At 66.7% G+C, this 54,368-nt stretch carries 56 protein-coding genes and 3 tRNA genes (2 of these 59 only partly in view); 21 read left to right on the top strand and 38 right to left on the bottom strand.

Annotated features, from left to right (window positions below):
• The 10 genes from AC5P9N_RS08930 to AC5P9N_RS08885 all read right to left on the bottom strand — a co-directional run.
• Positions 1-1,370 carry the 5' portion of a hypothetical protein gene (locus AC5P9N_RS08930; RefSeq protein WP_005412824.1) on the bottom strand. 43 nt of this gene lie to the left of the window's left edge, so only the first 1,370 of its 1,413 coding nucleotides appear in the window; the start codon lies at positions 1,368-1,370; the stop codon falls past the left edge of the window.
• Positions 1,367-1,855 carry a low molecular weight protein-tyrosine-phosphatase gene (locus AC5P9N_RS08925; protein WP_099474854.1) on the bottom strand — a complete coding sequence of 163 codons (489 nt, stop codon included), beginning with the start codon at positions 1,853-1,855 and terminating at the stop codon, positions 1,367-1,369. The genes AC5P9N_RS08930 and AC5P9N_RS08925 overlap by 4 nt, the downstream gene beginning before the upstream one ends.
• Entirely contained in the window at positions 1,852-2,625 is a 774-nt protein-coding gene (kdsB, locus tag AC5P9N_RS08920) for a 3-deoxy-manno-octulosonate cytidylyltransferase (RefSeq protein WP_060380512.1), read from the bottom strand. The genes AC5P9N_RS08925 and kdsB overlap by 4 nt, the downstream gene beginning before the upstream one ends.
• A gap of 74 nt (positions 2,626-2,699) precedes the next feature.
• Complete coding sequence (gene lpxK, locus AC5P9N_RS08915; protein WP_060380511.1) at positions 2,700-3,719, bottom strand: tetraacyldisaccharide 4'-kinase; 1,020 nt, start codon at positions 3,717-3,719, stop codon at positions 2,700-2,702.
• A complete protein-coding gene (gene msbA / locus AC5P9N_RS08910) occupies positions 3,719-5,467 on the bottom strand; it encodes a lipid A export permease/ATP-binding protein MsbA (protein WP_005412820.1) in 1,749 nt (582 codons plus the stop codon). The genes lpxK and msbA overlap by 1 nt, the downstream gene beginning before the upstream one ends.
• Complete coding sequence (locus tag AC5P9N_RS08905) at positions 5,464-5,886, bottom strand: ExbD/TolR family protein (protein WP_004152323.1); 423 nt, start codon at positions 5,884-5,886, stop codon at positions 5,464-5,466. Before AC5P9N_RS08905 ends, msbA begins: the two co-directional genes overlap by 4 nt.
• Positions 5,887-5,889: 3 nt before the next feature.
• Positions 5,890-6,552 carry a MotA/TolQ/ExbB proton channel family protein gene (locus AC5P9N_RS08900; RefSeq protein ID WP_005412819.1) on the bottom strand — a complete coding sequence of 221 codons (663 nt, stop codon included), beginning with the start codon at positions 6,550-6,552 and terminating at the stop codon, positions 5,890-5,892.
• A gap of 3 nt (positions 6,553-6,555) precedes the next feature.
• Positions 6,556-8,955 carry a DNA internalization-related competence protein ComEC/Rec2 gene (locus AC5P9N_RS08895; RefSeq protein WP_099484731.1) on the bottom strand — a complete coding sequence of 800 codons (2,400 nt, stop codon included), beginning with the start codon at positions 8,953-8,955 and terminating at the stop codon, positions 6,556-6,558.
• A gap of 59 nt (positions 8,956-9,014) precedes the next feature.
• Complete coding sequence (locus tag AC5P9N_RS08890; protein ID WP_005408871.1) at positions 9,015-10,358, bottom strand: sensor histidine kinase; 1,344 nt, start codon at positions 10,356-10,358, stop codon at positions 9,015-9,017.
• Position 10,359: 1 nt separating this feature from the next.
• On the bottom strand, positions 10,360-11,031 hold the full coding sequence (locus AC5P9N_RS08885) for a response regulator transcription factor (RefSeq protein WP_005408870.1): 672 nt from the start codon (positions 11,029-11,031) through the stop codon (positions 10,360-10,362).
• A 145-nt stretch (positions 11,032-11,176) separates the two neighbouring features.
• Here AC5P9N_RS08885 and AC5P9N_RS08880 point away from each other — a divergent pair, with 145 nt between their 5' ends.
• Together AC5P9N_RS08880 and AC5P9N_RS08875 are read left to right on the top strand one after the other, a co-directional pair.
• Complete coding sequence (locus AC5P9N_RS08880; protein WP_049397610.1) at positions 11,177-11,944, top strand: MipA/OmpV family protein; 768 nt, start codon at positions 11,177-11,179, stop codon at positions 11,942-11,944.
• A gap of 30 nt (positions 11,945-11,974) precedes the next feature.
• Entirely contained in the window at positions 11,975-12,259 is a 285-nt protein-coding gene (locus tag AC5P9N_RS08875; RefSeq protein ID WP_005408868.1) for a hypothetical protein, read from the top strand.
• A 42-nt stretch (positions 12,260-12,301) separates the two neighbouring features.
• Here the strand turns inward: AC5P9N_RS08875 and AC5P9N_RS08870 are convergent, their stop codons facing one another.
• Positions 12,302-12,442, bottom strand: coding sequence for a hypothetical protein (locus tag AC5P9N_RS08870; RefSeq protein ID WP_005408867.1), 141 nt, complete (start codon positions 12,440-12,442; stop codon positions 12,302-12,304).
• 162 nt (positions 12,443-12,604) lie between these two features.
• Between AC5P9N_RS08870 and AC5P9N_RS08865 the strand changes: the two genes are divergently transcribed.
• The 3 genes from AC5P9N_RS08865 to AC5P9N_RS08855 all read left to right on the top strand — a co-directional run bounded on the left by AC5P9N_RS08865 (position 12,605) and on the right by AC5P9N_RS08855 (position 14,065).
• Positions 12,605-13,174, top strand: coding sequence for a TlpA family protein disulfide reductase (locus tag AC5P9N_RS08865; protein ID WP_005408866.1), 570 nt, complete (start codon positions 12,605-12,607; stop codon positions 13,172-13,174).
• A gap of 112 nt (positions 13,175-13,286) precedes the next feature.
• Positions 13,287-13,475: a hypothetical protein gene (locus AC5P9N_RS08860; RefSeq protein WP_005408865.1), complete on the top strand. Its 189-nt coding sequence runs from the start codon at positions 13,287-13,289 to the stop codon at positions 13,473-13,475.
• A gap of 257 nt (positions 13,476-13,732) precedes the next feature.
• On the top strand, positions 13,733-14,065 hold the full coding sequence (locus AC5P9N_RS08855; protein WP_005408864.1) for a hypothetical protein: 333 nt from the start codon (positions 13,733-13,735) through the stop codon (positions 14,063-14,065).
• 94 nt (positions 14,066-14,159) lie between these two features.
• Here AC5P9N_RS08855 and AC5P9N_RS08850 read toward each other — a convergent pair.
• The 3 genes from AC5P9N_RS08850 to uvrB all read right to left on the bottom strand — a co-directional run bounded on the left by AC5P9N_RS08850 (position 14,160) and on the right by uvrB (position 16,539).
• Positions 14,160-14,234 (bottom strand) — tRNA-Val (locus tag AC5P9N_RS08850).
• Positions 14,235-14,332: 98 nt separating this feature from the next.
• Positions 14,333-14,407 (bottom strand) — tRNA-Val (locus AC5P9N_RS08845).
• A gap of 107 nt (positions 14,408-14,514) precedes the next feature.
• A complete protein-coding gene (gene uvrB / locus AC5P9N_RS08840) occupies positions 14,515-16,539 on the bottom strand; it encodes an excinuclease ABC subunit UvrB (RefSeq protein ID WP_005408863.1) in 2,025 nt (674 codons plus the stop codon).
• A gap of 129 nt (positions 16,540-16,668) precedes the next feature.
• On the opposite strand from uvrB, the gene AC5P9N_RS08835 reads away from it, so the two are divergent.
• Positions 16,669-17,205, top strand: coding sequence for a GspH/FimT family pseudopilin (locus AC5P9N_RS08835; RefSeq protein WP_262204977.1), 537 nt, complete (start codon positions 16,669-16,671; stop codon positions 17,203-17,205).
• Between the two features lie 48 nt (positions 17,206-17,253).
• Here the strand turns inward: AC5P9N_RS08835 and AC5P9N_RS08830 are convergent.
• The 11 genes from AC5P9N_RS08830 to grxD form a co-directional block, all read right to left on the bottom strand.
• Positions 17,254-17,330 (bottom strand) — tRNA-Asn (locus tag AC5P9N_RS08830).
• 47 nt (positions 17,331-17,377) lie between these two features.
• Positions 17,378-17,803, bottom strand: coding sequence for a type IV pilin protein (locus AC5P9N_RS08825; protein WP_005408861.1), 426 nt, complete (start codon positions 17,801-17,803; stop codon positions 17,378-17,380).
• Between the two features lie 13 nt (positions 17,804-17,816).
• Positions 17,817-21,605, bottom strand: a complete 3,789-nt coding sequence (locus tag AC5P9N_RS08820; RefSeq protein WP_012479678.1) for a pilus assembly protein — start codon at positions 21,603-21,605, stop codon at positions 17,817-17,819.
• 11 nt (positions 21,606-21,616) lie between these two features.
• Positions 21,617-22,138, bottom strand: a complete 522-nt coding sequence (locus tag AC5P9N_RS08815; RefSeq protein WP_005408859.1) for a pilus assembly PilX family protein — start codon at positions 22,136-22,138, stop codon at positions 21,617-21,619.
• Between the two features lie 3 nt (positions 22,139-22,141).
• Positions 22,142-23,311 carry a PilW family protein gene (locus tag AC5P9N_RS08810; protein WP_012479677.1) on the bottom strand — a complete coding sequence of 390 codons (1,170 nt, stop codon included), beginning with the start codon at positions 23,309-23,311 and terminating at the stop codon, positions 22,142-22,144.
• Positions 23,308-23,808 carry a type IV pilus modification protein PilV gene (pilV, locus tag AC5P9N_RS08805; RefSeq protein WP_005408857.1) on the bottom strand — a complete coding sequence of 167 codons (501 nt, stop codon included), beginning with the start codon at positions 23,806-23,808 and terminating at the stop codon, positions 23,308-23,310. Before pilV ends, AC5P9N_RS08810 begins: the two co-directional genes overlap by 4 nt.
• The gene (locus AC5P9N_RS08800; RefSeq protein ID WP_012479676.1) at positions 23,805-24,320 is read right to left on the bottom strand and encodes a GspH/FimT family pseudopilin; all 516 of its coding nucleotides are present in this window, start codon (positions 24,318-24,320) and stop codon (positions 23,805-23,807) included. The genes pilV and AC5P9N_RS08800 overlap by 4 nt, the downstream gene beginning before the upstream one ends.
• 161 nt (positions 24,321-24,481) lie before the next feature.
• A complete protein-coding gene (gene ppnN, locus AC5P9N_RS08795; protein WP_005408855.1) occupies positions 24,482-25,870 on the bottom strand; it encodes a nucleotide 5'-monophosphate nucleosidase PpnN in 1,389 nt (462 codons plus the stop codon).
• Between the two features lie 252 nt (positions 25,871-26,122).
• Complete coding sequence (locus AC5P9N_RS08790) at positions 26,123-29,371, bottom strand: TonB-dependent receptor (RefSeq protein ID WP_080101792.1); 3,249 nt, start codon at positions 29,369-29,371, stop codon at positions 26,123-26,125.
• A gap of 232 nt (positions 29,372-29,603) precedes the next feature.
• Positions 29,604-30,380, bottom strand: coding sequence for an SDR family NAD(P)-dependent oxidoreductase (locus AC5P9N_RS08785; protein ID WP_005412811.1), 777 nt, complete (start codon positions 30,378-30,380; stop codon positions 29,604-29,606).
• Complete coding sequence (grxD, locus tag AC5P9N_RS08780) at positions 30,377-30,697, bottom strand: Grx4 family monothiol glutaredoxin (protein WP_005408852.1); 321 nt, start codon at positions 30,695-30,697, stop codon at positions 30,377-30,379. Before grxD ends, AC5P9N_RS08785 begins: the two co-directional genes overlap by 4 nt.
• A 121-nt stretch (positions 30,698-30,818) precedes the next feature.
• Between grxD and AC5P9N_RS08775 the strand changes: the two genes are divergently transcribed.
• Positions 30,819-31,397: a superoxide dismutase gene (locus AC5P9N_RS08775; protein WP_012479673.1), complete on the top strand. Its 579-nt coding sequence runs from the start codon at positions 30,819-30,821 to the stop codon at positions 31,395-31,397.
• Positions 31,398-31,512: 115 nt separating this feature from the next.
• Here the strand turns inward: AC5P9N_RS08775 and AC5P9N_RS08770 are convergent, their stop codons facing one another.
• From AC5P9N_RS08770 to purE, 3 genes are all read right to left on the bottom strand, one after another.
• A complete protein-coding gene (locus tag AC5P9N_RS08770) occupies positions 31,513-31,854 on the bottom strand; it encodes a carboxymuconolactone decarboxylase family protein (RefSeq protein ID WP_012479672.1) in 342 nt (113 codons plus the stop codon).
• Between the two features lie 112 nt (positions 31,855-31,966).
• Complete coding sequence (locus AC5P9N_RS08765; RefSeq protein ID WP_099474843.1) at positions 31,967-33,115, bottom strand: 5-(carboxyamino)imidazole ribonucleotide synthase; 1,149 nt, start codon at positions 33,113-33,115, stop codon at positions 31,967-31,969.
• Positions 33,112-33,615, bottom strand: coding sequence for a 5-(carboxyamino)imidazole ribonucleotide mutase (purE, locus tag AC5P9N_RS08760; RefSeq protein ID WP_099484733.1), 504 nt, complete (start codon positions 33,613-33,615; stop codon positions 33,112-33,114). The genes AC5P9N_RS08765 and purE overlap by 4 nt, the downstream gene beginning before the upstream one ends.
• A 58-nt stretch (positions 33,616-33,673) precedes the next feature.
• Here purE and AC5P9N_RS08755 point away from each other — a divergent pair, with 58 nt between their 5' ends.
• The 4 genes from AC5P9N_RS08755 (at position 33,674) to AC5P9N_RS08740 (ending at position 36,325) form a co-directional block, all read left to right on the top strand.
• On the top strand, positions 33,674-33,943 hold the full coding sequence (locus AC5P9N_RS08755) for a Trm112 family protein (RefSeq protein WP_099474841.1): 270 nt from the start codon (positions 33,674-33,676) through the stop codon (positions 33,941-33,943).
• On the top strand, positions 33,940-34,791 hold the full coding sequence (nadC, locus tag AC5P9N_RS08750; protein ID WP_005408846.1) for a carboxylating nicotinate-nucleotide diphosphorylase: 852 nt from the start codon (positions 33,940-33,942) through the stop codon (positions 34,789-34,791). The genes AC5P9N_RS08755 and nadC overlap by 4 nt, the downstream gene beginning before the upstream one ends.
• A 114-nt stretch (positions 34,792-34,905) precedes the next feature.
• Complete coding sequence (locus tag AC5P9N_RS08745; protein WP_012479671.1) at positions 34,906-35,907, top strand: DUF2272 domain-containing protein; 1,002 nt, start codon at positions 34,906-34,908, stop codon at positions 35,905-35,907.
• Positions 35,908-35,974: 67 nt separating this feature from the next.
• The gene (locus AC5P9N_RS08740) at positions 35,975-36,325 is read left to right on the top strand and encodes a DUF3301 domain-containing protein (protein WP_005408844.1); all 351 of its coding nucleotides are present in this window, start codon (positions 35,975-35,977) and stop codon (positions 36,323-36,325) included.
• A 46-nt stretch (positions 36,326-36,371) separates the two neighbouring features.
• On the opposite strand, the gene AC5P9N_RS08735 is transcribed toward AC5P9N_RS08740, so the two are convergent.
• The 7 genes from AC5P9N_RS08735 to AC5P9N_RS08705 form a co-directional block, all read right to left on the bottom strand.
• The gene (locus tag AC5P9N_RS08735) at positions 36,372-36,824 is read right to left on the bottom strand and encodes a ClpXP protease specificity-enhancing factor (protein ID WP_005412806.1); all 453 of its coding nucleotides are present in this window, start codon (positions 36,822-36,824) and stop codon (positions 36,372-36,374) included.
• 84 nt (positions 36,825-36,908) lie between these two features.
• On the bottom strand, positions 36,909-37,544 hold the full coding sequence (locus AC5P9N_RS08730; protein ID WP_005408842.1) for a glutathione S-transferase N-terminal domain-containing protein: 636 nt from the start codon (positions 37,542-37,544) through the stop codon (positions 36,909-36,911).
• 134 nt (positions 37,545-37,678) lie between these two features.
• Complete coding sequence (locus AC5P9N_RS08725) at positions 37,679-38,428, bottom strand: cytochrome c1 (protein ID WP_005408841.1); 750 nt, start codon at positions 38,426-38,428, stop codon at positions 37,679-37,681.
• A complete protein-coding gene (locus tag AC5P9N_RS08720; RefSeq protein ID WP_005408840.1) occupies positions 38,421-39,680 on the bottom strand; it encodes a cytochrome b in 1,260 nt (419 codons plus the stop codon). Before AC5P9N_RS08720 ends, AC5P9N_RS08725 begins: the two co-directional genes overlap by 8 nt.
• Positions 39,680-40,300, bottom strand: a complete 621-nt coding sequence (gene petA, locus AC5P9N_RS08715) for a ubiquinol-cytochrome c reductase iron-sulfur subunit (protein WP_004151998.1) — start codon at positions 40,298-40,300, stop codon at positions 39,680-39,682. Before petA ends, AC5P9N_RS08720 begins: the two co-directional genes overlap by 1 nt.
• Positions 40,301-40,529: 229 nt before the next feature.
• Complete coding sequence (locus tag AC5P9N_RS08710) at positions 40,530-41,450, bottom strand: lytic transglycosylase domain-containing protein (RefSeq protein WP_005408839.1); 921 nt, start codon at positions 41,448-41,450, stop codon at positions 40,530-40,532.
• Between the two features lie 46 nt (positions 41,451-41,496).
• A complete protein-coding gene (locus AC5P9N_RS08705) occupies positions 41,497-42,465 on the bottom strand; it encodes a helix-turn-helix transcriptional regulator (RefSeq protein WP_033834738.1) in 969 nt (322 codons plus the stop codon).
• 80 nt (positions 42,466-42,545) lie between these two features.
• Between AC5P9N_RS08705 and AC5P9N_RS08700 the strand changes: the two genes are divergently transcribed.
• Both AC5P9N_RS08700 and miaB read left to right on the top strand, forming a co-directional pair.
• Positions 42,546-43,166 (top strand): glutathione S-transferase family protein, encoded by a 621-nt coding sequence (locus AC5P9N_RS08700; protein WP_005408837.1) that lies wholly within the window; start codon positions 42,546-42,548, stop codon positions 43,164-43,166.
• 148 nt (positions 43,167-43,314) lie between these two features.
• Positions 43,315-44,733 (top strand): tRNA (N6-isopentenyl adenosine(37)-C2)-methylthiotransferase MiaB, encoded by a 1,419-nt coding sequence (gene miaB, locus AC5P9N_RS08695; protein ID WP_099474839.1) that lies wholly within the window; start codon positions 43,315-43,317, stop codon positions 44,731-44,733.
• Positions 44,734-44,923: 190 nt separating this feature from the next.
• Here the strand turns inward: miaB and AC5P9N_RS08690 are convergent, their stop codons facing one another.
• From AC5P9N_RS08690 to AC5P9N_RS08680, 3 genes are read right to left on the bottom strand one after another with little or no spacing between them, the layout of a single operon-like run.
• Entirely contained in the window at positions 44,924-46,036 is a 1,113-nt protein-coding gene (locus tag AC5P9N_RS08690; protein ID WP_099484734.1) for an ABC transporter permease, read from the bottom strand.
• Positions 46,033-46,956, bottom strand: a complete 924-nt coding sequence (locus AC5P9N_RS08685) for an ABC transporter ATP-binding protein (protein WP_005408834.1) — start codon at positions 46,954-46,956, stop codon at positions 46,033-46,035. Before AC5P9N_RS08685 ends, AC5P9N_RS08690 begins: the two co-directional genes overlap by 4 nt.
• A 20-nt stretch (positions 46,957-46,976) precedes the next feature.
• Positions 46,977-47,933 (bottom strand): HlyD family secretion protein, encoded by a 957-nt coding sequence (locus tag AC5P9N_RS08680; protein WP_059033876.1) that lies wholly within the window; start codon positions 47,931-47,933, stop codon positions 46,977-46,979.
• 481 nt (positions 47,934-48,414) lie between these two features.
• Here AC5P9N_RS08680 and AC5P9N_RS08675 point away from each other — a divergent pair, with 481 nt between their 5' ends.
• The 8 genes from AC5P9N_RS08675 to AC5P9N_RS08640 all read left to right on the top strand — a co-directional run.
• Positions 48,415-49,401 carry a PhoH family protein gene (locus tag AC5P9N_RS08675; protein ID WP_005408832.1) on the top strand — a complete coding sequence of 329 codons (987 nt, stop codon included), beginning with the start codon at positions 48,415-48,417 and terminating at the stop codon, positions 49,399-49,401.
• On the top strand, positions 49,398-49,883 hold the full coding sequence (gene ybeY / locus AC5P9N_RS08670) for an rRNA maturation RNase YbeY (protein ID WP_005408831.1): 486 nt from the start codon (positions 49,398-49,400) through the stop codon (positions 49,881-49,883). The genes AC5P9N_RS08675 and ybeY overlap by 4 nt, the downstream gene beginning before the upstream one ends.
• Positions 49,884-49,931: 48 nt before the next feature.
• Positions 49,932-50,540 carry a hypothetical protein gene (locus tag AC5P9N_RS08665; protein WP_005412797.1) on the top strand — a complete coding sequence of 203 codons (609 nt, stop codon included), beginning with the start codon at positions 49,932-49,934 and terminating at the stop codon, positions 50,538-50,540.
• Between the two features lie 74 nt (positions 50,541-50,614).
• Positions 50,615-51,223 carry a hypothetical protein gene (locus tag AC5P9N_RS08660; protein WP_043034380.1) on the top strand — a complete coding sequence of 203 codons (609 nt, stop codon included), beginning with the start codon at positions 50,615-50,617 and terminating at the stop codon, positions 51,221-51,223.
• Positions 51,223-51,810, top strand: coding sequence for a hypothetical protein (locus AC5P9N_RS08655; RefSeq protein ID WP_172711786.1), 588 nt, complete (start codon positions 51,223-51,225; stop codon positions 51,808-51,810). Before AC5P9N_RS08660 ends, AC5P9N_RS08655 begins: the two co-directional genes overlap by 1 nt.
• Positions 51,811-51,874: 64 nt before the next feature.
• The gene (locus tag AC5P9N_RS08650) at positions 51,875-52,756 is read left to right on the top strand and encodes a CorC family transporter (RefSeq protein WP_005408827.1); all 882 of its coding nucleotides are present in this window, start codon (positions 51,875-51,877) and stop codon (positions 52,754-52,756) included.
• Complete coding sequence (locus AC5P9N_RS08645; RefSeq protein ID WP_012479659.1) at positions 52,753-54,003, top strand: lipoprotein N-acyltransferase Lnb domain-containing protein; 1,251 nt, start codon at positions 52,753-52,755, stop codon at positions 54,001-54,003. Before AC5P9N_RS08650 ends, AC5P9N_RS08645 begins: the two co-directional genes overlap by 4 nt.
• 6 nt (positions 54,004-54,009) lie before the next feature.
• Positions 54,010-54,368 carry the start of a magnesium and cobalt transport protein CorA gene (locus AC5P9N_RS08640; RefSeq protein WP_005408825.1) on the top strand. Its footprint extends 664 nt past the window's final position, so the window shows 359 of its 1,023 coding nt (coding positions 1-359); it begins with the start codon at positions 54,010-54,012; its stop codon lies off the right edge, out of view.

The following is a 54,368-nucleotide window of genomic DNA, read 5'->3' as shown; positions in this document are numbered from 1 at the left end:
TCGAATCGCAGCACGGCGTGGGCATCGGTCTCGGCGATCCACACCGCACCGGCACCCACGGCCAACCCGGCCGGGCCGTGCAGGCGGCGCGGCAGCGGCTGGGTGGTCAGTTCGCCACCGCCCAGGCGCAGCGTGCGCAGGCGGCCATTGCCGGTATCGGCAATCCATAGCAGCGGCGCATCCGGACTCAGCGCGATCGCCTGTGGGAACTGCAGGCTGGCCTGCGCGCGCGGGCCATCTTCGTCACCGAAACGCCAGGGGCCCTGCCCGACCAGCGTCTGCACCAGATCCCCGCGCAGCTGCAGTGCACGGATCGAGGAGCCCAGCGCATCGGCCACGTACAGCACCTGCTGCACCACGGCCAGTGCAGTCGGTTGAGCAAACGCGGCCAGATGGCCGCTGCCGTCACGCTCGTCGATGGCACCGCTGCCGGCGCGCCACTGCAGGCTGCGCTGACCCAGGTGGTAGCTCCAGATGCGGTTGTCGCCGGCCATGGCGATGTGCAGCTGGTTATCGGCGATGGCGAGGCCGACCGGGTGGTCCAGCGAGACCTGCCGCGCCTGTGCTACCGGGCCCTCCACCGGCGCACCGGGGCGGCCATTGCCGCAGAGCGTGTCGACGATGCCGGTCAGCAGGTTGATGCGGCGCACGGCATGGTTGCCGGTGTCGGCCACGTACAGCGCGTCGCGCTCCAGCACCAGCGCCTGCGGGCGATGGAACGCAGCTTCGGCGAGGTTGCCGTCCATGAAATCGGCCGTCCCCAGCCCGAACTGGCGCAGGATGCGGCCGCCGTGGCTGCATTCGAGGATGCGGTGATGGCCACTGTCGGCGATGTACAGGCGTTCGGTGCTGACCGCCAGGCCCAGCGGAAAACGCAGGGCCTGCCGCGGCTCCGGATGCAGCTCGGTACCGCCGCGCGGCGGTGCCGACGGCGCACCGTGGCACAGCGCATTCAACGCACGCTCAAGCTCTCCCGGAGCCCCCAGCCCGACCAGCCGTTGCTGCTCGCGACCCTGCGCGTCCAACAGCACCACGGTCGGCCACGATGTGATGCCGAAGCGACGCCAGCCATCCCAGTCGGCATCGAGCAGGACCGGCATTGACAGCCCCTGGCGGCGCAGCAGTTTGAGTGCGGCGCCGGCGTCACGCTCGAAATCGAAGCGGGGTACCTGCAGGACCAGCGGCTGCAGCATGCCAGGGTGACGCGACAGCCATTGACTGAACTCGGCCAGGCGCTGCGCGCTCCAGGCAGAAGCGGCGTTGACGAACAACAGCGCCACCGGCCGACCGCGCAGTTCGGTCAGGGTACAGGGGGCGGCATTGAGCCAGGTGGCGAACTCGGGCAGGTCCGGGACGGGCTGGACGTTCATGGCCCGATTATGCCGGAGTCGGCGCCATGCAACAGTCGTGCCACTGCACGTTTTGCAGCATTGTCGACCAGCGTCCAGACCTGTTCGAAGTGATCGCTGCCGCCGGTGTAGGGATCCGGGATGGCCGCCTGCCCCTCCCCGCCCGACCAGGGCAGGTACAGCGCCAGCCGCTCACGCTGGGCGGGTGCCACCAAGCGTCCCGCGTCCCGCAGGTTCGCCTCGTCGGCGCACAGGATCCAGTCGAAGCGGTCGAAATCAGCGGCGTGCAGCTGGCGCGCACGCAGGCCGCCGATGTCCACGCCGTGCCCCGCCGCGCAGGCGATCGCACGCCGGTCCGGCGGCTCGCCCACATGCCAGTCACCGGTGCCGGCCGAATCCACCTGCACGCGCCCCGCCAGTGGCGAAGCGTCCAGGCGTGCGCGGAGCGCGCCTTCGGCCATCGGCGAACGGCAGATGTTGCCGAGGCAGACGACCAGCAGCTTCATCGGGCAGCCAACGTCTGCAGCAGTGCTTCGGCGCGCTCCAGGTCCTCGGGCGTGTCGATGCCCGCCGGGAATGGTTCAGGCGAGATCGCCACGCTGATCGGGTAGCCGGACTCGAGCACGCGCAGCTGCTCCAGCGATTCGACCTGCTCCAGCCGGCCCGGGGGCATCGCCGCGAACTGCTGCAGGAAACCCGCGCGGTAGCCGTAGATGCCGATGTGGCGCAGCCAGGCATGCCCTTCCGGCAGAACCTCGCGGCTGCGCGCGAAGCCATCGCGGTGCCAGGCAATCGGCGCGCGGCTGAAGTACATCGCCTCGTTGCGCACGTTGCGCACCAGCTTGACCACGTTCGGATCGAACAGGGTTTCTGCATCCTCCACGGCGGTCGCCAGGGTCGACATCGGTGCATTGCCTTCAGCCAGCGCCTGGGCCACCGCACGGATTCCCGCAGCCGGCGCGAACGGTTCATCACCCTGCAGGTTGACCACCACGGTGTCGTCGGCCCAGCCGGCGATGCGCGCGCACTCGGCCAGGCGGTCGGTACCGGAGGCATGCGAGGTGGCGGTCATGGCCACCTTCACCTCGGCCAGCCCGGACAGCGCGTCGGCGATGCGTTGATCGTCGGTAGCGACCCAGACCTCGCCAGCGCCGGCCTGCAGCGCGCGGCGCGCCACGTGCAGCACCAGCGGCTCACCACCCAGCAGGCGCAGCGGCTTGCCCGGCAGCCGCGAGGCGGCATAGCGGGCCGGAATGGCGACGACGAATTCGGTCATGGGGCGATACTCGGCAGGCTCGTTACAACGGGGATGCGGCCGGCGGCGCGTGAATGCAAGCGCCGCCACGCCGCTCAGTTCGGTCGCAGCTTGTCCAGGCGGTCGGTCAGCGCCACCCAGAACGCGGCAGGCAGCTCGGCACGCAACGGCACCGCGTAATGCCAATCGTTGCCGAACGCGCGGCATTTCACCGCATCCTTCTCGGTCATCAGCACCGGCAGCTGGCTGCCGAAGGACAGGTCCTGCGGCTGGTAGGCCTGGTGGTCGGCAAAGGCGTGCGGCACCACGCCGATGCCACGCGCGCGCAGCATGTCGAAGAAGCGCTGCGGATGGGCGATGCCGGCCACCGCATGAACACGCTGGCCCTTGAAGTACGACAACGGGCGCGCGCGGCCACCGGCCAGCGGCTGCGCACTGTCGATGTGCAGGGCCATCGGCCACTGGCCGAAACCGCAGGCCTGTGCCGCGCTTTCCTCATCGGCCTGGCCCAGGTTGACCACGCGGAAATCGCATTCGCCGGCACGGCTGACCGGCTCGCGCAGCGGTCCGGCGGGAATCATCCGGCCGTTGCCGTAGCGCCGCTGGGCATCGACCACTTCGATCTCGATGTCGCGCGCCAGCCGGTAGTGCTGCAGGCCGTCATCGCAGACGATCACATCGCAGCCGGCCTGGATCAGTGCCCTGCCTGCGGCCACGCGGTCGGCGTCCACGCGCACCGGCACGCCGGTCTTCCAGGCGATCAGCACCGGTTCGTCACCGCCCTTGGCGGTCGGCGTGTCGGCCTGCACCCACAGCGGCTTGTCAGCGTCTTCACGGCCATAGCCACGGCTGGCGACGCCCGGCTTCCAGCCGGCCCCACGCAGGCGCTCGACCAGGGCGATGGTCAGCGGCGTCTTGCCGGTGCCGCCGGCGGTGATGTTGCCAACCACGATGACCGGCACCGGCAGCGCGTAGCGCTTGCGCCATCCGCGCCGGTAGGCACGGCGGCGCAGCGCGGTGACGCCGGCATACAGCGGCGCCAGCAGGCGCATCGCCCACGGAACCGGGCTGCCGTCGTACCAGTACGGCGGGGTCTGGGTACCCTTGCCAGCCATCAGTCCTGCCTTTCGCGGAACTGCATGCTGTGCAGATGCTGGTACAGGCCACCCATGGCAAGCAGCTCCTTGTGGGTACCCCGTTCAACGATGCGGCCGTGGTCCATCACCAGCACCTGATCGGCATGCTCGATGGTCGACAGGCGGTGCGCGATGACCAGCGTGGTGCGTTCGGGCATCAGGCGCTGCAGCGCATCCTGCACCAGTCGCTCGGATTCGTTGTCCAGCGCGGCAGTGGCTTCGTCGAGGATCAGGATCGGCGCGTCACGCAGGATCGCGCGGGCGATCGCCAGGCGCTGGCGCTGGCCGCCGGACAGCAGCGCGCCGTTCTCGCCGACCGGGGTCTGCAGCTGCTGCGGCATGCGCGCGATGAACTCCCACGCATTGGCCGCTTCGGCCGCCGCACGGATCTGTTCCTCGCTCGCTTCCATGCCATAGGCGATGTTGGCCGCGATGGTGTCATCGAACAGCATGACCTTCTGCCCGACCATCGCCACCTGCCGACGCAGGTCGGCCAACGGATAGTCATCCAGCGCGACGCCATCGAGGGTGATCACACCACCGCTGGGCTCATAGAAGCGCGGCACCAGCCGGATCAGGCTGGTCTTGCCACTGCCGGAACGACCCACGATGGCGGTGACCGTGCCGGGCTTGGCAACGAAACTGATGTCGTCCAGGGCAATGCCGCTGTCCTCGCGGTAGCGCAGCATGACGTGGTCGAAGGCCAGTTCGCCGCGTACGCGCTGCACGCTGTTGCGGCCCTCGTCACGCTCGACCTGCATGTCGAGGATGCCGAACAGGCGCTCTGCGGCGGCCACGCCGCGCGAGATCGAGGTCTGCACGCTGGTCAGGCGGCGCAGCGAAGGAATGATGGCCATCATCGAGGTCATCAGGCCCATGAACTGGCCGGCGTTGAGGCGACCGGCCAGCGCTTCACGCGTCGACACCCAGACAATCACCGCCAGCGCCAGCGCGGCCAGGAACTGCACCACGCTGGAGGCGGCAGCACGGGTGACTTCCACCTTCATGTTCAGCGACAGCATGCGGTTGGCCAGGCGTGAGTAGCGCGAGATCTCATGCTGCTGGGTGCCGTGCACCTTCACTTCCTGCTGCGCCGCCAGCGACTGTTCGGCGGTCTGCGCCATCGAACCCATGCCATCCTGGATGCCACGGCTGATGCGGCGGTAGCGCTTGCCCACGTAGGACACGATCACGCCGATCAGCGGTACCACCACCAGCATCGCCACGGTGACCTTCACGCTCATCTGCAGCATTACCGCCAGCATGGCGATGATGGTCAGGGTGTCGGCCACCACGGTCTTGAGTGCGTCGGCACTGGCCTGGGTGACCTGTTCGGTATCGAAGTTCAGGCGGCTGACCATCACCGGCGTCGCTTCGGTATCAAAATGCGAGGACGGCAGGTGCAGGTACTTGGCCAGCACCTGTTCGCGCAGGTCGCGCACCACGCTGCGGCCGGTCTTGGCCAGCGCGTAGTCGCTCACCCAGGTGGCGACGCTGCGCATCAGGAACAGGCCCAGGATGGTCAGCGGCAGGATCACCGCCATGCGCGGTTCCGGGTTGACGAAACCGCGGTTGACCAGCGGCTCCATCAACTTGGTGAAGTGGTAGCCCGCCAGGGCTTCGACCACCATGGCGATGACCGCGGCCACCATGAACACCCAGTAGGCGCGGGTGTACCCCAGCAGACGTTTGTAGATCGGCCACACCGGCGCGTGATTGGAACTCATGGACGCACCTCGGGTGCTGTTGCAATGGCAATACGGCGGAAGCCGAGCTGACCCAGCGCGTCCTGCGCGGTCACCACGGCCTGGTAGGGAGTGCGTGCGTCGGCACGCAGCAGCACGGTCTGCTCGCGATCGCTGCCGGCCACGGCGGCGATGGTCTGCTTGACCGACTCTACGTCGCTGCGCAGCACTTCCTGGTCGTTGATGAAGTAACGGCCTTCGGCGTTGATCAGCACGCTGAGCGAGCGCGGCGGCTCGTTGGTCTGCTGCTGGCTGGCGGTCGGCAACTGCACCTGCAGCGTCGAACGCGCGTCGAAGGTGGTGGTGACCACGAAGAAGATGATCAGCACCAGGATGACGTCGATCAGCGGCACCAGGTCGATATGCGGCTCATCCTGGGATCGGTCGTTGCCGATACGCATCGATCAGGCCTTCGCCGTGGCGGCGCCGGACTGGCGCGCGGCCGGGGCCGGGTTCATCACCCCGGGGCGGCCGTCGAGCGTATCCAGCAGGGCGCTGGCTTCCTGCTCCATCTCCACCACGTAGCCGTGGATGCGGCCCTTGAAGTAGCGATGGAACATCAGCGCCGGGATCGCCACGATCATGCCGGTGGCCGTGCACACCAGCGCCTTGCCGATGCCGCCAGCCAGCTGGTTCACGTCGCCCACGCCGTGGTCGAGGATGCCCAGAAACATCTGGATCATGCCGATCACCGTGCCGAGCAGGCCCAGCAGCGGGCCGGCCGAGGCAATGGTGCCCAGTGCGTTCAGGAATCGCTCCATGCGGTGTACCAGGTGGCGGCCGGTGTCTTCGATGCGCTCGCGGATCTGGTCGCGCGGGCGGTTGCGGGCTTCCAGTGCGGCAGCCAGCAGCGCGCCCAGCGGCGAGTTCGCCCGCAGGGTCTGCAGGTGGGCCGGGTCGAGCTTGCCGCGGGCGGCCCAGTTGCGCACTTCCTGGCCGAGGCCGGGCGGCAGCACTTCAGTCCGCCGAAGGGACCAGAAACGCTCCAGGATGATCGCCAAAGCCAGTACGCCCAACAGCAGCAGCGGCACCATCGGCCAGCCACCGGCCTTGACCAGTTCCCACACGTTTCAACCCTCCGGCCCAACGGCCGCTTGTTCGATCGGCGATAGGATAGCAGCCGACCGCGCCCGCCCAGCGGCATCCCACCACCGGGATGCATGGATGCGCTGTTCACGCAGCTGCAGGCCTTGTGCGCCAAGCCATACGCGGATCGCCCCGGAGTCGGCCGTGGCCAGCACCTCCGCGCCTTGCGCCTGCCAGCGCTGGACCACCTCCTGGCGCGGGTGGCCGAAGCGGTTCCGGTGCCCGGCCGAGACCACCGCCAGCCGCGGCGCCACCGCCGCAACCCACGGCGCACTGGAGCTGCCGCCGCTGCCATGGTGCGGCACCAGTACCACGTCCGCCCTCAGCGCGTGCGGGTACGCCTGCAGCAGCGCCCCCTCGGCCGGTCGACCGATGTCACCCGGCAGCAGGACCACGCCGTGACGGCTGGCGATGCGCAGCACGCAGCTGTCCTCGTTTTCGGCTTGCCGGCTGCCCGGCGCCGGGTGCAGGACCTGGAAATCAACCCCGTCCCACTCCCAGCGCATCCCCTGCTGGCAGGGCGTGGCGCCGCCGATGGCGCTGCCCGGTGGCGCCAGCAGCTGCAGCCCGGGCAACTGCCGTCGCAGGCTGGGCAGGCTGCCGGTGTGATCCAGGTGGTCATGGCTGAGCATCACCTGCCGGGGCGGCCCCTGGCCGAGCGCGCGCAGGGCCGGGACCAGGATGCGTTCGTTGCCCTCGCCGCCAGTCGGCGGCCCCACGTCGTACCAGAGCGCGTGCCGTGCCGTGCGCACCAGCACCGCCGTGCCCTGGCCGACATCGTGCACCAGCAGCTCCAGTTCCCCCGCGGCCGGTGCATGCCGGGCCGGCCACAGCAGCGGCAGGGACAGCAGCAGGCCCGCCAGGCCACCGCCGGCGCCGCGCGGCAGCAGCCACCAGAACACGCCCAGCAAGGCCACGGGTAGCGCCCAGCGCGGCGCCTCGGCCAGCCACCACATCGCCTGCGGATGCAGCGCCAACGGCTGCAGGGCCCCCCAGCTGAGCTCGAACAGCCAGGCCGCGGCACGCCAGGCCCAACGCCCTGCGCCGTCATGCAGCACGTGCAGGCCGGTACCGAGCAGCGACAGCGGAACAACCAGCATTGTCCACCACGGGATGATCGGCAGGTTGACCAGCGGCCCCAGCCGCGCGGTCCCGCCGAACAAGGCGATGCACAGCGGCAGCAGCCCAAGGCTGGCAACACCCTGCGCGGCAAGGAACCCGCGCAGCCCGCCACCGATTCCCTCCGGCCCCGTCCTCGGCAGGCACCAGAGCAGCCACAGCACGCCACCGAAGCTCAGCCAGAATCCAGCCGAGAGCACCGACAGCGGCGCAGGCAACAGCATCACCATCGCGGCCAACGCCAGCCCCTGCCCTGCGCCCACCGGGCGACGCCCGGCCCTGGCCAGTGCGACCAGCCCGATCATCAGCGCTGCGCGCACCGTCGGCAGCGCACCACCCGCCGCCACGGCATAGGTGGCTGCGGCCAGCGCCGCTCCCCATGCGGCGGCCTGCGGCCGTGGCCAGTACCGTCCCAGCAACGGGCACAGCCACCACCACAAGCGGCACAGCAGTACACCGAAGCCAGCCACCACGCCCACGTGGAAACCGGAGATGGCGACCAGATGGGTCAGGCCCAGCGCGCGCAGGTGTTCCCAGTCGGCATCGGACAGGCCACGGGTATCGCCCAGTGCCAGCGCCTGCACGAACCGCGCGGCAGGATGTGCCACCTGCACGGCGATCGCCGCACTGCTGCGTTCCCGCCAGGCCTGCAGGCCCTGCGCCGGCAGCCACTCCCGCGCACGGGCCGGATCACGCACCGAGGCATTGCCGGAGATGCCCCGCAGCACGGCGTGGCGCTCGCCATCGAAGCCGCCGGGATTGATCCGCGAGCGTGGCGCGCGCACGCGCAGCGACAACTGCCAATGCGATCCTGCGCGAACCGCATGGCGCCCGCCCTCCGCCTCGTGCGCCGGCGATCCGCGCCACGGATCGTTCCAGGTCACCTGCAGGCGCTTGCCACGCAGCGATGGCAGCGCGCCGGCATCTTCGACATGCAGCACGAAACGCGTGTAGCCGGGCCCCTGCCGGGGAAGGTCGGCCACCCGGCCCCGCACCTGCACATCCTGCGGTGGCGCGCCGGGTGGCAGCTGGCCATGCAGGACCCAGTGCCCGTGCACCGTTGCCCAGGCCAGGCCGAGCAGGGACGCGGACCAGGCACGGCCGCGCCAGGGCAACAGCCAGCCGCCGGCGCCGGCGATCGCCATCGGCACACTCAGCCACAGCGGCAGCAACATCGGCATCTGCACGCAGGCCAGCGCCCCCAGCACCAGGCCTGCAGCGCAGCCAAAGCCAAACAGGGCCGGGGCGGATCGATCGGGAACCATTTCCCCAGCCTGCCGCTGGAGGCCGCAGGCTGCCTATCGGGCCTTTCCCCGTGCGCCTGTCAGCGCCGTACGGTACCGCGGTGGAAATTGACTCTGAAGCTGGCGCCGCCGCCAGCCGCTTCGCCAACGCTGACCGAGCCACCGTGGTGCTGCACGATTTCCTTCACCAGGTGCAGGCCCAGGCCACTGCCGCTGCCGGCTGCACGCAGGCGGTGGAAGGGCTCGAAGATCGCTTCGCGGTCGCCGACCGGAATGCCGGCGCCCTGGTCGCTGACCTCCAGCAGGCCGCGTGCATCGAGGCGCACGCAGATCGTGCCGCGCCCGCCGCCATGGACGATGGCGTTGTGCACCAGGTTGGCGATCACCCGCCCCAGCGCCAGGCTGTCGCCATGGATCCACACGGGCGACTCCGGCGCATCCACCTCGAAGCCATAACCGGCGCCGACCACCAGCGGCGCCAGATCGGCGGCCGCCTCGCGCACCAGCAACGCCAGGTCCAGCCGCTGCAGCGCGCCGACATTGCGATCGAGACGCTGCAGGTCGAGCAGGTGCTCAGCCACGTTGCCGAGGCGGGCGACGTCGGTCAGCAACTGCGATTTCAGTTCACCCTGCGGCAGCTGCGACAGGCGCGCCTGCACCACCGCGATCGGTACGCGCAGCTCATGCGCGGCATCGGCGAGGAACTTGTCGCGCGCTGCATAGCCCTGCTGCACCTTGTCGATCGCATCGTTGAACGCTTCCACCAGTGGTGCGACCTCGGTGGACACCAGCTGCGCATCCAGGCGCGCGCCCGGCTGGCCGATGTCCAGTTCCTTGGCCTGCTGCGCGGAGCGGCGCACGCCGCGCATCGCGCGATGGATCACCGTCGGCATCACCAGCAGCGTGACCACGATCAACGGCAGGAAGAACCACAGGCCGATCAGGCGCAGCACCATCAGCGCGCCATCCAGCAACCCGCCCTTTGGAGCACCACCGACCATCACCGTGATGCGGCGTCCATCCTCGTTGCGGATCATCACCCGCGCCACGTCCAGATAGGGTGGCACCAGTGAACCCAGTTCGGTGGCGCCCACTGTCGGCAAGCGTGCCAGCAATGGCGCGTGGACCGCAGGAATCGTGCCGCGCTCCAGCCACGTGCCCCTGTCATCAACCGCCGCGAACCAGAGGTTGCCGCCGGCCCCGGCATTGAGCTTGTCCCAGCGCGCCTGGTCCAGTTCCAGCCGGCCGCCTTCGCTGTGCACGGCTTTGGCCACCGCCTCGGCCGTGAACATGTCCATGCCCCAGGAGTCCTTGTCACCCCAGGTCAGGATCAGCGCGACCACCGCGAACAGCACGGTGAACGCCTGCGCAAGGAACAGGCGCCAGGCCAGGCCCAGGGTGATGGAACGGATCGGGCGTGCCATCTCAGGCCTCCGCCAGCAGGTAGCCGACGCCGCGGATCACATGGATCTCCACGCCGGCCCCGGCCTGTTGCAGCGCCTTGCGCAACTTGGAGATATGCGCGTCCAGTGCATTGGACTGGATCTCGTCATCGAAGCCGTACACCGCCGCCTCCAGTGCACTGCGGGTGACGGTACGCCCCTGCCGCATCGCCAGCGCCTGCAGCACCAGCACCTGGCGCCGGGGCAGCGCCAGCAGCTGGCCATCGACCTGCGCCTGCAGCGATTCGAAATCGAACTCCAGCCGGCCCAGTCGCAAGCGTGGTGTCACCATTGCCGAGGGCCGTCGCGAGACCGCACGGATGCGCGCCATCAGTTCCTCGATCGCCACCGGCTTGACCAGATAGTCATCGGCGCCGACATCCAGGCCCTCGACCTTGTCCGACAGCGTGCCCTTGGCCGTCAGCATGATCACCGCCAGGTTCGGACGCAGGGCCCGCGCAACGGCAACGAAGCCAGCGCCATCGCCATCAGGCAACTGGCGGTCGAGCAGCATCAGCTGGTGCACCGGTTCGCGCAGCGCGATGGCCGCTTCGGCCAGGCAACCAACCACATCGGCGACCACGCCCTGCCGCTCCAGCCCCGATTGCAGGGCACGGGACAGGTCAGGATCGTCTTCGACCAGGAGGATGCGCATCGGGGGCTCGGCTACCGGAAACGGTGCCGATCATAGTGCCTGGCGCCCACTTTTTCCGCTTCGGCCTGCCGGATGCGCCGACGCAATGTTCTGACAATGTTGCTCCCCCATCATGCGCAGCCATCCTCCGCAACGTCGTTGACCGATGCCGCCACTGCCCTCGACCCTGCTGCGCCCGCTGCTGTTCTCCGCTGCCTTTGGCCTGCCGGTGTTCGCGCAGGCCGCCGACAGCAACCCGGGCGTACAGGCCGGCATCAGTGCTGGCGCGACCTCGGGCGCGTATGCGCACTACGACGTCAAGCCACTGGTGGTCCCGTCCATTGCCTGGCAGGGCCAGCGCTTCTTCGCCAGCCCGGGCTCGCTGGGCATGTACCTGTACAAGCGCGAGGGCCTGCGCCTGTCGGCGGCGGTCACGCCCTACACGCTGCGCTTCAAGACCGACGACGTGAACGATCCTCAGCTGCGTCGCCTGCACAGCCGGCAGATGTCCGCCATGGCCGGCATCAATGGTGAATACAGCGCCGACTGGGGCATCGTCGAGGCCAGCGTGATGCGCGAGGTCACCGGGCACGGAGGTGGCATGGAGTCGCGCCTGCACTACAGCTATCCGATCCAGGCGGGTCGCTTCACCTGGGTCCCGAAGGTCGGCGTGGTCCACTCCAGCGCACGCTTGCTGGATTACTACTACGGCATCAGCGATGAGGAAGCGCTGCGCTCGGGACTTGCCGCCTACAACCCGGGCAGCGCGACATCACCGAGCCTGCAGATCGCGGTCAGCACGCCGCTGGGCACGAAGTGGCGCGCGACCGGCGTGGTCGCCAACCAGTGGTTCGGCGATGCAGTAAAGGACAGCCCGATGGCACGACGCGGCACTCAGTCATCGGCCTTCATTTCCCTGATGCGCTCGTTCTGAACGAGCACCCGCTACGGACAAGGACTCCCCATGGCCTCCGTCTCCCCCACCTCCGAAGCACACGCGATCCTGCGAGCCCCCGATCTGGACAGCGCCGAACGCGTCTACCTTGGCCTGATGCCCGACCTTGAGCACGTAAGCGCGCTTGCACGTCGCGCGCTCGGCCAGTCGCGCGTTGCCGACGCAGCCCGGGGATACGCGCTTTCGATGACCCTGGTCGGGCTGCGCCTGCAGGAACTGGAGATGGGCGAGGCCAGCGCGAAAGAGCACCGGCAGGCCACCCTGCGCAGCCTGCGCCAGGCCTTCAGCGCCTGAGCACCGGCCTGCCGCAACGCGGCGGCAGTGCCGCGCCCCCGCTCAGCGGAACGTGGTCCAGGCCAGCACAGCGGACAACAGGGCGACCCAGATCACTGCCTTGAACGTACCTTCCAGCATGTTGCCGCCGAACAGCAGTTCAAAGAACGGATTGGGCCTGGAAACCGGCACATGATCGCTCATCGTTGAAAGATCCTGGGGATGGGTGGAGGGCATGCACGCATGCCTGCGCGGGCACAACTCTAGTACATGCGCTCCGTCGGAGGATGTGCCGGGAACATCCGCTTAACAACCTGCGCGCCAGTTCGGGTATGTTCGACCCAACGCTGTGTTCAAGGATGATCGATGCTCAAGCGCGTCCTGTTCCCCGTTGTCGCCCTGCTGCTGTCCGTGCTGGTCATCGCGCTCGGATGGCAGAACCGCCAGCTGCGGCAGATCAATGAGCAGATGGCCACGCAGCTGCAGGACATGCGTCTTGCAGCACATGGCCTCGAACTGGGTAGTCGCCCGGATGCGCTGGCGCTGCGCACCACGCAGCAGACCTTCGTCGATATCGGCGGTGCCCGCGAGGTTCCGCAGATCCTCTATTTCTTCTCCACCGCATGCCGCTACTGCCTGGCCTCGGTACCGCAGCTGCAACAGATCGCTGCGGCCCGCGGCAACAGCGAACTGGTCGGTGTCGGCATGCCGCCATACGACCAGCTGGCGGACTACGCCGGCAAACATGCACTGCGCTTCCCGATCGCCATCGACAACGAAGCCGCCGCGTCCACGCGCTATCGCGCCACCGTCACGCCGATGCTGATGGTGCTGGCTGCCGATGGCCGCGTTGCCTACAAGCATGTCGGCCAGCTCGACGCCCAGGTCGTGCAGGCTGCCGTCGCGTCGCTCGCACCGAAGCCGGCGCTGCCCTGATCCCGCGTGCCGCGCATTGCGTCGCGGCCCCCTGTTACCGCATTCGCGCCACAACCGGCACTCCCGTGCCTTCGGCAACTGCAACTCCACAACGCCAACCAAGGAGATACACATGATCGGAAAGAAAGTGCTTTCGTCCGTCGCCGGTATCGTCGTTGTCGCGGCCATGGCCTTCGGCGCCAGCCAGGCCTTCGCCGTCTCGCCCAAGACCGGATATGCACCGGGCTGCGAACCACACCCGCAGTGCCCGTTCGGCAACGCGGGCAAGCACGGCCAGCTGCTGTGCTGCGATCCGTTGTAACCGGATCCGTGCATGGGGTCGGCATCGCTGACCTGCCACACCCGCCGCGGAGCTGAGCCAGCGCCGCGGCCATGACCGGGCCACCCCGCAGTGGCCCACCACGCCGGGCCGCCTTGAAGCGCGGCCCGGCACTTCCTGGCCCGGATTCATCCTTCCCGCAGCGACTTGGCGGGCGCTTTTCCGGCTTTCGTCGCATACCGGTTTCACAGTGCGGGGGGCAGTGCCACGCTGGACTCCCTTCTCCGGAGCACCGTGCCATGCCGATGCTTGCCCTGCTGCTGTTGTGCGCTGGCCTGTTCGGCCGCGATGCCGACGCCGGGGATGCCTCCCTGCGCAGCCAGATCCTGCAGGCCGACGTCGGGCAGGCGGGCGTGCCCCCGGCACATGACCAGACACCGGAGCCGACGGCCCTGCAGTTGTACCGGCTACGCCAGGACCGCGTGCTGCGCGTGGGCAACCAGCGCCTGCCTGCAGGCGGCCAGCAGCATCAGGCCGGTTCAGCACGTTTCGCGCAGGTCTGGGAACGCGTGGACGGGCACTGGCGGCTGCAGCGCATGATCAGCATCGACGAATGGGTTGCCCAGCGCTGACCTGGGGCACCGGCGACCGTCGCAAACGAAAAAGCCGGCACAGGGCCGGCTTTCATCGTGATCCACCGCTGCACCGGCAATGCCGGGAGCCAGGTGGTGGGCGGTACAGGGTTCGAACCTGTGACCCCTACCATGTCAAGGTAGTGCTCTACCGCTGAGCTAACCGCCCATCTTGTTCCTGCCGCCCGAAAGCTGGCCCTGCTACGTAAAAACCCGGCGCCAGGGCCGGGCTCTTCAGTTCACGACAGCCTCCTTCCGGAGACTTCGTGGTGGGCGGTACAGGGTTCGAACCTGTGACCCCTACCATGTCAAGGTAGTGCTCTACCGCTGAGCTAACCGCCCGTTTTTGCTTCTGAACGTCCGCGATTGCGTCGGTGCAGGCCGCGTATATTACGGATGCCGGCCGTGAAGCGCAACACTTTTGTGAAGAAGATGCTGCACCGCCGCGTTCAGCCCAGACTCGCTTCCTTCAGCTGCCGGATCTGGTCACGCACCCGTGCGGCATCCTCGAATTCCAGGTCCTTGGCGTGCTGGTACATCTGCTGTTCGAGCGCCTTGAGACGCGCCGCCAGCTGGGCCGGACCGAGCGAACGGTAATCGGCTCCGTCCTCGGCAACACCCGCCCTGCCCTTGCCCTTGCCCTTCTTGGCTTCCTTCTCCGCCGCATCCGAACGCGCACCTTCGAGGACGTCGACGATCGGGCGCGCCACCGAGCGCGGCACGATGCCATGTTCTTCGTTGTACTCGACCTGCTTGGCGCGGCGGCGGTCGGTCTCGTCGATCGCTGCCTGCATCGAGCGGGTCACCTTGTCCGCATACAGGATCGCCTTGCCGCGCACATTGCGGGCGGCGCGGCCGATGGTCTGGATCAGCGAACCGGTGGAGCGCAGGAAGCCTTCCTTGTCGGCGTCGAGGATCGCCACCAGCGACACCTCGGGCATGTCCAGGCCTTCGCGCAGCAGGTTGATGCCCACCAGCACATCGAACTTGCCCAGGCGCAGGTCGCGGATGATCTCCACGCGCTCGACCGTATCCACGTCCGAGTGCAGGTAACGCACGCGGATACCGTGTTCGGTCAGGTATTCGGTGAGGTTCTCGGCCATGCGCTTGGTCAGCGTGGTGACCAGCACTCGGTCACCGGCCTTGATGCGCGCGTTGGCCTCGCTCATCAGGTCGTCGACCTGGGTGCCCACCGGGCGGATCTCCACCACCGGATCGATCAGGCCTGTCGGGCGCACCACCAGCTCGGTGATCTCGTCGCCGGCCTCGCGGTACTCATACGGGCCCGGCGTGGCGGACACGTAGATCGCGCGCGGGCAACGCGCCTCCCATTCCTCGAAACGCAGCGGTCGGTTGTCCAGTGCCGACGGCAGGCGGAATCCGAACTCGACCAGGGTCTCCTTGCGCGAGCGATCGCCCTTGAACATGGCGCCGATCTGCGGAATGGTCACGTGCGATTCGTCGATGACCAGCAGCGCGTCCGGCGGCAGGTAGTCGAACAGCGTCGGTGGCGGCTCGCCGGCGTTCTTGCCGGTCAGGTGCCGCGAGTAGTTCTCGATACCGTTGCAGAACCCGACCTCGGCCATCATCTCGATGTCGAACTGCGTGCGCTGTGCCAGGCGCTGCGCCTCCACCAGCTTGTTTTCCGCGTACAGCTGCTCAAGCCGCTCCTTCAACTCCACCTTGATCGTTTCCACCGCGGCCAGCACGCGCTCGCGGGTAGTGGCGTAGTGGGTCTTGGGGTAGACGGTGAAACGCTGCATGTTGCGCATCGTCTCACCGGTGAGCGGGTCGAACAGGGTGATCTTCTCGACCTCGCCGTCGAACAGCTCGATGCGCAGCGCTTCGCTGTCCGACTCGGCCGGGAACACGTCGATCACTTCGCCACGCACGCGGAACGTGCCGCGCTGCAGCTCGTACTCATTGCGCGTGTACTGCAGCTGGGTCAGGTGATTGATCAGGTCGCGCTGGTCGATGCGCTCACCCTTGGACAGGATCAGGCGCAGCGACAGGTAGTCCTCCGGCGCACCCAGGCCATAGATCGCCGACACCGTGGCCACCACGATCGCATCCGGGCGCGACAGCAGGGTCTTGGTCGCGGCCAGCCGCATCTGCTCGATGTGCTCGTTGATCGAACTGTCCTTCTCGATGAAGGTGTCCGACGAAGGCACGTAGGCCTCCGGCTGGTAGTAGTCGTAGTAGCTGACGAAATACTCGACTGCGTTGTGCGGGAAGAACGCCTTGAACTCACCATACAGCTGCGCCGCCAGCGTCTTGTTCGGTGCCATGATCAGCGTCGGCTTCTGCACGTTCTGGATGACGTTGGCGATGGTGTAGGTCTTGCCCGAGCCGGTGACGCCCAGCAGGGTCTGCTTGGCGATGCCCGCCTCGAAGTTGCTGGTCAGCTTCGCGATGGCATCAGGCTGGTCGCCCGCCGGCGAATACGGCGAGACGAGTTCGAAACGGTCGCTCATGGTGTTGCCAGTTCCCGGGAAGGACAAGTATACGGGGCAAGGGGTGACGGCCGGCTGAGGGCTTTCCGGGCAGGCGGGCGCGGCAGTGCCTGATGGCGGCCGTCCCGCTGCGGCGCGAGGCTTGATGCCATGCATCGCACTCCCGCCCACTGTCGTTCAGCATCACGCGGCATGCATCTGGTCGAGATGCTGGTGGTGATCGCCATCCTTTCCGTTCTGCTGGCCGTGGGCTGGCCGGCCCTGCGCCCGGTGCTGTTGCGGCAACGCGCCGACGCCCTGCAGCTGACCCTGCATGCCAGTCTTTCCAGCGCCAGAAGCAAGGCCCTGAAGCGCCGCGAACTGATCGGGCTGTGCGCCAGCGACGACGGTGAGCAGTGCTCCCGCGACTGGAGCGCAGGGTGGATCATCTATCGCAGCGGCAGGCACCGGGGGACACCAGCATCCGCCCAGGACATCCTGATCCACCATCAAGGCCGGACCGACATCGCCATCGTCGCCCAGGCCAGCGGTGGACGGCCGCTGCTGTTCTTCCAGCCTGACGGGCGCAGTCCCGGTGCCAATCTGACGCTGCGCATCTGCGCAGGAGACCGGCTGCATGGCAGGTTGGTCATCAACAACGGCGGCCGCATCCGCAGCGAGCGTGTCGACCGCACCCTTCCCTGCTGACGGGCCAAAACGACAAAAGCCGCGATTTCTCGCGGCTTTTGGAGTATCTGGCGCCCGAAGTTGGACTCGAACCAACGACCCCCTGATTAACAGTCAAGTGCTCTAACCGGCTGAGCTATTCGGGCGGGGAGGCGCATTGTACTGGGCGTTCAGAGGAAGATCAACACCTGATTTACCAGCAATCGGAAACCGTGCCGCTGGCCGTTTTGCGGTTGGCCTGGTCCACGCTCAGCGTCCCGCAGCTGTCCTTGGTCTGGTTGCCCTGGGGCGTCGCAGTCAGCGTGAACGAGGACGCCTTGCCATCGAACGTGATCGCGTACCGTGTGGTCCCGCCCTCGCGCGGCGACACCTTGCTGGGCAGCGCGAAGCCCGAGTAGGTGTTGTTCACCGAGTAGTAGCGCTCAGCACGCTGCGCGTATTCCACCAGGTCCGCCTTGGCCACGCCCCGGTGCGACTGGCGGATGTACTGCTGGTACGACGGAACGACAATCGCGGCCAGGATGCCGAGCACGATCACCACGATCATCAGTTCGATGAGGGAGAAACCGTGCTGTTTGCCGGGACGACGCAGGGTACGGGAAAGAGTGTTCAGGCTCATGGGCATGTCTTCGTTACTGGATCTGACGCCAGGATTGGCGACCGCAGGGATAAGGCACGTACATCGTCGGAGCACCCGCCACGTTGACCGCCATCCAGCAGGCACGTCCGCCTCGATCGGCACCCTTTGCCAGGCGTGGCATCACCGAGACATTGACGTCCTTCACCGGTGCGGTGCCGCCGGTGTCGAGACTCACGCCAGCCGTGCCCGCTCCGTAGGGCGTGCCGGTAATGGACCCGACCCGCGCCTGCTCCAGCGATGCAACACCCGAGATCGGATTGAGGCCAAACAGCCAGTTGCTTCCCTCGGTCGAACAGCCACGGCCACCCGCGGTAGGCATGTAGGTCGGCATGAACACCGTTCCCGACGCCACGGCAGGATTACCAACAAAGCGTTCACCTGCGCCGGGCAGTGCAATGCTCCATCCGCGCGCCGCCCCGGAGAAGGGCGTGGCCGTGACCGTGCGCAACTTGTTGGTGGTGGTCACCGTATAGGCCACCAGATTGGCGGGCACGATCGTGGCCTCCGGCTGGTCCTTGCTGGTGTCGTTGACACCGTACAGCGACTGCGCGGTGAGATCCTGGGGGTCATTGTCGAAGGAGAAGCTGCCGGTACCCAGCACCAGCATCACGCCACCACCGGGTCCGGTCACGGCGGTCATGCCACCGGTAATCGGCTGGCGATACACCTGGTTGTTGTTGTTGGTCTGGCGCGCCGTGGTGAACACCGGTGTGGTGACCGAGGTTGCCGTGCTTTCCAGGTCGAACTTCCACAGCGCGCCGCGCTGGTCGGCCGCATAGATCGTGTCCGCCAGGCCGTCACGGCCACGTACACGCCCCGTCCCACCGGCGCTGTCGGCGCGCCAACGGTCGACAGCCACGATGTTGCCCAGGCCATTGTCACCGGCGGGTGCGGTTGCTGCGGCCTCGGTAGCAGTGATCATCCGCACCGCGCCCGATCCCAGGTCGACCACGAACAGCACGGCCTTGCGGCTGAGGCTGTTGTAACCGTTGCCGAAGATCGCTTTCCACGCCACCCCGGTCCCTTCCTTCACCGGCACGATCACCGGCTTGCCAAGGACATGGCCGATGTTCGCCTTTACGGTGCTGTCGAGCCCCGGCGCCACGTCACTGATTTCCCACAGGCGATTGCCGGTGCCGAAGCTGGACGGCGTGGTTATATCCAGCGCGAACACCGAGCGCCCACCGGCGCCGGCCGTACCGACCAGCGCCGTGGCCCAGTTGCCACCGATCTGCGCGTCCGCCACCGCGATCGGTCCATCCACGTAGTAGCGATGACGGAAGCGCTGGTCGGACTTGTTGGCCGCCACGTAGGGATACAGCAGGTTGGCCATGTGGCCCAGCGCGGTTCCAGGGATGTAGGCGAAGGTCTCGCTGCCACCGGCACCGTCACTTACGCCATTGCCGTTCATGCCACCGTCGAAGGCATGCAGCATGCCGTCATTGGCACCAACATAGACCATGTAGCGGCCATTGTTGCGCTTGCGGGTCAGATACGTGGCATACGAGGTCGCCATCGCGGTGCTGATGCGCTGGTAGCCATAGTCGTCGCGGGGCGAACTGATCACCGGGCTGGAATTGACGATGTCGCCCAGCACGGTGGTACGGGTGCGATAGATGCCCCCCGAGTTGCGCACTTCGCGTGATGCGTCGCCGCGCAGATAAGCCATGGCCGTGGCGATGTCGCCGCCCAGCTTTTCAGCCTCGGTCGCAGAACAGCGCGCAATACCCGGATACTGCTTCTCATCCTTGTTGCAGAGATCGGTGAAGGCGATGTTGGTGCTGCTGAAGTCAACTGCAGCATTGCCCTTGGTGGCGACGATGGTGCGCGAACGCTGCGCGCCCAGTTTCTCGGCCGCTTCCCACACCTGCGTGTACTCGGTCTGCTGCGTCTTGTCGTTCACCGCAAGCTTGGATGCCTTCAGGCGGCTGAACCAATCGGTTTCCTCGTTGGCCACTTCGAACTGGGGCGTGACCGCCAGCGACCCGGTACCGATACGCGCGCCGGTCAGGCCCTGGCTGCCCGAAGGCGCTGGCCCGGAGGTGACCGACGAGAGCACCCGGCGCATGGCCGTGGTGATGTCTGCCGGAGTACGCGCGTTGATGTACTCACCGCGGGTATTGGTCGCGGCGTGCCAGATGTCATCCACGGTGCTGGGGTTGTCGTTCTGGCGACTTGGCCAGTTGCTGTAGACCGCCGAATCGGTATACGGGTTCTGTTGCTTGTTCGGATCGAACAGATTGCCACGCGCGCCCAGCGTGATCCCGTAGAAGTTGATATGCAGGTCCTTCTTGCAGTCCAGCGACTTGTCAGTGCTGGTCGCACATTGCTCCGGCACCGGCACTTGTCCCCGGGGCATCCGATCATCGGTTCGCAACGGGTTCACGTAGTAGTACGCGGCAATATCACCCATGGTGTTGGAATTGCCATCCGAGAAGGGAGTCCCCATGTCCCCGTCCACGTTGCCTGGGGCAGGTGCGAGGGATGACGAAAGGTTGTTGCCATTGTTGCTGTAGCCGTCGGTGAACAGCATCACCGCATTCTTCTGGCAGGACAGCTTGATGGGGGCATTGTCATCCGTCCGCATGAACTGCAGGCCCGCAGCGTTGACGGCATGTCGATTCGGCGTGCCACCACTGGCCGTCAGCGCGATCATGCTGCTGTAGAGCGCGGACTTCTGCCCGATCACGCTCATGTCCCGGATCGCAAGCCGTTTGTTGGAGTCTGTCGAACTGTTGTAATTCTGGAAATCATTGATCCGGAAATACCCGACATACATGTCATTGACATTCAATGCGCGCGTCATGCCGGCGATCATCGCCCGGTTGCGGTTACCGTAGTACGAGTACCAGTTGGCGAAGTTCTGCAATGCGGCAGCATCACCGGTCCCGATGACGTACTTCCACATGTCACATCCGGAACCGCAGGCGCCGGTGACCTTGGTTCGCTGGATACCTGCATACGCATTGGCAGTGCCTGGCAACTGCGGATAGGCGTCACCATCGCTGGTGTACGGCATGTAGAACGTTGCGGGCACATAGCGCAGCGACGCATAGCCCGCCGAGCTCCAGGTCGTGCCTCTCGTATTGGCGTTCTCGTTGCCAAAATTACCATTGGCCCTGCTTGCAGTCCTGTAGGACTGCCCGGCCGGTACCGTCATCCCTTCCTGCATCCTCTGGACGTCCCAGGACGAAGTGCCCAGATAGCTGCTGGCGATCGCGAGTGTATCTGTCTCACGAGGATCGATGAGGGTGGCCGACGTGCTCGCGTCCGGATACGACTGCACCTCTTCATTTACGATCCGCAACCAGGGCTCGTACTTGATTGCGGGGTCGTAGTAGGTTGGATTGTAGGCCGCTGATCGTGCGAACCCGAAGACATCCAGAGCGGGGATGCCGTTGTAGTTGTTGATCCGGGCGCCCGGCAACACGTAGAAATAGCTGCATTCGCCGGTCTGGATGGCATTGCCCCACCGATCATAGGTGGGGAGTACGTCATCGGGCGTGTTGAGAACACCGGCCGACCGGAAGAAACTCTTCCTCCCGTAGTGCCAGCACGCCGTTCCGTCCTGCCCCGGGAACTGGGTCTGGAAGGTCATCGAACCCGAATCGTCCACCGCCATGATGAATGACGGCGGCGCGGAGACCTTCAGGTTCATCGGGTGCTGCGACAATGTGCCCTGCGCCTGCGCGGCGAACAGGTTCATCGCAAGCCAGGTGCCGCCAGCCACCGCCAGCAACAGCCCGGAGCCGGCCAGGATCTTGATCTTTCGGGTCGCCATGACCGGGTTCCTCAAAGCTTGAAAACAGTGTCGACAGCCGCCGAGGAAGTACCCTCGTTGCTGGTGGCGGCATCGCGATCGGAGCCGAACGCGGTGATCTGGTAGACGCGGGTGGGCTCTTCGCTTTCCGGCGTGCCCATGCCCAGCGTCGATTCGCCCTGGATGCAGGCGTCGATGCGGCGCACGCTGACCACCGGCGCCGCCGACAGTTTCTGCTCTCCCACCCAGCGGGTGGGATCGAAGCCGTCATCGCAGATGCGCTTGATGGCGTCAGCCTTCAACGAGCCGCCGTCGCCGGTATTGTTGTCGATCTCCTCGATCGACCGCTCGGCGTCACGGACCGCCCGCTCGCTGGCCTGGAACGCCACGTTGGCGGCCCGGTAGTTGGAGGACATGCGCTCCTGCATGCTCGCCACCTGCATGCCGACCACGCCGATCAGCGACAGCAGGATCAACAGCATCAGAGCCACGTACAGCACCGCACCGCGCTGCTGCGTACGCCCCTGGAATCGACGGGAGACGGAGGGCTTCATGGGTCAGTTCCCGAACAGTCGGTTGCGCAGTGCCACGGACACCTCGTAGGAGGCGCGGTAGCGATCGTCGTAGGTCGTGGGCGGATTGAAGCCAACGCCGAGCACGCCCAGCTGGGCCACGGCCGTATTGGCCTGCTCGGCCGCGGCGCGCTGCGGGCTGCGCACCAGCAGTCCAAACTGCACCAGGCCAACCCGTCGCCACGCAGCGACAGCGGCGGCATCGGTACCGGTACTGACCCCGCTGGCAGTCTTCTGAAAGGCGATTACCCCGGACGGCGGCGCGGTGCTGCTGATCGCCGTCTCGGTATCCTGGCCGTAGAGGAACTGCAGGCTCTCAATGCCCTCCACCAGCTCCTCACCGGTGGCGAACGTGTTGTCGCCAGCGCCACGCGCGCGGTACAGCGCGGGTTCGCCGGCGGTATTCGTTGCCACGTAGTACGCCATCGATTCCACCCGATAGACCATGGTCACCGCGTTGTTGGCCGAATACGCCGAGAGATCGGCTTTGCTGGCCGTGATCGTGCTGCCGGCGATTTTTCCGGCAAACACGTCCACTTTGCTGCAATCGGCCACGGCAAACGCCGAGGGCGTGGTGACGGCACCGGCCGACAGGCGGGCCGCCGCGTCACTGGCGATCGTGATGTCCGGCGAAGTACCGGAGCCGATGGACAGCACCGGCGAGCCTTCCGGCGCAAGGTAGCGCATCACGATGATGTCGCTGCCGCCAAGCGGTTTGGGCTTCAGATTGGTGATCGCCGACGGCGTGCTGCCGGCAGCCCCCCAGCTTGCGCCGAGGGTCAGCTTGTTGCCAGGCGCGGTGCCCTGTGCCTCGTAACCCTGGATCGGCACCGAGAAGTCCATCGGGCTGCCATCACCCGACTTCACGCCGGCAATGTTGACCTTGACACTGTCCTGGGCGCGCACCAGGTGCGCCTGGTCATTCACGCAGCCCATGTGCCCGGCCATCCGGATGTCGCGCTCGAGGAACTCCAACGCGAATCGGGCGTTCTCCTGGGTGCGCGCGACACCTTCGGACAGCTGCGAGGCCGCCCGCGAAGCCATGAAGATCTGGGTCACGCCCAGCATCAGCACCAGGCCGATGACCAGCGAGATCAGCAGTTCAACCAGCGAGAGGCCAGCCGCATGGCTGGCAGCGGAAGGCGCGCGCTTCATAGACGGGTAACCAGGGTGAACGTGGTGATGCTGTCGGGATTGGCTGCGTTCCATCGCTCGTCTCCCCAGCCGATGCCCACCGTGACCAGACCATCATTGACGGTCACGTTGGCGCTGGCCTTGCCTCCCAGCACCTTGACGACCTGGCATTGCCAGCGCGCCACGTTCGCCTTGGAGGCTGTCACGTCGGCACTGTTGGGCCAGGTGCAGGGGCCAGCCGGCGCGGTGACCGAGCCGGCAGTGAAGGAGGCCTTGGTGTATTCGCCACCGTTGAGGGTTTCGCTGCGCTGTACGCGCATCAGCTCGATCAGATCGTAGGCCAGGCTGGTGGCCTGGGTGCGCTGGCTGGCGCTCTGCACGAACCGCACGTTCATGGTCTGCAGCAGCGCAAAGCCAAGCAGGCCGAACGCCAGCACCAGCAGCGCGATCAGCACCTCGATCAGGCTGAAGCCACGACTGCGGGCAGGCCCGCCCATGCCGGAACGACGACGTTTCATTTGCAGGTTCCTCCGGTGGAGCGGACCTGACCGGAGAACAGGACGGTCAGGGTCCGCATGGGGTCACCCGTCTTGCAGCCTTGCGGCACCAGGCTCACGACCTGGTCGGCGGACGCGCGGCGGCGTCCCTGGGAATCGAAGGTGATGACGGTTGGGCTGGGAGCCTCGACCGCCAGGCTGCTGCTGCCCTTGGAGAAGCGCAGCACGCTTTCGCTGCCGCTGACGGAGCCATCGCCATCGGCGTCGCCCCAGGCCAGCATGCCCTTGCTCCACTCACCATCGCAGGACGTGCCGTTGCTGCTGCCGCACACCCCGCCACCATGGCGGTTGCGGATGGCCTCGCTGCGAGCGAGCGACAACAGACCGATCACCTCGTTGTTGGTGGTGGTCAGCCGGTTCGAGCGCATCGCGGTGCGGAAGCTGGGATAGGAGATGCTGGCCAGAATGACCAGGATGACCAGCGTGATCATCAACTCGACCAGCGTGAAGCCGTTTTGCCGGCGCAAAGACATTGGACGCTCCCCAGCGTGTTGATGGCCACGATGGGCCATCGTCCCGCCACCGGCAAGCGGCGGCAGGATGAACGGTCAATCCAGGGCGACGGGCGTCAAAGCCTTGACGACCCGCACCTTCCCACCCCGGCCGGCGCGATCCCCATCGCACCGGCCCGGGCTCAGGCCAGCACCTGGTAGCAGGGCTGGTATTCGCCGGAGATCTTCATCCGGCGCTGCTCGACGAAAGCGCGCAGCAACGCGTCCAGCGCCTGCATCATGTCCGGGTCGCCATGGATCTGGAACGGTCCGAACTGTTCGATGCGACGCATGCCGTCTTCCTTCACGTTGCCGGCGACGATGCCCGAGAACGCGCGGCGCAGGTCGGCCGCCAGCGCATGCGGCGCACGCCCGTGGTGCAGGTCCAATGCGGCCATCGCCTCGTGGGTGGGCACGAACGGCTGCTGGTACTCCCACGGAATCTCGATCGACCAGTTGAAGAAGAACGAGTCCTTCTGCGCCAGGCGGTGCTCGCGCACGCGCTTGATGCCATTGGCCATCTTCTTCGCCACCGCCACCGGGTCGCCGATGATGATCTCGTAGCGCTCGGCGGCCGCGTCACCCAGGGTCAGGCGGATGAAGCGGTCGATCTGCTCGAAGTACGGCGCCGCCACGGTCGGTCCGGTCAGGATCAGCGGGAACGGCAGGTCCTTGTTTTCCTCGCGCAGCAGGATGCCGAGCAGGTACAGGATCTCCTCGGCGGTCCCGACGCCACCGGCGAACACAATGATGCCGTGGCCGATGCGGACGAAGGCCTCCAGGCGCTTCTCGATGTCCGGCATGATCACCAGGTGGTTGACGATCGGGTTCGGCGACTCGGCGGCGATGATGCCCGGCTCGGTCAGGCCGATGTAGCGCGTCACGGTACGGCGCTGCTTGGCATGTGCGATCGTGGCACCCTTCATCGGACCCTTCATCGCGCCCGGGCCGCAGCCGGTGCAGATGTCCAGGCCGCGCAGGCCCAGTTCATAGCCCACCTGCTTGGTGTACAGATACTCGTCGCGCGAGATCGAGTGGCCGCCCCAGCACACCACCAGGTTCGGGTCACCCGGGTTGAGGATGCGCGCATTGCGCAGCAGGCCGAACACCGCGTTGGTGATGCCCTCGGACGACTCCAGCTCGGCCGCGTAGGCAGGGCCCATCTCGATGGCCATGTAGGCCAGGTCACGCACCACGGCGAACAGCAGTTCGGCAACACCGCGGATGATCTCGCCATCGACGAAGGCCATGGCCGGTGCGTTGACCAGGTCGATGCGCACGCCGCGATCCTGCTGCGCCACCTGGATGTCGAAATCGGGATACAGATCGCGCGCCGCGCGAGGATCGTCAGAGGCACTGCCGCTGGTCAGCACGGCCAGCGCGCAGCGGCGCAGCAGCTCGTGCATGCCGCCGGCAGAGGCATCGCGCAAGCGGGCCACTTCGGCCCGCGACAGCACATCCAGCCCACCGCGCGGGTAGATCCGCGCGTCCTGCACTGGCAGTGCGCGGGCTGATTTTTCGTTCGTGGTCATGTCCAATTTTTTGCTTCCTTCAAGGTTTCCGACTGTACTGCCGCCCCCTTAAAAAGCAAAACGGCCGGGAAGCCCGACCGTTGGATGTGTGCTCCCCGCGTTCGCCTTTCCGGGACCGCATCGGCGGCGTTGGCACCGCGCACATTTCTGGATGCTACGCCGATGCAGAGTGGCCTGCAAGGACTTTCGCCTGAACGGAAAACGGCCGGGTTTCCCCGGCCGTTTCCGTTTACATCATCAAGCTCTGACGGATCAGAACTTGTACTTCACAGTCAGCTGCATGGACCAACGCGACACGGCAGTGTTGCCCTTGTCATTGTTGTTTTCCTGGATCGAGGAATCATCCGCACCGGTGAACGAGTACACATACTTCCCGGTGGCCGGATCGATACCTGCGAAGTTGCCCACGCGGCGGGTTGCATAGAAGCCGTAGTCGTCAATGAGGCCCCACTTCTTGTTCAGCAGGTTGCCGACATTCATGATGTCCAGGGCGACTTCACCCTTGTGACCCTTCACGAAGCCTGGGAATTCCTGGCTGATACGAACGTCGAAGCTGTTGACCCACTTGGCGCGGTGCGAGTTGGCCGGGACCACGCTGCCACGGTAGGCCTCGAGTTCCGGGTTCTGCGCCAGCCAATCGAAGAACTTCTTCTCCATCGTTGCGCCGCCAGTGAACAGCACGTCGCCCACACCCTTAGGCACGTAGAACAGATCGTTGCCGATGGCGCTGTCGCCGTTGGCATCGTTGTAGAACACGTAGCTGTACGGACGGCCCGAGCGACCTTCGTAGAAGAGGCCGATACGGGTAGCGTTGTCACCGAAGAAGTTGTGCTTCCACTCCAGGGTGCCGGTGATACGGTCCTTGATTGCATAGCGCGAGTTGTACGCGATGTTCTCGTTGGCGTTCAGGATCTGGGTGTTGTTCCAGTTCGAGGTGTTCTGCGAGCTGGTCAGCGGGCTAACTTCCTTCGACTGGGTGTAGGTGTAACCCAGCGACCAGCCCCAGTTCTCGGTCAGCGGCTTGGCCAGCGAGAAGGTAGCCTGGCTGCCACGACCCTTGTCGGTGTTGCGCAGCAACATCACGTCACCGATGTTGTTCGGACGGTTGGCGCGGTTCAGCGCGCCGTTGGTGCCGTTCTCCATGCCCAGGTTGTCGCCGGAACGGCTGTCGATCTTGCTGTTGGCCTGATTCAGACCTGCCGGGTTCCAGTACAGCTCACGACCGTCCTGCGCCGAAACGAAGGTCGCACCCTTGCCCTTGCCGTCCGTCAGGTCCAGACGTTCGAAGTACAGACCATCCTTGACCTTGGTGAACAGCACTTCAGCCGACGCCACGATGCCGTACCACGGCAGCTCATGGTCGAACGCCAGGTTGGCCTTCCACACCGACGGCAGGCGGGTGCCCGGAGCGATAATGTCCACGTTCTGGCGAGCAATGATCTTCGACGGATCCGGAATGAACGGATTGTCGGCATCAGCACTGAAACCACCCGGGTTGCCACTGACGTTGTACTCGACGTAGTTCAGACCGGTGTTCTGGTAGGCACCTGCCAGCCACACGTTCGGTGCTGCACCGCCGAACAAGCCAACGCCACCGCGCAGCTGGGTCGGACGATCGCTGTCGAAGGTGTAGTTGAAGCCAACACGCGGCTGGAACAGGCTCTTGTCCACCAGTTTGGTGTTGTCGTAGCCGTAGCGCGACTGGATGTCGGTGTTGTACTTGTTCTGGCTGGTGAAGTCCGGGATATCAAGACGGACACCAAACATCAGGCTCAGGTTGTAGTTGATCGCCCAGGTATCCTGGATGAACAGGCCAGTGTTCTTCAGATGGAACTTGGCCGGAATATCATCCAAGCTGCCACCCGGACGCGGCACGCGCAGCTGGTAGCCGTTGGCGGTACCCTTCAGGAACGACGCCAAGTCGCGGAAGTCGTACGCGCCGTACAGATTACGGCCGTAGAAGTTCATCAGGTTATTGTCGGTGTAATCGAAACCGAACTTGACGGTGTGGTCACCGATGTACCAGGTACCGGCACCGAAGGCGCTAAGTTCCTTCGACTCGACCAGATTGGTGTGAGTGTTCTGCTCGGTGCCCAGGTACAGCGAGTTGTTGCCGAAGCGCACGCGCATCTGCGGCAGGTGCGAAGCCGCGACACGATTGGACGAGTAGTCCTTGTGCGAAACCTTGAACTCGGTCGAGAAGTTCTCGGACCAGTCACTGAACAGTTCACCCATCCAGGTTTCGTACTGGGTCGGCTGGGTGTACCAGAAGTCACTCAGCGACAGCGCGCTGCTGCTGACCTGCGGGAAGCGGACGACGTCCTGCTTCATCTTGTTGTAGCGCAAGGCCGCACGGTGGTTCTCGTTGATGTTCCAGTCGAGCTTGACGGCGTACTCTTCGATCGTCGTCTTGTTGTTCAGACCGTCAACGCCGCCGACCGGATAGCCCAGATCACTCATGCGCTTCTGGACTGCCGAGATGTCGGCGTCACTGATGCCGCCCTTGGACGGATCCTTGTTGTACGGGCTGTCACTCAGGCTCACGCCGCCGCCGCTACGCTCGTACTTTTCATAGTTGGTGAAGAAGAACAGCTTGTCCTTGAGGATCGGACCGCCGAACGTCATGCCGTAGGTCTTCTCGTCCTTGAAACCATTGAAGTCCGACTTGTCACCTTCCAGGCGCGAACGGACCATGTCCTTGTCGCGGTACGAGCCGTACACGGTGCCGTGGAACTCATTGGTACCCGACTTGGTCACGGCGTTGATCACCGCACCGGTACCGCCGGCGATGGTGGTGTCGTAGTTGGCCAGGTCGATGTTGATTTCCTGGATGGCATCCATCGACACCGGCTGACGCTCGGTCGGCAGGTTGTTGGAGCCCAGGCCGAACGGATCGGAGGCGCTGATGCCGTCGATGCGGATGGCGTTGTAGCGGGTGTTCTGGCCACCGGCCGAGATCGCGCCGTCAGCCTTGCTGACCTGCGAGATGCGCGGGTCCAGGCGGATGTAGTCCTGGATGTTGCGGTTGGCCGACGGCAGCGCGTCCATCGTTTCGCGCGTCACGTTGCTGCCGGTGCCCATCTTGTTGGCGCTAAACAGGTCCAGGCCGCCGGCGGTCGCAACAACGTTCACCGCGTCCAGGTTGGTCGCAGCCAGGTCACCGCCCAGGTTGGCGTTGACGGTGTTGACCTGGTTCAGGTTCAGGTAGACACCCTCTTCGGTCTTGGTGCCTTCACCGGACTTGGTGATGGTGATGGTGTACGGACCACCCACGCGCAGGCCGCGCGCGTTGTATCGACCCGACGCATCGGTGGTGGCACGCGAAACGGTGCCCGACTCGGTGTGGGTGATGGTGACTTCAGCGCCGGCGACAGGCTGGCCTGCGGCGGACATCACCTGGCCGCCGACACCGGCAGAGGTGCTCTGGGCGAAGGCGGGAGCGGCGGCGAGCGCAGCCACGAGACCAAGGGTGAGCTTGGACATCCGGAGTGGGTGGGTCATTTTTCGGTAGCCTCGATGCGAGTTGGCGATGGCGGAAAAAAAGCGCATCCAAACAGCCCTGCGGGTGGCTGGTCGGAGATTTATCTGGGGTTCCCTACCGCTTGGCTGAAGGCAGCCACAACGGTTAACACTAGATTAACACGCTACGCCATCAATGTGACGGTTGTGCGACAAACGGCACCGGATCGCAACGCAATCGTGACGGGATCTTCACTCCGCCTTTCCCCCGGCCTCATTCCGGCAGGGGCGCCTCACTGGCGTCGAGAATCCGGCCCCGCCAGGCAAGCCCAGCGCTGGACAGCAGGGTCACGGCCGCCGCAGCGGCGGCCTCCGGGCCCCGGGCGGCCGGGTCCTGGTCGACGGAATAGGCCCTGGCGCGCAGCGCCGTGCGCAGGGGGCCCGGATACAGGCCGCTGACCCGCACCGGGCTGCGGCCGAGTTCGTCATGCAGGCTGGTGATCAGCCCGCGCAGGCCATGCTGGGCCACACCGTATCCCCCCCAATAGGCCTGCCCCACCCGTTCGGAGGCATCGACCGCAAACACCAGGGCCGCGTCCTCGCGCTGCCGCAGCAGCGGCAGACAGGCCTGGGCCAGCCACGCCGGGGCAGTGAGCGTGACATGCACCGCACGGGCGAAACTGGCCGGGTCGGCCAGTTCGAACGGGGTCAATCCGGGGAAATGGGCGGCACAGACCAGCACTCCATCCAGGCGCCCCAGCTCGCGCTGCAGGGCCTGGGCCAGTTCGGCATAGTCGTCGGGGCCCGCACCCTCCAGATCCAGCGGATACAGCAGCGGTTCCGGGCCGACGGCCTGGACCTGGGCGTAGACACGGTCCAGGCGGCGCGGCTTGCGGCCCAGCAGGACCACGGTGGCCCCGGCGGCGGCGGCGGCAACGGCCGCCGCACTGCCCAGCCCACCGCCGGCGCCGGCAACCAGCACCACGCGATCCTGCAACGGGCGGCCATCGAGCGCCCCGTTGGTCGGTGACGTCGATGGCCAGGCACTCATCCCTGGGTCGCCTCTTCGACGATGCGCTTGAGCTCGCCGGCTTCAAACAGTTCCAGGACGATGTCGCAGCCGCCGATCAGCTCTCCATTGATGAACAGCTGCGGGAAGGTCGGCAGGTTGGAGAACCGCGGCAGGTTGGCGCGGATCTCGGGTTCTTCCAGCACGTTGACGGTGCGCAGGGTGACCGCGCCGGCAGCCATCAACGCCTGTACGGCGCGGCTGGAGAAACCGCACATCGGGTATTGCGGGGTGCCCTTCATGAACAGCACGAGCGGGTAACGATCGACCTCGGCCTGGATTTGCTGCATTACCGCCACAACCTCACTCCTTGCTTCGCCGGACAAACCGACCGCGGTGGTCGGCTAGACTGCCCACGGTAGCCGCCATTGTAAGCGGATGGAACCGGCTGCCGCCGCCCCTCTGGCCACGAACCTGTCCATGCCTGTCGAATTGCCTGCCCTGCCCTACCTTTCCGGCTCCCTGCAGCCGCACCTGTCCGCACAGACCCTGGAGCTGCACCACGGCCGCCACCATCGCGCCTACGTGGATGCGGTCAATGCCGGCATCCTCGGCACCGAGTGGGAAGACGCGCCACTGGAAGAGATCGTCCGCCAGGCCCAGGGCAAGCTGTTCGATGCGGCCGCCCAGGCGTGGAACCACGGTTTCTACTGGCAGTGCCTGCGGCCCCGTGGCGGTGGCGAACCGCAGGGCCGCCTGGGCGAGCTGGTGAAGCGCCAGTTCGGCGACGTGCAGCGCCTGCGCGAGGAATTCAACCGCACCGCGCTGGGCCTGTTCGGCTCCGGCTGGGTGTGGCTGGTGCAGCATCCGGGCGGACAGCTGGGCATCCAGGCGACCCGCAATGCCGGCACGCCGCTGACGGGTGAAAGTACGCCGCTGCTGTGCTGCGATGTCTGGGAGCACGCCTACTACACCGACTACCAGAATGACCGCGCGCGTTATCTGGATGCGTTCTGGCAGATGGTCAACTGGGAATTCGCTGAGAGCCAGCTACGCTGAGGCAACGGCTCCGCCCCGGGGTAGTGCCGGCCGTTGGCCGGCATCCCCATCGGTGTACAAGAGATGGCGAATCTGCCGGCCAGCGGCCGGCACTACCGGAAAGCAGAGCGTGGCTTCACGCGTTCTCGTGCGCGGCCACCGCATCCATCACCCGCGCCGAGTACACCAGCGCCGCACCGGCATTGAGCGACACCGCCACACCCAGCGCCTCGGCGATTTCCTCGCGGTTGGCACCGTGCTTCAGCGCGGCATCCACGTGCACGGTGATGCAGCCGTCGCAGCGGGTGGTCACCGCCACCGCCAACGCGATCAGCTCGCGGGTCTTCGCATCGAGGTGGTTGGTCTGCGCGCCAGCGTTGGCCAGGGTGGCGTAGCCCTTGACCGTATACGGTGAGAGCTTGCCGATCTCACCGATACGGCCCTTCAGTTCCTTGCGGTAGGCATTCCAGTCGAGCATGGGGGTGACTCCTGTGAAAGGAGCTCCACGCTACCACCGGGAATGTTGCGCCGATGCCTGCACCGGCGCTTCACAGCGTTGCACTGCCGGCCAGCGGCCGGCACTACCGGACTCAGCGATTGCGCAGCGCGTGCACCGCCGGCGCCACCTGGGCCTGGCGATCCAGCTCCAGTCCGACCTGCTCCAGCGCATCGGCCAGCGCGGCAGCATCGTCATCGCGCAACGTGGCATGGCCGACCTTGCGGCCTTCGCGCGGCTCCTTGCCATAGTCGTGCCAATGGCCGCTGGCCTGGCCCAGCACCGGTGCCGGGTCCGGCATCGCGCCCAGCCAGTTCAGCATGCAGGCGTGGCCGAGCATGCGGGTGCTGCCCAGCGGCAGGCCCAGCACGGCACGCAGATGGTTCTCGAACTGCGAGGTCTCGCTGCCTTCGATGGTCCAGTGGCCGGAGTTGTGCACGCGCGGCGCCATCTCGTTGGCCAGCAACTCGCCATCGCGGCAGAACAGCTCCAGCGCGAACACGCCGACGTACTGCAGGTGCTCGGCGACACGGCGGGCATAGCCGATCGCGGCCTGCTGCTCGGCATCGGACAGCACAGCCGGTGCCACGCTGGCCGACAGCACGCCGTCGACATGCCAGTTGCCGGTGACCGGCCAGGCTTCGAAGCTGCCATCGCGGCCACGCACGGCGACCACGCTGACCTCGCGCTGGAACGCTACGAAGCCTTCCAGGATCAGGCCGGTACGCTCGACCTGCGCGCCCAGTGCATCCCACGCGGCGTCGATGTCGGCCTCGCTGCGCAGGCGGAACTGGCCCTTGCCGTCATAACCAAGGCGGCGGGTCTTGAGGATGCAAGGCAGGCCAAACTCAGCCGCCTTCGCAGCCAGCTCGTCACGGCTGCGGATATCAGCGAAGGCCGGCAGCGGGATGCCCAACTGCTGGAACAGGGTCTTCTCGCTCAACCGGTCCTGGGCCACCGCCAGCGCGGCCGGCGGCGGATAGACCGGCACGCGGTCGGCCAGGAACTGCGCGCTGTCTGCGGGCACGTTCTCGAAATCGAAAGTGACCACATCGACCTTGGCGGCGAAGTCCACCAGCGCGTGGCGGTCATCGAAGGCACCGACGGTGAGCGGCGCCAGCGGGCCACTGCAGGCGTCGGCCGCCGGGTCGTACAGCTGGAAGCGCAGTCCCAGCGGCGCACCGGCCAGGACCATCATGCGGGCGAGCTGGCCGCCGCCCAGGATGCCGACGGTCTGGCTCATTGGCGCGGATCGTCGTGGGCCATCACGTCTTCGGTCTGGCGTGCACGGAAGGCGTCGAGCGCCTGGCCGATCGCCGGCTGGTCGCTGGCCAGCATCGCAGCAGCGAACAGCGCCGCGTTGGACGCGCCGGCATTGCCGATGGCGAAGGTGGCAACCGGAATGCCGGCCGGCATCTGCACGATCGACAGCAGCGAATCCATGCCGTTGAGGGCCTTGGACTGCACCGGCACGCCCAGCACCGGCACGGCGGTCTTGGCGGCGATCATGCCCGGAAGGTGCGCGGCCCCGCCGGCACCGGCGATGATCGCGCGCAGGCCACGCGGGCCCGCCTTCTCGGCGTAACTGAACAACACATCCGGCGTCCGATGCGCGGACACCACCTTCACTTCGAACGGAACACCCAGGGCTTCAAGCTTCTGGGCGGCGTGCTGCATGGTTTCCCAGTCGGAACGGGAACCCATGACGATGCCGACAAGCGGCGCGATCGGATTGGGGGTCATTGGCCGTCACCTGCCTTAAAGACGTATTCTAGCCATCTTCCACGCAAGACGAAGAACCATGGATCGCAAGCTGCTCGACCTGCTGGTGTCGCCGGACACCCGCCAGCCCCTGTCCCTGCTGGATGGCAAGGGCCTGGAAACCCTCAACAAGGCCATTTCCGTCGGCGCGGTGAACAAGGCCGATGGCAACCCGCTGGCGCAGCCGCTGCGCGAAGCCCTGGTCACCCGCGACCGCAAGCAGGTGTTCCGCGTTGACGACGGCATCCCGGTGCTGCTGGCCGAGGAAGCCATCCCGACCGCCCAGATCGCCGACTTCCCGGCCGCATGAGCGCGCTGCCGACGCCGGATGCGGCCGTTGTCGCCGCCGATGTCGCGCGGGCGCTGGCCGAGGACCTGGGCAGCGGCGACGTCACCGCCGCCCTGCTGCCCGACCAGGCCGACAGCGCTTACCTGCTGTGCAAGCAGGACGGGGTGATTGCCGGCCGTCCGTGGTTCGACGCCACCCACCGCGCACTCGACCCGGACGTGCGCATCGAATGGCGTGTCTCCGAAGGTGACGCGGTCACCGCAGGCACCGTGCTGGCCCTGCTGCACGGGCGCAGCCGCAGCCTGGTCAGCGCCGAGCGCACCTCGCTGAACTTCCTGCAGACGCTGTCTGGCACCGCCACCACCACTGCCCGCTACGTGGCGGCGGTGGCCGGTACCGGCACGCGCATCCTCGACACCCGCAAGACTCTGCCTGGCCTGCGCCTGGCGCAGAAGTACGCAGTGCGCTGTGGCGGCGGCGACAACCACCGCTTCGGCCTCTATGACACGGTGATGCTGAAGGAAAACCACATCCGTGCCGCCGGTTCGCTGGCCGCGGCGGTGGCCGCCGCGCGCCGGCAATGGCCCGCGCTGCCGCTGGTGGTCGAGGTCGAGGACCTGGCCCAGCTGCGCCAGGCGCTGGAAGCCGGTTGCGAGCGCATCCTGCTGGATGACTTCAGCCCCGACCTGCGCCGCGAGGCAGTGCGCATCACGGCCGGCCGCATTCCGCTGGAAGTGTCAGGCAGCGTGGGCCTGGGCGGCCTGCGTTCGATCGCCGAGGACGGCGTTGACTGCATCTCCATCGGTGGACTGACCAAGCACGTGCAGGCCATCGATCTGTCGCTGAAGCTGGGCCCGCCGCCGGGTTGAGGCCTGGCGTGGGGGTCGATCCGTTGTCCATGGGGAAAGGGATCTGACCCCGTTCTCACACCCGGCGTTCACGACAGCGCTGCGACGCTGAGGTATCCCCCACAGGAGCCGCGCATGCGCCGGATGCTTTTGCCTGCCTGCCTGCTGCTGGCCGCGGCACCGTTGTCCGCAGCGGCCGCCGAAGCCTGCGATGTTCCGCCCCGCTTCGGCCTGAGTCCGTTGGCGGTGGCCATCCGCAACACCGCCTGCAATGAGCACCGGCTCTGGTACCGGCCCTTCATCGATCGTGAAGGCCGTGCCGCCAGCCTCAGCGTCACCGAGGCCGAAAGCGATCACCTGGCAGACAATGGCCTGATCGCCTGGCAGCGGGTGGCAGGCTACTGGCGCAACAGCGGCACGCTCAATGCAATGGGCAGCATCGCGGGCGCCAGCAGCTGCCTGGCGCCGTTGGGCACGCGCTACACCGACAGCGACTGCCGCGCCTTCCTGATCGACAACCCGTGGTCGGCCGCGTTCATTTCCTGGGTGATGGTGCAGTCCGGCGTTCCTGGCTTCAATACGTCGCCACGCCACATCGACTACATCCGTGCCGCCTACCAGGGCGGCCCCTCGGGCGTGCCGTACCGGCTGGTCGACCCGGCCACGGCCAAACCCGCACCGGGCGACCTGCTGTGCTTCCTGCGCGACCGCAGCACCACGCTCAGCTACAGCGGGCTGGTGCAGGCACTGGGCAATGGCTCGGTGGGCCACTGGAAATCGCATTGCGAAGTGGTGGTGGCGGCCAACCTCGGCGGCGACCAGACCCTGTACCTGGTCGGTGGCAACGTGATGAACACCGTGGCGATGCGGTTGCTGCAGCTGGATCGTACGGGGCTGATCAAGCTGCCTCCGGCACGCGAACGCAACAGCACCGGCATCGACCCCGGCTGCACACCAGGTCGCGAGGACGAATGCAGCTTCAACCGGCAGGACTGGGCAGCGCTGCTGCAGCTGACTGCAACCTCACCGCTGGTGATGCCCTCGCCCACTGCAACGCCGATGCAGCCCACTCCGGCACCGCAACCGGTCATCGTGCCAACGCAGCCGATGTCCAGCGAACCGCAGCCGCGGCGGTGAGTGCAGCGCTTGATCCCGCGCGCGTTCGCCGCCATCTTTGCGGGATCGACCCCTGACGGCTGACGCCATGCCAACCCTGCTGCTGTTGCTGATTGCCGGCGGAATCATCTATTTCTTCTGGAACGCGGCGCGTTCGGCCGCCGAGCGCGCGGTCGAACTGGGGCGCAATGCCTGCCGTGCTGCCGACGTGCAATGGCTGGATCAAGCGGTGCACGCCACCGGCCTGCGCCTGTCGCGCGGCGAAGATGGCCGGCTCGGCTTCGAACGTACCTTCAAGTTCGAGTATTCCTACGACGGCATCGATCGCCACGTGGGCCGCATGGTGCTGCGCGGCGACCAGCTGATCTCATTCACTGGTCCGGGCGCGGCGCGGATCAGCCAGATCCGCGCGGATGTGGACGATGCCGAGGATGTGTAAGGGCTGAAGGCGTGCCGACCAACGGTCGGCACCCACCGTTACCTGGTTACTTGACCACGCGCAGGTTCGGGCGCCCCTTCGGCGGCGGGCTGGCTGGCGGCGTATCGTCCGGCGGCGTGCCTTCCTCGTGCAGCAGCTCATCGCTGGTCGGAGCGGTCTCGTTGCCCGGGATGTCATCCGGTAGCGCCATGCCCTGCCCGGTCTCGCGGGCGTAGACGGCCAGCACGGCGCTGATCGGCACCTGCACCGGGTAGCTGGTACCGGAGAAGCGCGCCGAGAAGCTCACCATCTCGTTGTCGATCATCAGCCGCACGACAGCACGTTCGGCGATGTTGAGCACGACCCGGCCATCCTTGACCGCCGAAGGCGGGACCTGCACGCCGGGAACGCCGGCGTCGACCAGGATGTGCGGGGTCAGCTGGTTGTCGTTGATCCATTCCACCAGCGCCCGCAGCAGGTACGGGCGGTGGCTGGTCATGTGGAAGAAGTCTTCGGTCATGCGTGAAGTGTACGCGCCCGGCGCCCCGCCGGGGCGGATCACCTGCACGCCGGTCGGCGTGCAGACGGGTAACGCAGGCCCGGATCAGACCGGCAGATCGCGCAGCTTCTTTTCCTGATCGGTCAGGCTGCGGACGAAACCGGGGTGGCGGAAGATGCGGTTGCCGTAGTCCTCGATCGCCTTGCCGTCCTTCGGCAGCGGTACGTCCAGCGACTGCAGGCGCCAGATGATCGGCGCCATCGCGCAGTCGGCCAGGCTCATTTCCGGGTTGAGGAAGAACTTGCTGGCCTTGAACAGCGGCAGCGAGGCGGTCAGCAGCTCCTTCAGGCGCTTGCGGCCAGCCTCGGCCTGGGTCTTGTTGCCGAGCTGGATGGCCTGCACCTGTGGCACCCAGTCGTGCTCGATGCGCAGCATCGCCAGGCGGATGCGCGCACGCGAGAGCGGATCGACCGGCATCAGCGGCGGATGCGGATAACGTTCGTCCAGGTACTCGCTGACCACTGATGCGGCGTACAGCACCAGCTCGCGTTCGACCAGGGTCGGCACCGAGTGATACGGATTGAGGTCGATCAGGTCTTCAGGCGGGTTCTGTGGATCGACCGGAACGAAGTCGAAGGTCACACCCTTGGCCGCCAGGACCAGGCGTACACGGTGGCACAGTACATCGTCGTTCGAGGAAAACAGCGTCAGTGTATTGCGCATGCGTACGCTCGCCGCCATCAAAGGCTCTCCCACGACAGGAGACCGCCTGCCGCATCGGCGCCGCCGGCACCGTGCCGGCGGTCGACTCCTCCCCGAGTGTGCAACCGACCATCACAAAAGCCAATAGGCCCGTGCGATGGCCGGCGGCAGATTCAGTGAACGTCCTTCCAGTATTCCTTCTTCAGCAGGTACAGCAGGAAGGTGAGCAGGGCCAGGAACAGGATCACCCACACGCCCAGCTGCTGGCGCTTGAGCGCGGCCGGTTCACCGGCGTACTCGAGGAAGTTGGTGATGTCCCGCACCGCCTGGTCGTACTGGCCGGCATCGACCGACCCGGGCGTTTCGATCTTCAGGCCAGTCACCGGCGGGTCCATGCCGGGCGCTTCCGCCTTGCCATGGACCGCATGCTGCAGGCCCTGCATCTCCCACAGCGGGTTGGGCATGGAGGCATTGGCGAACAGCGCGTTGTTCCAGCCCAGCGGCCGGCTGCTGTCCAGGTAGAACGACTTGAGGTACGTGTAGACCCAGTCACTGCCCCGCACGCGCGCGATCAGGCTGAGGTCGGGCGGCATCTTGCCGAACCACTTCTCCGCGTTCTCCTTGGGCATCGCCACCGGGATCGGGTCGCCGATCGCCGAACCGGTGAAGTTGAGGTTGTTCATCACCTCTTCCTCGGTCAGGCCCAGGTCCTGCGCCATCCGCGAATAGCGCAGGTACTTCAGCGCGTGGCAGCCGGAGCAGTAGTTCATGTACAGCTGCGCGCCGCGCTGCAGCGAAGCGCGGTCGCCCAGATCGTTGCCGGCCTGCAGCAGCTTGGTGCCACCTTCGGCGGCGGAGGCCAGGAAACTGCCCAGCATCAGGGTGGCCGTCAGGGCCAACCGGACCATCCAGCGATCAGTCATGGGTGGTCACCCTCTCCGGTACCGGCTTGGTCTTGTCCAACCGTGTCCATAGCGGCATGGTGATGAAGAACGCGAAGTACAGGAAGGTCAGCACCCGCCCGATGTAGGTCTCGTGCACGTCGGTGCCCGGGCCGGAACCAATCACGCCCAGCCACACGAAGCACACCGCCAGCACGCCCAGCATCACCTTCGAGATCCAGCCGCGGTAGCGCACCGACTTCACCCTGGCCTTGTCCAGCCACGGCACCAGGAACAGGATCGCAATGGCCGAGAACATCACCAGCACGCCACCGAGCTTGTTCGGCACCACGCGCAACATCGCGTAGTAAGGCGTGTAGTACCAGACCGGCTTGATGTGTTCCGGGGTCACCAGGCGGTTGGCCTCGGTGAAGTTGTCGTGCTCCAGGAACAGGCCGCCGAAACCGGGCGCGAAGAAGATGATGAAGGCGGCGATGATCAGCAGGAAACCGGCGCCGACGCCATCCTTGAGCGTGTAGTACGGGTGGAACGGAATGCCATCGGCCGGCGCGTTCGGCGACCAGCGGTTGCCCTTCGGCCCCTTCTTGATCTCCACGCCATCGGGGTTGTTCGAACCCACTTCGTGCAGCGCGCCCAGGTGCAGTACCACCAGCAGCAACAGCACCAGCGGCAGGGCGATGACATGCAGCGCGAAGAAGCGGTTGAGCGTGGCGTCACTGGGCAGGTAATCGCCCATGATCCATTCGGTCAGGCCGTTGCCGATCACCGGTATCGCGCCGAACAGCGAGATGATCACCTTGGCGCCCCAGAACGACATCTGGCCCCACGGCAGCACGTAGCCCATGAAGGCTTCGGCCATCAACACCAGGTAGATCAGCATGCCGAGGATCCACACCAGCTCGCGCGGCTTCTGGTAACTGCCGTACAGCAGGCCACGGAACATGTGCAGGTAGACCACGATGAAGAACAGCGAGGCACCGGTGGAGTGCATGTAGCGGATCAGCCAGCCCCACTCCACATCGCGCATGATGTATTCGATGGAGCCGAACGCCTCGGCGGCGCTGGTCTTGTAGTGCATCGTCAGGAAGATGCCGGTGACGATCTGGTTGACCAGCACCAGCAGCGCCAGCGAACCGAAGTAGTACCAGATGTTGAAGTTCTTCGGCGCGTAGTACTCGCTGACGTGCTTCCGGTAGACCGGCATCAGGCCGGGCGCGCGGGCGTTGACCCAGTCGGCCACGCCGCTGGCAGTACGGCTGAGGATATTGGCCATCAGGCAGCCCCCTGCGGATCGACACCGATGATGATGGTGTTGTCGTCCTGGTAATGGTGCGCGGGCACCTTCAGGTTGATCGGCGCCGGCACGTCCTTGAAGACGCGTCCGGACATGTCGAAGCGCGACTTGTGGCACGGGCAGAAGTAGCCGCCCTTCCACTGCGGATCGTAGGGCTCAGGCCGGATCTCGGCGACCATTTCCGGCGAGCAGCCCAGGTGCGTGCACAGGCCGACCAGTACGGAGATATCCGGCTTGATCGAGCGCAGTTCGGGGTTCTGCTTCAGCACGTAGTCCGGCTGCTGATCCTTCTCGCCGGACTCGGGGTCCTTGAGACGGCCGTCCAGCCCGTGCAGCGCATCGAGGATGGCCTTGGACCGCTTGACGATCCAGATCGGCTGGCCACGCCATTCCACGATCAGGCGTTGGCCTTCCTGCAGGGCGCTGATGTCGGCCACCACCGGTGCGCCGGCAAGCTTGGCGCGGGCACTGGGGTTCCAGGATTTGATGAAAGGAACTGCGGTGAATCCGACGCCGACGGCGCCCACCACGGCTGTGGTGGCAGAAAGAAAACGCCGACGTCCGGTGTTGACTGGATCGTGTACCCCATCGTTGGCCATCCGGCACTCCGATATTGATTAGGTAGCTTTAAGGCTGCCAGCGGATCCGGTGGGGGCCAGAGCCGCATTGAATCACGGTCGAGTGTAGCGGAACCGTCGCGCGCCACACAACGCATTGCAACAACATTGATTGCGGGGTTGCCGGCCAGCGGCCGGCACTACCTTTCAAAGGAGTGCCGACCAACGGTCGACACCTACCGTTCAAGGAGTACCGGCCAACGGTCGGCACCTACTGGTGACTCAGGGCGGTGCGGTAACGCTCGGCCAGCTGCCCGACCCGGCGCACGTAGTACTGGGTTTCGCTGTAGGGCGGCACGCCACCGTGGCGGTCGACCGCACCTTCGCCAGCGTTGTAGCCGGCTGCGGCAAGGGTCAGGTCGCCATTGAAGCGTTTCAGCAACCACGCAAGATACTGCACGCCGCCACGGATGTTCTGCCCGGCGTCATAGGAATCGCTTACGCCGAAGCGCGCGGCGGTCGGCGGCATCAGCTGCATCAGGCCCTGCGCGCCAGCACGGCTGAGCGCGGTCGGGTTGTAGGCCGACTCGGCATGGATGATGGCGCGCACCACCGCCTCCTCCACGCCGAACTCGCGCGCGGCCGAGGTGATCTCGGCCTGGAAGGCCGAGGTGTTCAGTCGCACGGTGCCGAAGTCCACGCGTGGATTGACCCCGCAGGCATAGCAGCGCTCCATGAAGCTGTAGCGGATGGTCCGGACCGGGCCGAGGTTGGCCACCTGTGTCGGGCGCGCACTGGTGTAGTGGCGCACGCCATCCTTCATGAAGGAATACACCTGGCCACTGACCATGCGCCCGCTGCGCGAGGCGACCGGCTGTGCGGGACCGGATGCCGGCACGGACGCAGGCGCGACCGTTGCCGGCGCTGCGGCACTCGCAGCAACGGCCACCGGGTTGCGTTCGATGCTGGCCACCGTGGTGGGTGCCGGCCTGGGCGCGGCCACCACCGGTCGAGGTGCCGGGCGGGTGTCACGGGTGTAGCTGATGGTGCTGCAGCGCGCGCCGGCCACCCGCTTGCTCACATAACTGGTGACGCCGTCAGCGCCCTGGCACTTGTACAGGGTTCCAGCGCTGGCCGGCGCAGCGGTCAGCGCAGCGATGATGATCGCCGTTGTCCCCAGTATCCCCTTCATGGCGGCGAGTGTCCCAGCTTCGCCGGGGCTTGCCAAGCGACGTGGCTCAGCCTGTGACCGGCGGCACAGCCAGCAGCTGGCCGAGGCCCGCCAGGCGCTGTGCCAGTTCGTCGCGCAGGCCCGGCGGGGTGGTCCAAAGCGCCACGGGCAGGCGGTCCAGGCTGAGAATCTGCGCCAGCATCATGCCGCGGCTCTCGGCGCCCATGCGCAGCAGGCAGTGGTCTGGGCCATCCGCTTCCAGTACTCCACACCACGGCGGGATGCGGCCTTCCAGCTCGGAATGGCTGCCGGACAGGCGGAGGATGGCCTGCAGCGCGAACGGCGCCTGGCTGACCGCCTGCCGCACCATCACATCGGGCGGCGCCGGGGTGCGCCGGTGCAGGCCCGGCCCGGCGCACTCACGTACGGCGCCCATGCGGTCCACGCGCAGGGTGCGCCAGTCCTGCCGCCCCAGGTCCCAGGCAAGCAGATACCAGCGTCGCCCGTAATTGACCAGGTGCTGGGCCTCAACCTCGCGCTGGGTGACGGCTTCCTGCGCGCTGCGGTATTCGAAGGCCAGCCGTGACGCCTGTCGGCAGTGCTGGGCCAGCCGCCCGAGCAGGCGTGCGTCGGTGGACGGAAGGTCGGACAGGGTGGCCGTCGCTGCATGCACCTCGCCGGCCTGCTGGCGACGACGGGTCGGCACCAGCGGATCGAGCTTGGACAACAGGCCACGCGCGGTGTCGTCGATCCCGGCAACGGTGGCCGAGGCCGCGCGCAGGGCGATGGCCAGGGTGGTCGCCTCCTCCTCGTCCAGCAGCATCGGCAGCACCGGGGCCCCGGCCCCCAACTGGTAGCCGCCGCCGACCCCGGACGAGGCCTGCACCGGATAGCCCAGCTCGCGCAGGCGCTCGATATCACGGCGGATGCTGCGCCGGTCCACGCCCATGCGCTCGGCGAGCTCGGCCCCGGACCACTGGCGGCGGGCCTGCAGCAGGGCGATCAGGCGCAGCAGACGATGGGCGGTATGGCGCATGAAGGATCGAGGACAGAAGTCGTCCGCAATAGTGCCCCAGGATGGCCTCCAGTTCACCACCCACCGCAAGGAGCAATGCCATGAATTCACGCCAGATCACCCTGTACCACGCCGCCCGTTCCCGCTCGAGCGGCGCCGTGGCCCTGCTCGAAGCGCTGGGTGCCGACTACCGCATGCAGGTGCTGGACCTGAAAGCCGGCGCCAACCTGGCCCCGGCCTACCTGGCCATCAACCCGATGGGCAAGGTGCCGGCCATCGTCCACAACGGCGCACTGGTGACCGAGCAGGTGGCGATCTATCTGTACCTGGCCGACCTGTATCCGGAAGCCGGGCTGGCACCGCCGATCGGCGACGCCCTGCGCGGCCCCTACCTGCGCTGGATGGCCTTCTATGGCGCCTGTTTCGAGCCGGCGATGATCGACAAGGCGATGCACCGCGAGCCGCCGCCGCGCCTGATGTCGCCGTACAACGATGCCGAGACCGTGCTGCAGGTGGTCGAGGCCCAGCTGGCGCAGGGCCCGTACCTGCTGGGCGAGGTCATGAGCGCCGCCGACGTGCTGTGGGGCAATGCACTGGCGTGGACCACGGCCTTTGGCCTGGTACAGCCGGCGCCGGCCACGGCTGACTACATCGCACGGATGAGCGCGATGACCGCGTTCGACCGTTCGCGGCAGATCGATGCGGAGCTGGCGGCGGCGTAAGGGCGCCCGCCGGGCACCGCCCGGCGCTACCGGGGCCGGCGGGATGCGGGTAGCGCGGGGCCGTGCCCCGCGAGCGCACAGCGCGGCGTACGCGCCGGGATGCAGGTAGAATTGCCGGCTTTCCCGCCACCCGAATGGATTAAGCGCCATGACCGGGACGCCAGACGTCTTTCCGCCCGCCCCGCCGGGCGGTGCCCCGCTCGTTGCCCTGCCCGCCGGTCCGCGCAAGCCCGACCAGGTGAAAGGCAAGCTGTACATCAAGACCCACGGTTGCCAGATGAACGAGTACGACTCGGCCAAGATGGCCGACGTGCTCGCCGCCAGCGATGGCCTGGAACTGACCGATACCCCGGAAGACGCCGACGTCATCCTGGTCAACACCTGTTCCATCCGCGAGAAGGCGCAGGAGAAGGTGTTCAGCCAGCTGGGCGTCTGGAAGGGCCTGAAGAACAAGGGCCGCGAGGTCATCATCGGCGTGGGCGGCTGCGTTGCCTCGCAGGAAGGCGAGGCGATCATCAAGCGTGCGCCGTTCGTGGACCTTGTGTTCGGCCCGCAGACCCTGCACCGGCTGCCGGAGCTGATCCGCGCCCGACGCGAGCAGAAGCGCCCGCAGGTGGACATCAGCTTCCCCGAGATCGAGAAGTTCGACCGTCTGCCGGAACCGCGTGCCGAAGGCGCTTCGGCGTTCGTGTCGATCATGGAAGGCTGCTCGAAGTACTGCTCGTTCTGCGTGGTGCCCTACACCCGCGGCACCGAAGTCAGCCGCCCGTTCGAGGACGTGGTGGTGGAAGTGGCGCAGCTGGCCGCGCAGGGCGTGCGCGAAATCAACCTGCTCGGGCAGAACGTCAATGCCTATCGCGGCCCCTATGGAGATGGCGAGTTCGCCGATCTCGGCCTGCTGATCCGGACCATCGCCGAGATCGACGGCGTCGGCCGCATCCGCTTCACCACCTCGCACCCGCTGGAGTTCAGCGACTCGCTGATCGATGCGTTCCGCGACGTGCCGAAGCTGGCCAACTTCCTGCACCTGCCGGTGCAGGCCGGCAGCGATCGCGTACTGTCGGCGATGAAGCGCGGCTATACCGCGCTGGAATTCAAGTCGAAGATCCGCAAGCTGCGCGCGGTGCGCCCGGACATCTCGATCAGCTCGGACTTCATCGTCGGCTTCCCCGGCGAAACCGATGCCGATTTCGAGAAGACCATGAAGCTGATCGAGGACATCGGCTTCGACCACAGCTTCTCCTTCATCTATTCGCGCCGCCCGGGGACCCCGGCGGCCGACCTGGAGGACACGATCAGCGATGCCGAGAAGCACGCGCGCCTGTCGCGCCTGCAGGAGCGCATCAATGCGCACGCCGCCGGCATCTCCGAGAAGATGGTCGGCACCGTGCAGACCGTGCTGGTGGAAGGCCCTTCGCGCAAGAACCCGAACGAACTGACCGGCAAGACCGAGAACATGCGTTCGGTGAACTTCCCGGCGCCGGCGCGGCTGATCGGCCAGTTCGTGGATGTGGTGATCACCGAGGCGCTGACCAATTCGCTGCGCGCGCGCGTGGTGGCGGAATAAGGTGCGCCGACCAACGGTCGGCACCCACCGGAGTTGATGCCGACCAACGGTCGGCACCCACCGAATTGATGCCGACCAACGGTCGGCACCCACCGGAGTTGATGCCGGCCAACGGTCGGCACCCACCGAATTGATGCCGACCAACGGTCGGCACCTACCAGGGTGGATGCCGACCGTTGGTCGGCATGCCTCAATCCAAACGCTTGCGGAAACGCAGGATCGCCAGGGTCATCATCACCGCGATGAAGGCCAGCAGCGCCAGCGCGTCGTGCCACAGCTCCCACAGCGAGGCGCCGCGCAGCATGATGCCGCGCACCAGGCGCAGGAAGTGGGTCAGCGGCAGTACTTCGGCCAGCCATTGCACCGGCCGCGGCATGCCCGCGAACGGGAACATGAAGCCCGACAGCAGGATCGACGGCAGGAACAGGAACAGGGTCATCTGCATCGCCTGGAACTGCGAGCGCGCGCGCGTGGAAATCAGCAGCCCCAGTGCGAGGTTGGCCAGCACCAGCAGCACCGCGGCCAGGTAGATATCGAGCAGGCTGCCGCGGATCGGCACCTGGAACAGCCAGGTGCCCAGCACCAGCACCAGCGTGGTCTGCAGCAGGCCGATGGCTGCATAGGGCAGCACCTTACCAACCATCAGTTCGCTGCGCGACACCGGCGTGGCGATCAGCAGCTCCATGTTGCCGCGCTCGCGTTCACGCACCACCGCCACCGCCGTGAACATCACCAGGGTCATGGTCAGGATCACCCCGATCAGGCCTGGCACGATGTTAACCGCCGAACGCCGCTGCGGGTTGTAGAAGCTGGTCACGCTGATTGGACCACCGGCGATGCTGCCTTCGCGCAGCGGCCGCGTGTTGCTGGTCGGTCGCGTCTCCAGCGGCACCTGCGCCAGCTGGATCGCCGCGCTCTGCACCACGGTGTCGCTGCCATCAACCAGCACCTGCACCGCCTCGCGTCCATCGAAGCGACGGCGCTCGAAGTCGGCCGGCACCACGATGCCGACACTGATCTCGCCACGGCGCAGCGCCTGCGTCAACTGGTCGGGCGTATAGGCTTCGCTGCGCGGCGTGATCACGCCGGTGGCGACCATGTCCTGCACCAGCGCGCGTGACGCCGCACTGTTGGCCTGGTCGGCGACACCGGCGTCGAGGTGGCGCAGGTTGAGATTGATCGCGTAGCCGAACAGCAGCAGCTGCATCACCGGAATGCCGACGATCATCGCCAGCGTGATGCGGTCGCGGCGCAGCTGGCGCAATTCCTTGAGCATGATCGCCCACAGCCGGCGCAGGTTCATGCCGCTGGCTCCCGGCCACGGCCGCGGGTGGCGGCGACGAAGACGTCTTCCAGGTTCGGCGCCACCGCCTCGATGCGGGCCTGCGGATCGGCGCTGGCCAGCGCGCGCCGCAACGCTGGCGCATCGGCGGCCCCCTCGCTGCACAGCACGCGCAGCTGCGTGCCGATCTGTGCCACGCTCAGCACGCCGGGCAGCTCAGACAATGCGCGGCTGGCCTGCCGCGGCTGCGCCGACGTGACCTGCAGCGTGCGGCCGTCCAGCTGTGCACACAGTTCGGCCGGCGTGCCATCGGCGACCAGTGCGCCTCGATCGAGGATCGCCAGCCGGTGGCAGCGCTCGGCTTCGTCCATGTAGTGGGTCGATACCAGCACGGTGGTACCGGCGTCGGCAAGTTCAAACAGGGCCTCCCAGAAATCGCGGCGTGACTCCGGGTCGACCGCGCTGGTCGGCTCGTCCAGGAACAACAGCTCGGGCGCGTGCACGACGGCGCCAGCCAGCGCCAAGCGTTGCTTCTGGCCACCACTGAGGGTGCCGGCCAGCTGCGGCTGCCGGTCCAGGAGACGGTACTGCTGCAGCAGTTCGTCGACCCGCTGCCGGGCCTGCGTACGCGGCAGGTCCTGGATGGCGGCGAGGAATTCCAGGTTCTCGCGCACCGAAAGGTCTTCATACAACGAGAAACGCTGGGTCATGTAGCCGATGCGCCGGCGCAGTGCCTCGGCCTGCTCCGGCACGGCCAGGCCGAGCACCTCGATCTGGCCGGCGCTCGGTTCCAGCAGGCCGCACAGCATGCGGATGGTGGTCGACTTGCCCGACCCGTTCGGGCCCAGGAAGCCATAGACCTGGCCACGCGGCACGGTCAGGTCGACATTGTCCACGGCCAGCAGATCGCCGAAGCGGCGGGTCAGGCCCTGGGCATGCACCGCGATGTCGTTGCCGGTGTTCAGAAGCTCACCTGCACCGGCATTCCCGCCGGCAGCTTCTGCATGTCGGAGGGAGCGTCCACTTCGATCTCGGCGAGGTAGCTCAGGCGCGCGACGTCGTCACCGGTCAGTGCGTAGTACGGAGTAAATGAAGGCTCGCTGCGGATCGAGCGCACATGCCCCTTCAACGCAGCGCCTTGCCCTTCCAGATGCACCTGCGCGACCTGCCCGACCTTGACCTGCAACCGCAATGGCTGCGGCAGGTACACGCGCGCATAGGGGCGCTCGCCGACCAGCATCACCGCCAGCGGCGCGCCGACCGGCGCCTGGTCGCCCTGCCGGTAAGGCAAGGCATCGACCACGCCGTCGCGCGGCGCACGCAATTGCAGCTTCTGCAGGTTCACGGCCTGCACTGCCTGTTGCGCCTGCGCGGCATCGGCGGCGGCCTGGCCCTGGGCGATATCCTGCACACGGCTGCCGTGCACCCGCTCCAGCCAGGCCTGCTCGGCAGCACGCACGCTGGCCTCGGCATTGCCGGCGGCGGCACGTGCACGATCCAGCTCAGCGGCGGCAATCAAGCGCTGCTGTGCCAACGGCTGGACCCGCCGGTAATAGGCACTTGCTTCGGCAGCCTGTGCGCGCAGCGCGGCCAGTTGCGCCTGGGCCTGCGCGATCTGCTCCTGGCGTGGGCCGATCTTCAGTTCTTCCAGCTGCGCCTGCGCACGCGCTGTATCAGCCTGCGCTGCGGCGAACTGCGCGTCGCCGCGGGCCGGGTCGAGCTGCATCAGCACGGCGCCGGCCTTGACCTGCTGTCCCTCGCGCACCTCCACCGTGGCGATCACTTCGGCCGCCGGCGCCGGCACCGTGATCCGGTCCCACTCCAGCGTGCCCAGTGCAGTCGGTGTTGACTGCACACACCCGGCCAGCAGGCCGATGCCCGCCAGTCCGATTCCTCGCATCCCGTTGCCGATGCCCATGCCATCCCCTCCTGCGACGGCGACACGGTGCCATGTGCCCCGTGCACCCTCAATGATTCCGATCAGCCCTGGCGGTTTTTTCGCCACGCGCCGGCACGCCTTTTGCTGCAAGGCTCCGCACCACCTATCCACAGGTTGATTCGGCATCATTCCACAACCGTTGTGGAAATCCGCCAGCGCCCAGCTTTGTTGCTCGCCCGGCAACGAAACCTGCACTGTCGTCACGATGAATGCCCCCGTGCAGGCCCCCGCGGCAGTGCTGCCGAAGCGACGAGCGACCATGACGTTTTTTTCACCAGGACCTCATGGGCCTTGTGGCACAAGCATTGCGAAGGTCTATCCACAGGTTTTCGCGCCCCCCGTCCACACCGGGTGTGGAAAACGCTGTATCGACCGTCTGCTGGCCGTGTGCCCCGCACGCGCGCTACCCTTGTCTCCCCTGAATACACTGCGGTGGAAGGCGTCCGCCCCACCCGAAGCAATGAAAAGCATCGAGCATCGAGACTTCACCCTGTCGCCGGAAGACAACGAACGGCTGGCCAACCTGTGTGGCCCGTTCGACGGGCACCTGCGGCAGATCGAACTGAAACTCGGCGTGGAAATCGCCAACCGTGGCTTCGTGTTCCGCATCAGCGGGCCGAAGGAAGCCATCGTCGAGGCGCAGAAGCTGGTTGAAGCGCTGTACGCCGAAGCCGGCGAAACCACCTTCGACAACCACGCCATCCACCTGCGCCTGGCGCAGGCCAATGTCGAGCAGATCGCCGAACGCTCCTACGAAGCGCAGGAGGTGGCGATCAAGGTCAAGCGCGGCACGGTACGCGGGCGCGGTGCCAACCAGGCCCGCTACCTGCACCAGATCGCAACCCACGACATCAACTTCGGCATCGGGCCGGCCGGCACCGGCAAGACCTTCCTGGCCGTGGCCAGCGCAGTCGAAGCGCTGAACGAATCGCGGGTGCAGCGGCTGATCCTGGTCCGTCCCGCGGTGGAAGCCGGCGAGAAGCTGGGCTTCCTGCCCGGCGACCTGAGCCAGAAGGTCGATCCCTATCTGCGACCGCTGTACGACGCCCTGTACGAGATGATGGGCGTGGAAAAGGTGGTCAAGCTGCTGGAAAGGAACGTCATCGAGATCGCGCCGCTGGCCTATATGCGCGGCCGCACGCTCAACGATGCGTTCGTGATCCTGGACGAAGCACAGAACACCACCATCGAGCAGATGAAGATGTTCCTGACCCGCCTCGGCTACGGCTCCACCGCGGTGGTCACCGGTGACCTGACCCAGACCGACCTGCCCAAGCACGTGAAGTCGGGCCTGCGCGACGCCATCGATGTGCTGCGCGACGTGGAGGGTGTCAGCTTCACCTTCTTCGAATCCCGCGACGTGGTCCGCCACCCGCTGGTGGCGCGCATCGTCAGCGCCTACGACCGCCGCGACCTGCATCAGATCCAACCTGGAGCAACTCCATGACCCGTGGTCCCGTGCGACTGGACGTCGCCGTCAGTTATGCCCTGCCACGTGCCGGCCTGCCGGCGGCAGTGAGCTTCCGCAAGTGGGTGGCTGCCGCGCTGAAGGGCCGCATCCGCGAGGCCGACCTGGCCATCCGCGTGGTCGACGCCAAGGAAGGCCAGTCGTTGAACCGCCACTACCGTGGCAAGGACTACGCCACCAACGTGCTCAGCTTCCCGGCCGAAGTGCCCGAAGGCCTGCCCAAGGGCGTCAAGTTCCCGCTGCTCGGCGATCTGGTGATCTGTGCACCTGTCGTAGCGCGGGAGGCCGACGAACAGGGCAAGGCGCTCAACGCCCACTACGCGCACCTGACCGTGCACGGCGTGCTGCACCTGCTCGGCTGGGACCACGAGGACGACAAGGAAGCCGAAGCGATGGAACAGCTGGAACGGGAGATCCTGGCCGAGCTGGGCATCGACGACCCCTACGCGGGCGAGCGCTGACACCGGGCCCTGTTCCGAGCCCACACACTCACGGAAGAGGAGCGCAGCATGACCCTGCCCGCACTTGTGCTTGCCGCGCTACTGCAGTCCGGGGCAGGCCTGATGCCCGATCCTGACCGTCCCTCACCGTTCCCCGCCAGCGACAGCGAGGCCGACATCGCCGCAAAGATCGCCGAACTACGGGCGTTCTTCGGCAGCAGCGAGCGCGACACCCGCAACATCGTCGCCACTGCCCAGCAACGGGCACTGATCGAGCGCCTGGAAGCGCGGCACGCGGCACGTCTGGCCGGCATCTGGGTGGACAATGCGAGGGGCTGGAACGTTGTCGTGCGACTGACAGGCGCCGCACCCGAGGCCGATGAGACACATCCAGGGGCGGATGGCCCGCAACGTGTGCGCTACATCACCGGCGCCGCGATGACCGAAGCGGAGATGACGCGCCGCCTGCACGCACAGCAGGACTGGCTGCGGGCCCAGCTGCCCGACCTGTTCGGCCATGGCCTGGATGTCAAGACCGGGGAGCTGGAGGTGGAGCTGCGGGATACCCCAGCCAACCGCGCGACGGCGGCGGCCGTGCGTGACCACCTGCAGGCGCGACTGGGCTACCCGGTCAGGCTGCGCTGGTACCCAGCGGCCACGCGCTGGAGTCCGCCCTGACTGCGCCACGGCTGGAGTGCCAGCCATGCGCTGAGCTACTGTTCAACACCGGCCAGGACGCGGAAGGAAAAAGGATGAACCCAGGGAACAGCTTCACGACGTTTGCGATGGCCGCCGGCCTGCTCGCGGGCCTGCTGGTGCTGGGCGCTCACACCGTGCGCCGCATCAGCGCCCGCGACCCCGGCGGCAGGCACTGGCTGCTGCGCAGCCTGGCCCTGCTGTCGCCCGTGTGCCTGCTGGCCGGGCTGGCGATCGGCATGTTCGGCCCGCACTTCACAGGTAGAGCGGAACCCGCCCACCTGCCGGGGCTGTGGGAAACGTCGATGGTGCTGATACTGGTCGGTGCCTTGACCTTGCCAGTGCTGTGGCGAACGCTGCTGCAGCAGCGGTTTGGCAGGCCGGTCAATGCACTGCCGTTCTTCCACGCCAGCCGCACCTCGCTGCTGGTGCTGTTCGTGCTGGCCGTGATCTACATGAAAGTGGCCAGGACAGCCGCGGCGGAACTGATGCCCTGGCTGACCAGCCCGGGCCTGTGGCCGGCGGTGGCGCGCATCGCGGGGCAATCGATGCAGGTCGCCATGCTTGCGGTCGTGCTGACTCTCTCACTGATGGTCGTACGGCGGGCGATGACCGGTTTCCTGCGCCTTCTAAGCGGGCTGTTCCGACGCTCGCCGGGGCTATGATGGCGGCCCCTCGCCTGCGGAAACCGACCGTGTCACTGCGCTGCTGTCTGCCCCTGCTCTGTGCCCTCGCCGCTCCCTCCGCCTTCGCCACCCGCCTGGACCTGCCGGCCCTCATCGAATGCCGCCAGGGCGTGGCCGAGCAGGCCGCGCTGGCGCCGCTGCTGGCCGATCCGCTGAAGGCCGTGGCCCAGGGCCTGCAGCCGCTGCCGCAGGGCAACCAGTTCATGAGCGAGTTCCGGCTGGCCAGCCCGATCACCGTCTTCGGCCAACAGACCGATCGGGTGGCGGTGGCCGGCGCCAGCGTCATGGCCGTCCTCGACCAGGCCGACCCACGCCCGCTGGCCAAACGGCTGGAATTGGAGACCGGCTACGACCAGGACGGCAAGTTCATGGCCGGCCGCGAGCTGGTCAGCCGCGACGTGACCGACCCGAAGACCGGCGAGGCCCAGATCGAGTCGATCATCCTCAGCGTCTCCACCGTGGCCTCCCACCCGGGCAAGACCCTGGCCGGCTGCACCTACAGCCTGGACCTGCCCGAAGAGGCGCCGGCCGCGGCCGCCCCAGCCCCGGCCACCGGCAGTCACTGACAGGCCGTCACATCCTGCTAGACTTGGGTCAACGCCCGGCCTGCCGGGTGCCTTTTTTCCAGAGATGTCAGAAGACGACAGTAGTAGCTCCCCTGCGGAGCACAGTGAAAAGAAGCGCGGCTGGCTTGAACGCCTGACCTCCGCCTTCTCCGGCGAACCCCATACCCGCGACGAGCTGGTCGCAGTCCTGCACACCGCGCAGGAAGAGGGTCTGATCGCCGCCGATACCCTGAAGATGATGGAAGGCGCCATTTCGGTGGCCGAGCTGACCGTGGGCGACGTGATGATCTCGCGCTCGCAGATGGTCTCGCTGCCGGTTGAAGCGCCCTTCCTGGAACTGATGAAGCAGGTGGTCGAATCCGGCCATTCACGCTTCCCGGTGCACGGCGAGAACAAGGACGACATCCTTGGCATCCTGCTGGCCAAGGACCTGCTGCGCGGCGTGGTCGCCGACAACGGTCCGGCCAACGTGCGCGAGCTGCTGCGCCCGGCGGTCCTGATCCCGGAAGCGAAGAAGCTCAACGTGCTGCTGAAGGAATTCCGCCTGTCGCGCAACCACATGGCCATCGTGGTGGACGAGTACGGCGGTGTCGCCGGCCTGGTCACCATCGAGGACGTGCTGGAACAGATCGTCGGCGAGATCGACGATGAGCATGACGAGGCCGAGGATCCCTCGGCGCAGATCGCGATCCAGTCCGACGGCCAGTACGTGGTCGACGCGCTGACCCCGATCGGCGACTTCAACGAGCGTTTCGGCGCGACCTTCTCCGACGAGGACTACGACACCATCGGCGGCCTGGTCACCGAGGCCGTGGGCCACCTGCCGGAAGTCGGTGACGAGCTGGCGCTGGACCGCTTCATGTTCCGCGTGGCCCGCGCCGATGCGCGCCGGGTACAAGCCTTCCACGTGACCGTGCTGCCGCCGGACGCGCAGGACGACGCTTGAAGCGCCGCGGCCTGATCCTCATGGTGTGGCTGGCACTCTACGTGCTGGCCATGGCCCTGCCGCTGGCCGCCTTCGCGCAGCCGGCGCCGGCCACACCTGCCGTGCCCGCGGCCAGCGCTGAAGCCCCTGCTCCGCGCATCGGCGTGGTGACCATGCAGCCGGGCACGGTGTTCTTCGAACGCTTCGGCCATGACGCCATCGTGGTGGTCGATCCGCTCAGCGGTGAAGCGACCTCGTACAACTTCGGCTACTTCGATCCGTCCGAGGACGATTTCATCAGCCGCTTCGCGCGCGGCGACATGATGTACTACCTGGTGGCGCTGCCGCTGCAGCAGGACCTGTCGTACTACGACGAGACCGGCCGTGGCGCCAGCGTGCAATGGCTGGACCTGCGCCCGGACCAGGCGCGCTCGCTGGCCGCCGGCCTGGCCGAGCGGGCCAAGCCGGAAAACGCGCGTTACCACTACGATTACTACACTGCCAACTGCGCGACGATGGTGCGCGACACGCTGGACAAGGCACTCGGCGGCGGCCTGCAGTCGCAGCTGTCGGGGCGTTCGCGTGGCAACACCTATCGCAGTGAATCGGTCCGTCTGGCCTCGCCGGCACCATGGATGTGGCTGGGCTTCGACGTGGGCCTCGGACCGTTTGCCGACCAGCCGCTGTCGCGCTGGCAGGAAGCGTTCGTCCCGATGCGCCTGGCCGATGCCCTGCGCCAGGCACGCAACAGCGATGGCCGGCCGCTGGTGCAGTCCGAACAGGAACTGTTGCCGCACCGCATCGATCCGGAGCCGAAGGAGTTCGCACGCCGCTGGTGGCCGTGGCTGCTGTGCGGCCTGGTGATCGCCGCTGGCGTGCTGGCGCTGCGCAACCGCCCGCGCCTGCTGGCCGGGCTGGCCCTGCCGTTCTGGCTGCTGTGCGCCCTGTTCGGTGGCGTGCTGGTGTTCCTGTGGGGCTTCAGCATCCACTACGCTGCATGGGCCAACCGCAACCTGCTGCTGCTTTCGCCACTGGCCGTGCTGCTGCTGCCGGGCGCGATCGCACTGCTGCGCCGGCGCGTGCCGGGACGCATGTTCAGGATCGTGCTGTGGCTGCTGGCGGTACAGGCGGTGGCCGCGCTGGTGCTGCACTGGCTGAGCCTGCAGGCGCAGTACAACGTGCAGTGGATCGTGCTGCTGCTGCCGGTGCACATGGCACTGGCGTGGGTGCTGGCGCGTCGTCCTCACTTGTCCGAAACACGGCCCTGACGCACGATGGCGGGCATGTCATTGCCCGCCTCCGCTTCCGCCCCCGCTTCGGCCAACCCTACCTGCGTCATCAACTGCGTCCACTACGATGACGAGGGCAAGCGCCACGACATCAGCCTGGATGCCATCAGCGATGTCATTGCCAGCGGCAACGGCTTCGTCTGGGTCGGCCTGTACGACCCCAACGAAGACGTGCTGCTGAAACTGCAGGAAGAATTCTGCCTGCACGACCTGGCCATCGAGGATGCGCGGAACGCGCACCAGCGGCCCAAGGTCGAGACCTATGGCAACTCGTTGTTCGTGGTGGTGACCACCGCGCAGATGGTCGACGAACGCATCCAGTATGGCGAAACCCATGCCTTCCT

It is taken from the genome of Stenotrophomonas sp. YJH_SMC_6 (assembly GCF_059371335.1).
This window is presented reverse-complemented; position numbering and strand designations above follow the sequence as displayed.

What these genes read in the sequence shown, in the direction of transcription:
- AC5P9N_RS08755 (WP_099474841.1), top strand. Translation starts at nt 33,674, where the DNA reads ATGGATCGCAAGCTGCTCGACCTGCTGGTGTCGCCGGACACCCGCCAG.
- AC5P9N_RS08790 (WP_080101792.1), bottom strand. Translation starts at nt 29,371, where the DNA reads ATGACCCACCCACTCCGGATGTCCAAGCTCACCCTTGGTCTCGTGGCT.
- AC5P9N_RS08785 (WP_005412811.1), bottom strand. Translation starts at nt 30,380, where the DNA reads ATGAGTGCCTGGCCATCGACGTCACCGACCAACGGGGCGCTCGATGGC.
- AC5P9N_RS08890 (WP_005408871.1), bottom strand. Translation starts at nt 10,358, where the DNA reads ATGGCACGCCCGATCCGTTCCATCACCCTGGGCCTGGCCTGGCGCCTG.
- uvrB (WP_005408863.1), bottom strand. Translation starts at nt 16,539, where the DNA reads ATGAGCGACCGTTTCGAACTCGTCTCGCCGTATTCGCCGGCGGGCGAC.
- AC5P9N_RS08775 (WP_012479673.1), top strand. Translation starts at nt 30,819, where the DNA reads ATGCCTGTCGAATTGCCTGCCCTGCCCTACCTTTCCGGCTCCCTGCAG.
- AC5P9N_RS08865 (WP_005408866.1), top strand. Translation starts at nt 12,605, where the DNA reads ATGCTCAAGCGCGTCCTGTTCCCCGTTGTCGCCCTGCTGCTGTCCGTG.
- ybeY (WP_005408831.1), top strand. Translation starts at nt 49,398, where the DNA reads ATGACCCGTGGTCCCGTGCGACTGGACGTCGCCGTCAGTTATGCCCTG.
- pilV (WP_005408857.1), bottom strand. Translation starts at nt 23,808, where the DNA reads ATGAAACGTCGTCGTTCCGGCATGGGCGGGCCTGCCCGCAGTCGTGGC.
- AC5P9N_RS08880 (WP_049397610.1), top strand. Translation starts at nt 11,177, where the DNA reads ATGCCGCCACTGCCCTCGACCCTGCTGCGCCCGCTGCTGTTCTCCGCT.
- AC5P9N_RS08680 (WP_059033876.1), bottom strand. Translation starts at nt 47,933, where the DNA reads ATGGGCATCGGCAACGGGATGCGAGGAATCGGACTGGCGGGCATCGGC.
- AC5P9N_RS08720 (WP_005408840.1), bottom strand. Translation starts at nt 39,680, where the DNA reads ATGGCCAATATCCTCAGCCGTACTGCCAGCGGCGTGGCCGACTGGGTC.
- AC5P9N_RS08740 (WP_005408844.1), top strand. Translation starts at nt 35,975, where the DNA reads ATGCCAACCCTGCTGCTGTTGCTGATTGCCGGCGGAATCATCTATTTC.
- AC5P9N_RS08925 (WP_099474854.1), bottom strand. Translation starts at nt 1,855, where the DNA reads ATGAAGCTGCTGGTCGTCTGCCTCGGCAACATCTGCCGTTCGCCGATG.
- AC5P9N_RS08855 (WP_005408864.1), top strand. Translation starts at nt 13,733, where the DNA reads ATGCCGATGCTTGCCCTGCTGCTGTTGTGCGCTGGCCTGTTCGGCCGC.
- AC5P9N_RS08815 (WP_005408859.1), bottom strand. Translation starts at nt 22,138, where the DNA reads ATGAAGCCCTCCGTCTCCCGTCGATTCCAGGGGCGTACGCAGCAGCGC.
- ppnN (WP_005408855.1), bottom strand. Translation starts at nt 25,870, where the DNA reads ATGACCACGAACGAAAAATCAGCCCGCGCACTGCCAGTGCAGGACGCG.
- kdsB (WP_060380512.1), bottom strand. Translation starts at nt 2,625, where the DNA reads ATGACCGAATTCGTCGTCGCCATTCCGGCCCGCTATGCCGCCTCGCGG.
- nadC (WP_005408846.1), top strand. Translation starts at nt 33,940, where the DNA reads ATGAGCGCGCTGCCGACGCCGGATGCGGCCGTTGTCGCCGCCGATGTC.
- AC5P9N_RS08735 (WP_005412806.1), bottom strand. Translation starts at nt 36,824, where the DNA reads ATGACCGAAGACTTCTTCCACATGACCAGCCACCGCCCGTACCTGCTG.
- AC5P9N_RS08655 (WP_172711786.1), top strand. Translation starts at nt 51,223, where the DNA reads ATGGCGGCCCCTCGCCTGCGGAAACCGACCGTGTCACTGCGCTGCTGT.
- AC5P9N_RS08885 (WP_005408870.1), bottom strand. Translation starts at nt 11,031, where the DNA reads ATGCGCATCCTCCTGGTCGAAGACGATCCTGACCTGTCCCGTGCCCTG.
- AC5P9N_RS08895 (WP_099484731.1), bottom strand. Translation starts at nt 8,955, where the DNA reads ATGGTTCCCGATCGATCCGCCCCGGCCCTGTTTGGCTTTGGCTGCGCT.
- AC5P9N_RS08810 (WP_012479677.1), bottom strand. Translation starts at nt 23,311, where the DNA reads ATGAAGCGCGCGCCTTCCGCTGCCAGCCATGCGGCTGGCCTCTCGCTG.
- AC5P9N_RS08730 (WP_005408842.1), bottom strand. Translation starts at nt 37,544, where the DNA reads ATGGCGGCGAGCGTACGCATGCGCAATACACTGACGCTGTTTTCCTCG.
- AC5P9N_RS08650 (WP_005408827.1), top strand. Translation starts at nt 51,875, where the DNA reads ATGTCAGAAGACGACAGTAGTAGCTCCCCTGCGGAGCACAGTGAAAAG.
- AC5P9N_RS08800 (WP_012479676.1), bottom strand. Translation starts at nt 24,320, where the DNA reads ATGTCTTTGCGCCGGCAAAACGGCTTCACGCTGGTCGAGTTGATGATC.
- AC5P9N_RS08770 (WP_012479672.1), bottom strand. Translation starts at nt 31,854, where the DNA reads ATGCTCGACTGGAATGCCTACCGCAAGGAACTGAAGGGCCGTATCGGT.
- AC5P9N_RS08690 (WP_099484734.1), bottom strand. Translation starts at nt 46,036, where the DNA reads ATGAACCTGCGCCGGCTGTGGGCGATCATGCTCAAGGAATTGCGCCAG.
- petA (WP_004151998.1), bottom strand. Translation starts at nt 40,300, where the DNA reads ATGGCCAACGATGGGGTACACGATCCAGTCAACACCGGACGTCGGCGT.
- AC5P9N_RS08700 (WP_005408837.1), top strand. Translation starts at nt 42,546, where the DNA reads ATGAATTCACGCCAGATCACCCTGTACCACGCCGCCCGTTCCCGCTCG.
- AC5P9N_RS08820 (WP_012479678.1), bottom strand. Translation starts at nt 21,605, where the DNA reads ATGGCGACCCGAAAGATCAAGATCCTGGCCGGCTCCGGGCTGTTGCTG.
- msbA (WP_005412820.1), bottom strand. Translation starts at nt 5,467, where the DNA reads ATGAGTTCCAATCACGCGCCGGTGTGGCCGATCTACAAACGTCTGCTG.
- lpxK (WP_060380511.1), bottom strand. Translation starts at nt 3,719, where the DNA reads ATGGCTGGCAAGGGTACCCAGACCCCGCCGTACTGGTACGACGGCAGC.
- AC5P9N_RS08860 (WP_005408865.1), top strand. Translation starts at nt 13,287, where the DNA reads ATGATCGGAAAGAAAGTGCTTTCGTCCGTCGCCGGTATCGTCGTTGTC.
- AC5P9N_RS08905 (WP_004152323.1), bottom strand. Translation starts at nt 5,886, where the DNA reads ATGCGTATCGGCAACGACCGATCCCAGGATGAGCCGCATATCGACCTG.
- AC5P9N_RS08725 (WP_005408841.1), bottom strand. Translation starts at nt 38,428, where the DNA reads ATGACTGATCGCTGGATGGTCCGGTTGGCCCTGACGGCCACCCTGATG.
- AC5P9N_RS08710 (WP_005408839.1), bottom strand. Translation starts at nt 41,450, where the DNA reads ATGAAGGGGATACTGGGGACAACGGCGATCATCATCGCTGCGCTGACC.
- AC5P9N_RS08870 (WP_005408867.1), bottom strand. Translation starts at nt 12,442, where the DNA reads ATGAGCGATCATGTGCCGGTTTCCAGGCCCAATCCGTTCTTTGAACTG.
- AC5P9N_RS08875 (WP_005408868.1), top strand. Translation starts at nt 11,975, where the DNA reads ATGGCCTCCGTCTCCCCCACCTCCGAAGCACACGCGATCCTGCGAGCC.
- AC5P9N_RS08665 (WP_005412797.1), top strand. Translation starts at nt 49,932, where the DNA reads ATGACCCTGCCCGCACTTGTGCTTGCCGCGCTACTGCAGTCCGGGGCA.
- miaB (WP_099474839.1), top strand. Translation starts at nt 43,315, where the DNA reads ATGACCGGGACGCCAGACGTCTTTCCGCCCGCCCCGCCGGGCGGTGCC.
- AC5P9N_RS08765 (WP_099474843.1), bottom strand. Translation starts at nt 33,115, where the DNA reads ATGAGCCAGACCGTCGGCATCCTGGGCGGCGGCCAGCTCGCCCGCATG.
- AC5P9N_RS08705 (WP_033834738.1), bottom strand. Translation starts at nt 42,465, where the DNA reads ATGCGCCATACCGCCCATCGTCTGCTGCGCCTGATCGCCCTGCTGCAG.
- AC5P9N_RS08660 (WP_043034380.1), top strand. Translation starts at nt 50,615, where the DNA reads ATGAACCCAGGGAACAGCTTCACGACGTTTGCGATGGCCGCCGGCCTG.
- AC5P9N_RS08835 (WP_262204977.1), top strand. Translation starts at nt 16,669, where the DNA reads ATGCATCGCACTCCCGCCCACTGTCGTTCAGCATCACGCGGCATGCAT.
- AC5P9N_RS08675 (WP_005408832.1), top strand. Translation starts at nt 48,415, where the DNA reads ATGAAAAGCATCGAGCATCGAGACTTCACCCTGTCGCCGGAAGACAAC.
- AC5P9N_RS08745 (WP_012479671.1), top strand. Translation starts at nt 34,906, where the DNA reads ATGCGCCGGATGCTTTTGCCTGCCTGCCTGCTGCTGGCCGCGGCACCG.
- purE (WP_099484733.1), bottom strand. Translation starts at nt 33,615, where the DNA reads ATGACCCCCAATCCGATCGCGCCGCTTGTCGGCATCGTCATGGGTTCC.
- AC5P9N_RS08825 (WP_005408861.1), bottom strand. Translation starts at nt 17,803, where the DNA reads ATGAGCCTGAACACTCTTTCCCGTACCCTGCGTCGTCCCGGCAAACAG.